Here is a 56009-nt window from a genome sequence, read left to right on the forward strand (position 1 = left end):
CCGGCTGGTGTTCGGTCCGCGCGAATTTCTGGGGACGGATTATCAGGCGCTGCTGGCGGGTGAAGACCTGCCGGACTTGCAGGATTTCATCCGTATCGATTGCGATTTCGACGCGTTTCTGGCGCGGGGCACAGGCGCGGACGATCCGGCGGTGGACGATGCGCTGACCCGGTTGTCAGGCGATGATGTGAGCGACATCATCTTTACATCGGGGACCACCGGACGGCCCAAGGGGGTCATCGCCACGCATCGGCAGGTCGTCCAGACATTTGGCGACTGGGCCGAGCGCGTGGACCTGCGCGAAGGCGACAACCACCTGATCGTCAATCCGTTCTTTCACGCTTTTGGCTACAAGGCCGGGTGGCTGGCCTGCCTGATCCGTGGCGCGACCATCATCCCCATGGCCGTGTTCGACGGCAATGAGATGTTCCGCCAGATCGAAGTCAACCGCATCAACTTCCTGCCCGGCCCGCCCACCATCTACGTCATGCTGCTGCATGAACTGGCAGGCGACCAACGGCGCGATTTTTCGTCGTTGCGCGCGGCGGTCACCGGCGCGGCCCCCGTCGCCCCGGCGCTGGTCGAGCGGATGCGGAACGAACTGGGCATAACCAACGTCGTGAACGGTTATGGCATGACCGAATGCGGCGTCATCGCCATGACATGCAAAGGCGACGACGCCGAGACGATTGCCCATACATGCGGCTATCCCATGCCGGGGATGGAAGTGCGCTGCGTCGATGATCAGGGGCGTGACGTGCCGCGCGGTCAGGCCGGCGAATTCTGGGTGCGCGGCCATTCGGTCATGCAGGGATATCTGGACGAGCCGGACGCGACGGCAGAGGCAATCGACGCCAATGGGTGGCTGCATACGGGCGATGTCGGCACCATCGATGCGCGCGGCTATCTGGCGATTACCGACCGCAAAAAGAACATGTATATTTCCGGCGGCTTCAACTGCTACCCCGCCGAGATCGAAAAGCTGCTGACGGCCCACCCGGCGATAGAGACGGCGGCGGTGATCGGCGTTCCCGACGATCGACTGGGCGAAGTCGGCAAGGCGTTCGTCGTGCTGAGGCCGGGGAACGACGCGGACGAGGCGGGCATTATCCGCTGGGCGCGCGAGAATATGGCGAATTACAAAGTGCCGCGCAAAGTGGTGCTGGTGGACGCGCTGCCCCGCAATGCGGGCGGCAAGGTGCTGCGCGATGCGCTGCAGGAACTGGAAACAAGAACATAGGAGAATAGAGGATGCCCATCGACCCACAGATCGAAGCAATGTTCGCCGGTCAGCCCGAATGGCCGCCGATCCGCGGCCAGTCGATCGACGAATTGCGGCAGGCAGTGCGCGATTCGTCCACCATGCTGCCCCCGCCGCCCGTCACCCTGGCGTCGGTAGCGGATCGCAGCATAGCCGGTCCTGCCGGGGATGTGCCGGTGCGCATCTACACACCCCAAGGCAGCGGCCCCTTCCCGGTCACCTGCTATTTCCATGGCGGCGGTTTCGTCCTGGGTGACCTGGACACGCAGGACATGATCGCGCGCGGCCTGGCTGCGGGCGCGGAAACAATCGTGATTTCGGTCCACTATCGCCTTGCGCCGGAACATAAATTTCCCGCCGCGCCGGAAGATTGCTGGGCCGCCGTGCAATGGGCGGCCGCCAATGCCGCATCGATCAATGGCGACGCGTCACGGCTGGCCGTCGCGGGCGACAGCGCGGGCGGCGTATTGGCGAACGGCATGGCGATCCAGGCGCTGGAAGAAGGCGGTCCCCGGCTGGCGGCTGTGATCAACTGGTATGGGCCGGCTATCCACCCCCTGCCCGAAGGCGGGTCCATGGCGGAGTTCGAACATGGGCCGGTGCTGCGCGCCGACGATGTCCGCTATTTCCATGAACTTTATATCGAGAGCCCGGAACAGGACGAGGATTATCGCGCCAGTTCGATCAAGGCGAAGAGCCACAAGGGCCTGCCGCCCCACTTCATCGCCACCGCCGAAATCGACCCGGCGCGCGACGCAGCGGAAAGCTATGAGCCGGTCCTGAAGGATGCGGGGGTCGAGGTCGAGATGAAGCGTTATCCCGGCATGATCCACGGCTTTGTATCATGGATCGGATTTCTGCCGGGCGCGCAGGAGGCGATGGCTGATGCGTGCACTTTCCTGAAGCGCCAGTTCGCGGTGGTGAACCAGCCCGCCTGATCCGGCGTGCAAAGTTGAAAAAGGGGGACGCGGCTGCGGCCCCCCTTTTTTGTTTCCCGGCGAAGGAATGGTAGGTTAGTCCACGGTGCTGAGGTCCGCGCCCTTTGTCTCACGCGCGGCGACGACGGCGATCAGCGTGATGAGCAGGCTGCCGATCACATAGGCCGCCACCGCGCCGGTCCCGCCGGTCAGTTTATAAAGCGACAGCGCGATGATCGGGGCGAGCGATCCAGCGAAGATCGACGTTGCCTGATAGGCGATGCTGGCCCCCGAATAGCGCAGGCGCGTCGGAAAAAGCTCCGTAATCATGGCTCCTTGCGGCGCATACATGGCGCCATGCGCGACCATGGCGACCGTGACCGCCAGGCCGACGCTCCATGCGCTGCCGACGTCCAGCAGGCCAAAGAAGATCGGGAACCATGCCGCGACGCACACGGCGCCGGCGCCATAGACCCACCGCCGCCCGACACGATCCGACAAAGCGGCGAAGAAGGGCATGGACAGGCATTCGAGCGCGGAGCCGATCAGCACGGCGTTCAGCACCAGGGACCGGTCGCCGCCGCGAATTTCGGTCAGGTAGGTGATGGAGAAGGTCGCGACCACATAATAGCAGATATTCTCGCCAAAGCGCAGGCCGCCGCCGGTCAGGAGCGCGCGCCATTTGCGCCGGATGACTTCGACAGCGGGAAAGCGCACCAGCCCTTCCTTCGCCGCTTCCTGCACGAACACCGCGCTTTCGGCCACCGCCCGCCGCAACCACCAGCCGACGCCGACCAGGATGATCGACATGAGGAAGGGAATGCGCCAGCCCCAGGCCTGAAAATCATCCTCCGGCAGCAGGGCGGACGATGCGGCGAACACGCCCGCCGCCAGCAGGTTGCCCGCAGGCGCGCCGACCTGTGGCCAGCTGGTCCAGAAACCCCGCGTCCGCGCTGGCGCGACTTCCGCGACGATCAGCACCGCCCCGCCCCATTCGCCGCCGACGGCGAAACCCTGCAACAGGCGCAGGGCGATCAGTAATACAGGCGCCCAGACGCCGATCTGGTCATAGGTGGGCAGCAGGCCGATGGCCGTCGTCGACAGGCCCATGACCAGCAGGCTGATCATCAACAGCGTCTTGCGCCCGATCCGGTCGCCGAAATGGCCGAAGATGACCCCACCCAGCGGCCGGGCGAGAAAGCCGAGCGCATAGGTGGAAAAGGCCAGCAACGTGCCGGTCAGCGGTTCAAAGGATGGGAAGAACAGCCGGTTGAACACCAGCGCCGACGCCACGCCGTAGATGAAGAAATCGAACCATTCGATGGTCGTGCCGATCAGGCTGGCCCCCACCACGGTGCGCAATTCGCGCGCGTTCACCACCGTTTTTGCCTCTGCGTGCATCCTGCCCCCGCTTCTTTGCTGGAACCGGCATAGTCAGCTATCGGCTGGGTGAACAGGGGGAGCGAGGCCAAGGGGTTAGCGGGGTGCCATATTTCGGGTTCAGGCGGGAGGGGAAGGCCAGTCGTCGCCTGCCAGACCGCCGATGACCGCGCGCGCCTGCGCATCGCCATTCAGCAATCGGTTGACGCGATGGGCCACGCGCCATCCTTCCTGCGTGCGGACCAGCGTCCAGGCATTGGCCGATACGCGATGCGCTTCCCATCCGCCGTCGCGATGACGGAAGACGACGGAATAGGTGCGCGCCGATGCGCGGTCGCCGTCCAGGTCGATGACGGGCGGGCTGAGCAGATGAGCCGCGCCTCCCGCGATCAATGCCTGATGCGTTTCCCCTTCCAGGATCGCGGCGATTTCCTGCCTTCCGTGGCACAGGCCAAAACCGCCGACATCATAGCTGCCGTCGGGCGTCCACAGGGCCGCCGCCCCGGCGCAGTCGCCTGAATCGACCAGCGGGCCATAGCGGGCGATCAGGTCGCGGATCGCTTCCCGATCCTCCAGCGCGCGGATGCGGGTGGGGAGGTCGTCCTGCCCTTCCCCACCGCCTGCCATGGTCAGAGCTTTATGACGCGGCATTGCGGGACGGGATGGTCGTCCGCCTCTATCCAGCGCCACAGGGCCGTGCCGGACCGATGGCCGGACAGGTCGATCCAGTTGCCAAAGCCCGGATCCTGATCGGCGCACACGACGATGACGCTGCCGTCATCTTCATATTTCGCCTGCGCGCCGTTCACCCAGACCTGGCGGTTGACGTGATCCATCGATTCCATCCACCAATTGTCGAGCTGGAAATTCCAGAAACGGCATTTGGGTGGCTTGGCCTCCAGCACCAGCGCTTCGCCGGGCGCGAGGTCGTAATAGAGGTGGCCGTACCAGATTTTAGGGTCGCCGCCCGCGCGATACCAGGTCAACTGGTCCCTGCCGTCATAGATGCGGTTGGGTTGTTCCATGAACCATTCGGACCAGTCCGCAAAGGTGTTGGAGGTCCCCCGCACCCACGCCGCCGCGCCGTTCAGTTGCGCCTGGATCACATCAGGCGTCAGCACGGCGGGCAGTTTCGGCCCGTCGCTGATCCGTTCGATCCGGACCTCTGCGGCCTGTTCCTTATCCTTGTCATTGAAGGTTTGGCGGATGATGAGCAGGGTCGTGTCGTCGGCCATGGGCAGCCAGTTGCCCGGTTGTTTCGTCTTGCTGGCGATGATTTCAAAGCTGCCGTCGGGGCCGAGTTCAACGTCCGAAAACTCGATCTCTCCGGTCGAAGCCATGGTGCCGTCGATGGCATAGCGATTGGCCTTGGACCCGATCGACAGATAGGGGACGCTGTTGCGCGAGCCCGTGATCCGATAGTCGCGGTCGCCCCGGACGACGACCTGTTGATAGAGGTTGTCGGGATTGTCCGCGCCAATCTTGATCGCATCGTCGGTCAGCAGGAAGATGCGGGGAAAATCCGGGTCGGCGGAATCCACCAGCATGTTGAGCGCGGTGCGCGTGAGGCGGGACAGATAACGCACCCCTTCCGCCTGATCGATGGGCGTGGCGGGTGCGCTGGGGCGGTCCAATATGTCGCCCGCCTTCGCCAGCTGATCGCAAAAGTCGCGCCAGACGGTGGACAGCCGCACGCCGTCCGCCTGTTTATCCTTCTCCATGGCCGTTCCTTCTTTGCGTAACGAATGACGGGAATATCATATATGTTCGCAGCTGATGGAAAGATTTTCAAACAAAATGCGCAGATATCAGTCCGTCAGGTTCACTAACGCTCTGGTCACCTCACCCGCCTTCAACGCGGCGATGGCGTCATTGATCCGGTCGAGCGGCCAGATGCCGCTGACCTGATCGGCGACGTTCAGGCGGCCATCGCGCACCTGATCGATCAGCACGGGATAATCGCGGTCGGGGATCGCGCCGCCATTCATCGTCGCGATCACTTCACCGCCCGTCACGAACCGGTCGAGCGGCAATGCGGCCTGCGACCCTGGCCGCGACATGCCGATCAGCACAACCCGCCCGCCCCGCTTTATCGATCGAAGGGCAGTTTCAATCGCGCCGATCGCGCCGCTGCATTCCACCACGACATCGATAGGACCATGATCGCGCGCCAGCAGCGCCCCGGCGGCGGCGGCATCCAGCGAGGGGTCGGCCAGAACGAAGTCGGACGCGCCGAACTGGCGCGCGGCGGCTTCCTTTGCGGGATTGGCGTCGATCGCGATGACATGCGCGCCCAGCCGCGCCGCGCCCTGAATGGCGTTGACGCCGATGCCGCCGACGCCAAAGACGAGGACCCGGTCGTCGGGGCGGACGCGCCCCAGCACGCGCGACGCGCAGACGCCGGTGGACACCGCGCAGCCGATGAGCGCGCCCTGCTCCATCGGCAAATCATCGATGGCAAACAGCTGCGACGCCTTCACCACGATTTCCTGCGCGAAGGACGACACGTTGGCGAAGGACGCCACGGGCCGATCGTCCAGCAGGAAGGGGAAACCCGGCGCAAATCCCCAGTTGATGTCGCAATTATGCGGCTCCCCCCGCAGGCATTCCCGGCATTCGCCACAGGGCGTCTGCGTGCCCACGGTCACACGGTCACCGACGGCCCAGCCTTCGACGCCGGGGCCGATTTCCGCGACTTCGCCTGCGGCTTCATGCCCCAGCACGACCGGCAATATCGGCAGATGCGGGGTCATCATCGCAATGTCGCTGTGGCAGATGCCCGAACGCAGCACGCGGACCCGCACCTCGCCCGGACCCACGGGGCGCAGCGTCAGCCGGTCGCTGACGAACAGGGATGCGCCGTCCCAGACCGCCGCCTTCATGCGGCCAGCCCCGCGAGCATCGGGTAGGAAAAGGACGGATCGCTGCGATCCGCGCGGCCCACGGGTGCATCCTTGCTCATGCGGTCCAGGCTTTCCTGATCGACCGGAATGATCGAGCCATTGTCGAACACCAGACTGCGGTGGAGGAATTTCCAGACGCCATCGCGCCGTTCATAGCGGTCGAGATAGCGGCCAAGAACGAGGAAAATGCGCGCGTCAGGGGCGGGCGTGCGATGCCATGCCTCAACATAATGTTCGCCCTCTGCCCGGTCGCCGTCGATGACGAACAGGCTGTTGCTGATGCTATGGCGCGTCAATTCCCAATGGGCGGTGGCCTGAGGCAACCAGGCGACGAATTCGTCCGGGCCGCCTTTGAACATCGCGCCATGATCGTCGATCGCATCGTCATGGTAGAGCGAGCGCACGAGCGCGAAATCGCGGCGGTCGCAACCCCGGCAATAGCGCATCACCAGATCCTGAAGTTCCACCCGGTCGAGCAAAGCCTGTGACATCATGCCTCCTACAAGCAGGGCATGTGCCTGCCCTTCGTCAGCCCCTTGTGCAGGAAGAATGGGCGGCAGGTCGACCGAAAAACGGTCAGCCGCCCATGTCTGCGGGCAGGTCAGAAGGCCTTGGTCTGGCCGCCGTCCACCATCAATGTCTGGCCGGTTATATAGGCCGCCGCGTCGCTCGCCAAAAATGTGACGGCAGCGCCAATGTCCTTTTCGCAATCGCCGATGCGGCGCAGCGATACCTTGGCAATCTGGGCGTCATAGTCGGCGGGTGCATATTCACGCCAGGCCTGGACGCCGGGCGAATTGGCGAAGGGGCAGACGATGTTCACGCGGACGCCCTGCGGTCCCCATTCATTGGCTGCAACCTTCGATATCGCGCGGATCGCTTCCTTTGCAGCGGCGTAGGACGCCTGGGTGGGAAGCCCGTCGAAGGCGGCGCCGCTGCCGAAGTTGATGACGCAGCCCCGGCTTTCGACCAGATGCGGATGCGCCGCGCGCATCAGGATGAAGGTCGGCCAGAAGCCCGTGTCGAAGGACAGGTTCATCGCTTCGTCAGTCGTGTCGACCAGTGGAAGCTGGTGCGATGCCTGGGCGGCGTTGACCAATATGTCGAGCTTGCCGAAGCGATACACCGCCGTCGTCACGATGGAAGGCAGCGCTTCGCGATTGGCCAGATCGACGGCCAGGAACGCGACGTCCCCGCCCAGCCCCTGCAATTCCGCCTCTGTCGCGCGGCCCAGATCCTCTTCGCGGTCGACGATCAGCACCGATGCGCCCGCCTTGACGAAGGCCGTCGCTATGCCCTTTGCCACGCCGCGCGCGCCGCCGGTCACGATTGCGACCTTGCCATCCAATTGTCCCATATTCGATCCTTTCAATCCGCGTCAGGAAAACCACGATCCGCCATTCACCGTGACGACGCTGCCCGTTGCGAAGCTGCCGTCGTCACCCGCCAGAAAAGCGACCGCTCCGGCGATCTCATCGGGGTGGGCGAGCCGCTTCATCAGGCTGTCGGCGGCGATGGAATCCTTCAATTCAGTAGGCAGGCTGGCGTAGATCGGCGTTTCGGTCGCGCCGGGATTGACCGCATTCACCCGGATGCCCCGCGCCGCCAGTTCGCGCGCCATCGCCCGCGTCATGCCCAGCACCGCCGCCTTGGCCGCGCAATAGGGCACCGGGCCGTCGCCCTTTACCGCCGATGTAGAGGCGATGTTGACGATGGACCCGCCGGTCCCCTGATCCGCCATCAGCCGCACCGCCGCACGGGAACATTTGAACACGCCGTCCAGCGTTACCGCCATGACGCCCGCCCAGCCTTCGTCCGAACAGTGGATCGTCTGGTCGGCGAAGACCTGCTCGCCCGCCGCCTGCGCAGCCTGCGCCGCGTAAAATTGATCCATGCCGTCGCCCGGCGCGCTACCCCGCCCGGCATTGTTGACGAGCAGGTCCACCCCGCCCAGCCGCGCCTTCACCTGCGCAAAGGCGGCATCTACCGATGCGGTGTCGGTGACATCGCAGGCAATGCCGATATGCGGGGACGGCAGCACCGCGCCAGCCGACCCTGCATCAAGGTCCAGCACCGCGACCACCGCGCCTTCCGCCGCCAGCCGCGTCGCGATGGCCGCGCCGATCCCCTGGGCGCCGCCGGTCACGACCGCGCGCCTGCCCTTCAGCCTGTCCACGCCATCAATCCTCGACATGGGGACGCCACGCAACGCCGTTCACCTGCGACCCGCCGCTCGCGAAAATGGTGTTGCCGTTGACATAGGCGCTGCCCTCGCTCGCCAGGAAGACGGCGGCTGGGCCGATGTCCCGTTCCGCCTCGCCAAAGCGGCCAGCGGGGATTTGTTGCAATATGGCCTCTGACATTTCCGGGTTGGCGGCGAAATAGTCGTCCGCCTGCGGGCTGTTGGCGGCAGGGCAGATGATATTGCAGGTGATGCCATGCGGACCCCATTCGACCGCTGCGGTGCGGGTCAGCGCCCGCATCGCTTCCTTGCTGGCATTATAGGCAACGGTGAACATATGCGCGTTCACGCCGTTCAGCGACCCCATGTTGATGATGCGACCGTAACGCTGCGCCTTCATGATCGGGAAAGCCGCCCTCATCGCCCAGAATACCGCATAATAGTTGAGCGCGAAGGAGCCGATCATATCGTCATCGCTGTGATTTTCGATACGCTTGGGAAAACTGGCCCCGGCATTGTTCACCAGGATGTCGAGGCTGCCGAAGCGCGAATGGGTGGCCTGAACCATCGATTCCACCTGTGCCGCCTGCGTCACGTCGGTCTGGATGAAAAAGGCGTCGACCCCGTGCGTGTCGCGCAGATAACGCGCCGCTTCCTCACCCTGGTCCGCGTTGCGCTGGGCGATGGCGACCCGTGCGCCAGCCTGAGCCAGCGCGCGGGCGACGCCCTGCCCGACGCCCTGTCCGCCGCCCGTGACGAGCGCAGTGCGCCCTTCCAATGACTTGGGCATGTTCTCTCTCCTAAAAACGCGTCTTTATTGTCAGGCGTCGAGCGCCGGATAATCCGTATAGCCCCGGTGATCTTCGCCGCCGCCGGTGTAGAACTGATCGCGATTCGCCTTCGCCAGCGGCGCGCCCTTGCTGAAACGTTCGGCAAGGTCGGGATTGGCGATATAGAGATAGCCAAAGGACACGGCCTGCGCCTTGCCTTCGTCCAGCACAGCCTTTGCCTTTTCCAGCGTCAGGCCGGCATTTTCTATGACCGGCCCGTTCCAGTTGGCGTTGACCAGATCAAGCGCATCCTGACCCTTTAGAGGTATGTGGATGAGGTGGCAGTAAGCAAGCCCCATATTGTCCACGGCCCTGAGCAGCGCGGCGTAGGTTTCGTGCGGATCGGCATCGTCCATGCCGTTGAAGCGGACGCCGGGGCAAATACGGAAACCGACCCTGCCCGGCCCAATCGCATCGGCCAGCGCCTGTAGCGTTTCGACGACGAAGCGGATGCGGTTTTCGACCGGGCCGCCATAGCGGTCCGTCCGCTGGTTGGTGTTGGTCGACAGGAATTGCATGGGCAGGTAGCCGCTGGCGCAATGCAGTTCCACGCCGTCCATGCCAGCCGCAATCGCGTTGCGGGCGGCGGTGACATATTCGCCGATGACCGCCGGAATTTCATCGGTCGCCAGCTCGCGCGGCATCGCGGTTTCGACGGGAACGCCATCGGGTCCGGGAATCTTGTCAGGGCAGCGGATGGCGGAAGGCGCGACCGTTTCGGCGTCCGCGTCCTTGTTCGCCTGAACCGCCGCGCGACCGACATGCATCAGCTGGACGACGATTTTGCCGCCAGCGTCATGCACTGCGTCCGCGACCTTGCGCCATCCCGCCACCTGATCGACGCTGTGGATGCCGGGCGTGCGGAAATAGCCTTTGCCCGCACGCGACGGCTGGGTGCCTTCGGTGACGATCAGGCCCGCGCTGGCCCGCTGGCGGTAATATTCCACCATGATATCGGTCGGGACATCGCCCGGACCCGCCCGGTCGCGCGTCATCGGAGCCATGACGATGCGATTTTTCAGCGTAATGTCCCCCAATGTCGTGGGAGAGAATATATCGGTCATTGGCAAATCAGCTCCGTACGCGAGGTTTGGGCAAGGGCGCGCCGCGCCGCATGGTTTCGATGAATTTTTCCAGTGGCGCAGGCGGTTCGACCGGGCCGTCATGCGGACGGCCTTCACGCGCCCAATAGGTTTTCCAGCTGGGGAACAGATCGTGGAAACTGCCATGATAGGGCGGATGGCCGGGCCAGCGCATCTTGCGGTCGCCGATGGGCGGCTTGTTCAAATCGGTCGCATACCAATAAAGCGGCAGGCGGCGGCGGAAATACCAGCGGCCATCGATCCGTTCATACTGGTCGAAATACATCATCTGCATGATGACCCATTCGGCCCCGGTTTCATGTTCATTTTTCGAATAGACGACGCCCTGCGCATGGTCGGGATCGTCAAAGTCGATGATGTGACCGCCGATATGATGCGATGTGCCGTCGAACTGCATCGAATGGGTTTCGTCGAACCAGTCACGCAGCGCCTTGCGCCCGGTCTTGCCCCCGCCCACGCGCACGTCTTCGGGAAAAAGGCTGACCCAGGCGTCGGAATCGCGCATGTCGAGCGCCAGCGAATATTTGGCCGGAAGCTGGCGAATGGCGTCCAGTGATTCCAGGCGGTCGATCCGCGCCAGCAACTGTTCGTCGGCCGTCATTCGCATTCCGCTCCTTCAATTATGCTTGCAACGCTGTTTCCCCGATTGCGCCGGGCGAGGATATGGCCGAAAAGCTCAAAGGACATGACGAAATCGCTCACCCCCAACAAGCAACTGTCGCAGCCGGTGCCGGGGCGCGTGCCGGCGGGCGTCGGGCGCGACCTGATGGCGATGATCGCCGAATATGGCGGCGACGCTGACATTTTCCTGCGAGATGCCGGGCTTTTAAGCTTGAGGGCGGTGTTGCTCGATCGGTCGGACGAACGCGACAGCATCGCGCACCGGGACTTTACCCGCCTTTATGCGCGGGCCACGGCATTGCTGGACGAAGTGGCCGGGCGACAGGAAGGCCGCAGTTCCATCACCAAGGGCGGGATCGACATGATGTGCTATGCCATCATCACCTGCCGGACGCTGCACGACGTGATCGCGCGGATGGACAGTTTCTTTGCCCTGATGGCCCCCCGCACCGGCAGGCTGACCCTGACGGTCGCGCGCGGCGAAGCCCGGCTGGACATGGCTACCATCAGAAAGGTGCGAAACAGTTGCGCCTATCTGTCCGACCTGACGGGACTTGCCACTCACCACCGGCTGTTCGGATGGCTGATCGGGGAGGATATTCCGCTGTCGGGCGCGGCGATGCGTTATCCGCCGCTGCTGGACGCGCGGACGGTCGCCTATCTGCTGCCCTATCCCGTCGAGCATCATGCGCCGGAAAACAGCCTGCGCTTTCCCGCCCGTTATCTGGACCGTCCGGTAGTGCGCGACCACCATGAGCTGGACCTGCTGCTGGAGCGTTTTCCGTTCGACATAGAGGAGCCGCAGTCAAAGCAGACGCCGTTGTCGGACCGAATTTCGCATCTCTATGCGTCTATGCTGGCCAGCGGAGACGCGCCGGTGACGGGTAACGAGCTGGCACGCCAGTTCAGCATCAGCGTCGCCACGCTGAAACGCCGGCTGACGGCGGAGGGCACGTCGCTGTCGCAGATCAAGGCCAATTCCCGGCGCGAACTGGCCGCGCATCTGTTGCGCGACCCGCGCCTGTCCATCGCCGAAGTCGCGCGCCGGGCCCATTTCAGCGATACCGGGTCATTTTGCCGCGCGTTTCGCCAATGGACCGGCAAGTCACCATCGCGATGGCGCGGCGCAATGGAGGGCTGAGCGGTCCCGTAACGCCTGATCCAAGCGGTTCCGAGCGCCATTGCCGCGACATTATTTGATCGAATGGAGTCATTATCGATCATATTCGTCCGATTACGCTCTGGCGGACGGGTGCAACTTGTCCACCCCCTCTGTTTGTGTCACGAACGCCCGATGCAGGCAGCTTCAATGTTTAAACCCAAACGCGGCAGACCCACGTTAGAACAGGTGCAAGCCATCGAGCAGGCCATCCTGACGACAGCGCGGCGCATGTTTCTGGAAATTGGTTTCGACAATGTCGCCATGGAGGCGGTCGCAACCGCCGCCGGTGTGTCAAAGGGTACGCTTTACGTCCGCCATCCGTCGAAGGAAGCGCTGCTGACGGCGGTCATCCGCAACAGTGTCGCGGAATGGTCGGACCGGGCGGCGCAGCACGACCATCTGCTGACCGAGGATATGGGCGAGCGGCTGCGCCATCATGCCCGCATCATCGCGAACACATTTTCATCGCCTGAAGTCCAGGCATTGTGCCGGTTGATGTTCGTCACGCAGGACCGGTTTCCCGACGTGTCGGCTGTCCTGCACGATGTCGGCTATCTTTACGCGGTCGGGTTCATATCCCGCGATATCACGCAATTGTCGATCAAGGACGGCATGTCCGTTCGCGATCCCGACAGCGTCGCCCACATGCTGGTGTCATCCATTTCCGGGTGGCAGTTGCAGGAAGGGGCGGCGCGCAATGTCCCGCCGGAGGAACTCACCAGGATGGCCGATCGTTTCGCCGAACTTCTGCTAGCCGCACGTTCTTCCTGGTAGGGCTTGAAATTAGAACGACTACGTGCGATATATAACGAGTCTAAATTGGAGGATCCTGAACTATGCGTGTTTTCCTGATGGCTACCGCTGCCGCTCTCATGACCGTTGGTGCGCCTGCAATGGCTGATACCACTGCGGCTGCTGCGGCCAAGGCCAAGTACAACACCAGCGACACCGAACTTGGCACCATGCTGGACGATCCCGCCGCCAAGGCGATCATCGAAAAGCACATCCCCGGCATGACGACCAACGAACAAGTCGACATGGCGCGCGGCATGACGCTGAAGGCTGTGCAGCAATATTCGCCGGACGACGTGACCGATGCGCGCCTTGCCGCCATCGATGCCGAACTGGCTACGTTGAAGTAAGAACAGGACCTGCGGGGAATAGACAACCCGCAAGGCCATGTGATGATAAGGGGCGCCCCGTGTTGAAGGGCGCCCTTTTTTTGCCTCGATATTGGTCCGTGGCGCGACCATGGTTGGGACCTTGCCGTGCTTCCTGTTATGACGAGGGGTCAAACGAGGATGCGAAGATGGCTTATGTGAAAATGTCGCCCGAAGCGGTGCTGGCGCAAGTGACGGGCTGGACCCCCTGCGCCAACCGGGAAGCCATTGAAAAACGGTTCACCTTTTCGGATTTCAGTGCGGCCTTTGCTTTCATGACGCGCTGCGCCATGCGGGCCGAACAGTTGGACCACCACCCAGAGTGGAGCAATGTCTACAATAAGGTGGATGTGGTGCTGACGACCCATGATGTCGGCGGCATGAGCGATCGCGATCTGGCCATGGCGCAATTCATGGATGAAGTTGCGGCGGTTTGAGCCGAACGGCGTGCATCAGGCGGCAACGCGCATCGTCCGGCGATAGCTGCTGGGCGACATGCCCGTCCATTCGCGAAACGCCTGCCGAAAGGCATCCGAATCGCAATAGTCCAGCCTGACCGCGATCGCTTCGATCGACAGGACGGTGCGGCTCAACAGGTCTAGCGCGACTTCCCGGCGGCAGCTTTCGCGGATCTGGCGATAGCTGGTGCCTTCCCGCGCTAGACGGCGGCGCAGGGTCGGGCCGCTGCCCCCCATGGTCGCGATGATGTCGCCAAATGTCGGCACCCGTTGCCTGTCACGCAAGGACCGCAGCGCGATCCGGCGGACCTGTTCCGCTGTGTCGGCAACCGGGCCTTCGTCCATCGGCCCGATGCCGAACAGCAGGTTTCCCGGCGGTCGCGCCGCCAGTTCATCCGCACTGCGGACGACGGGATAATCCAGCATAGCCGCATCGAAGGCAAAACCGGTCCAGCCCCCGGCAAGCCGCACTTCAAACATCAATTCCGGCAGTTCCAGCGCGCGAAAGACAGATTCTTCATGATCCAGCGCGACGTGACGGATCATGATGGGCCGCCCGATCAGCCAGCTGAGCAGCGCATGGATATGGGTCACCCCGAACAGGTCGATCAGGCAGCCCGACATGGTATGTCCAGGCGGACGCATCGAATCGAGCGCGAGTTCGCCCACGTCCGCGCGCGTGGTCAGCGTCATGCGACCATAGCGCCAGTCAATCGCTTCGAAACATTCCGCGCACCGGTTGATCGCTTCGCGCAATGTGCGCGCGCCCGACAGGCTGTAGAGGATGATGCGCCAGTCGTAACGACGCATGCCAGCGCGGCCCAGCATCAGGCTGTCGCGCGCCGCCAACTGAGAAATGGCCCGACTGGTCAGGCGCGCGAGATGGGAGACGTCGAGCTGTTCGACATAGGCGGTAAGCGCAGCCTCCCCCGGCGTCGGCAGGTCGTCCGCGTCCACCAGCGAATCCAACGATCCGAAACTTTCCCGATAAATGGTCAGCACGCGCAGGGTAAGGCGTTCGCCCGTGCGCCATTCCATCCCTTCCCGTGTCGGCACCTGGTCCATGGCTGTCGATCATCCCTAATTTTCGATCAGCCTATCACCGACTGAAACTCACGCAATAGCGGCAAATTGAGACGACACGCCGACCTGCTGCGCAGAATCGCCGCCGTGGGTGATCGATTTCGGGGTGGCGTGAAACGGTCAGGAGCGCATGATGTGATGGATAATAAGGCCCAGACTTGGCCCATGGAGGATATTGGATGACTGCGCGTGCGTCGCTAGCTTTAAGAAAATCCGGTCGGCAGTTGAGTTTGGCGCTGATCGCTGGCGGCGCGGTGATGCTGACTGCGGCGGATGCTCCCACTGGCGGAGAGCCGGGCGTCCATGCCTTTGTCCTGGCCAACATCTACCTGGTCAACGGCGGTGAAGCGGACGTCTGCAAGGTGCCTGATGAAGGCGATCTCAACCGATTCTACGCCACCCTTTCACCCGAGCTTCAAGCGAAATTCGCGGGTGCCGAAAAGCGTCAGGCGCTGGAATTGTACATGAACGAGAAGATGGGCTTCAAGCGCATCCATATGTGGGGAAATCGCAGCGCGAATGTGAAATATCCGCCCGGATACGACCCGAAGACAACGGCCACACCCGAACAGGCGATTGCCATAGGGGCGCTGAACGGTTTGCCCAAAGGAAAGGGTCGGCTGGCCTTTTCCAATCGCGAAGTGGTCTATAGTTCCTGTTCGGATCCGCAGGATTTCACCAAGCTGGCCAAGAATTTCCGCACCTATGATGGTCCTGTAGCCGCGGGCATGAATCTGGACGGAAAGGTGAGCAAAGAGGATTTCACCGGCCCGGACGGGACCAAGGGCGTCGACAACCAGCTGTGGCGCGCGGTGGGATGCGTCGAGCCGTTCCGCACCGGCAGCCAGCGCGAAATTTCCGGCAAGGAAATGATATCCATGCGCGCGCCCACGCTGATCGAACTGCGCGGCGTGGACGACATGGAAAATGATTCCGACGTGACGGTGACGGTCTATGCCGCCGCTGACTCCCTGGCCACAGATGGAAAGGGGGAGGCTTTGAGAAGCGCCACCTTCTCCGTCGATCCCGATCCGCGCCTGCGTTCGACCACGCGCGGTCGCATAGAGAAGGGCGTCCTGACCACCGAACCGTTCGATCTGGTGATGAACTACAAGGAACAGATCGTCGACGCGCCCCGCGATATCAGGGGTGCGCGGCTGCGTGCGACGATGAAGCCCGACGGCAGCATCGAAGGCAATCTGTACGGCTATTACACGCTCGATAGCTATTACAGCTCCATCGAACAAATGACGCAGAACGGCGCGATTCTGTCGCAGGTCAGTTGTCCGGGCGTCCGTCAGGCGATCGACCGGCTGGCGGATGGCTATCGCGATCCCAAGACCAAGCGTTACACCGCCATATCCTCGGCCTACGGATTCCGGGGCGTGCGCGCGTTCGTAGCGCCCCAGCAAACCGCGCAGGCGGACCAGACCCGATGAAGGACCCCGTGATCATCACCCCATCGCAGACCAAGCGCCGCCGCATCGCTCCATTCGTGCTGGGCGCGGCGTGCCTGACGCTTGCAGGCAGCATCGCCTTTACCTTCAGCGGCGCGCGCGCGGATGAAAGCATGGCGGACACACCGCCCAGCCAGCTGCGCCGTCTGACGGAACTGCAATATCGCACCGCGATTGCAGATGCGTTCGGCCCTGACATCAAGGTCGTTGGCCGTTTTTCGCCGGACCTGCGCATCGATGGATTGCAGGCGGTCGGCGCGAGCGCCGTGTCGGTGACACCGGCTGGCCTTGAACAATATGAAGACATTGCGCGGGCGATATCGACGCAGGTGACCGACAAGGATCATCGCGATCGGCTGGTCGGCTGCGCGCCTTCCGCCACGGATGCGAAGGGTGCGGCCTGCGCCCGCGATTTCATCCAGAAGGTGGGCCTGAAGCTGTACAGGCGGCCTGTTTCCGCGCCCGAACTGCAACAGCGCGTGGCCGCGACGATGGAAAGCGCGGCGCGGCTGAACGATTTCCACGCGGGCCTTGCCGCCACGCTGACGGGCATGCTGACCAGCCCGGATTTCCTGTTCCGCATCGATTGGCCCGATCGCAGCGGGCGGGGCATCGATGCCTGGTCGGCGGCGAGCCGCCTGTCCTACCTGCTGTGGAATGCAGCGCCTGATGCGGCGCTGCTGGCTGCGGCGGCGGACGGGTCGCTCAACACCCCTGCGGGTCGCGCCCGCGAGGTCGAACGGATGATGGCGTCGCCCCGATTTGTCGATGGGGTCCGCGCCTTCTTCACCGATTATCTGCGGCTGGACGGGATGGACGACCTGGCGAAGGATTCGCTGATCTATCCCGCGTTCAACACGTCCGTCGCGTCTGCGATGCGGGAACAGACGCTGCGCACCATCACCTGGCTGCTGGTCGATAAAAAGGGCGACTATCGCGACCTGTTCACCAGCAACGCCATCGCGATGAACCGGACACTGGGACCGATCTACGACATTCCGGTGTCCAAGACGGACTGGTACATCCACCAATATCCGCAAGGCGATCCGCGCACCGGGTTGCTGACCCATGCCAGCATGCTGGCGCAGCATTCGCATCCGGGGCGCACGTCGCCGACGCTGCGGGGCGTTGCGCTGACCGAAATATTCCTGTGCGAAAAGATCCCGGCACCGCCCGCCAACGTGAACTTCGCGGTGGTTCAGGATGTCGACAACCCGACGTTGAAGACGACGCGCCTGCGGCTGCAAGCGCATCTGGACGATGAAGAATGTGCAAGCTGCCACAAGCGGTCCGATCCGATGGGCCTGGGGCTGGAGCAGTTTGACGGTGCGGGCCAGTTCCGTAAACTGGAACATGACGTGACGATCGACGTGACCGGCGAGTTCGAGGCCAAGCCGTTCGACGGCGCAGCGGCCCTGGGCAAGCTGTTCCACGACAGCGAACAGGTCAGCGCCTGCCTGGTGCAGAGCGCCTGGCGATATGCCCATGGACGCAACCCGGCTGCGACAGATGCGACCAACATCGCCCGCCTGACCAAAGGCTTCCTGGGCAACGGCCACAGCTTTTCCGCGCTGATGCGCAACATTGCCCTCGACCCTGGGCTGCTCGCCCTGCCCCGCACAGTGACGGCGAAGGCCCCACGCGCGAAGAAACAAGGAGTAAGCGGATGACCGCCGCGAAAATGATCGACGACAAGCTGGTTCAAGGCACCACGCGGCGCGGTTTCCTGCTGCGCGGCGCTGTCGGTGGGGCGGCGGTGACGCTGGGCCTGCCGATCCTGGACGCTTTCCTGGACAATAATGGCACCGCCTTCGCGGCGACGCTGGGCGGCGGTAACCTGCCGGTGCGTTTCGGCACATGGTTCTGGGGTTGCGGCATGATCCCCGACCGATGGGTGCCAAAGGCCGCGGGCGCCAATTACGACCTGCCCCCGCAGTTGGCGCCGATCAAGGATGTGCGCCAGCATATCAGCGTCCTTTCGGGATTCAACGTGTCGCTGGGCAGCCGGGGCAACCTGCCCCATCTGTCTGGCAATACCGGCGTGCGCACAGGCGGCGCGGCGGACGACTGGCTGGCAATCCGCGCGCCCACGCTGGACGTGCTGATCGCCGACGCAATCGGCGGCGGGTCCTTTTTCCGCTCGCTCGACCTGAGCGCCGACGGCAATACGCGCACCAGCTATTCCTTCCGCGACAGCCGGACCATGAATCCGACGGTGCCCAGCGCGACCGAATTTTACCGCAAGATATTCGGCGGTGATTTCCAGGACCCGAACAAGGCGGATTTCAAGCCCGATCCCCGTGTCATGGTCCGCCGCAGCGTGCTGTCGGGCGTTACCGACCGGCGTCACGCACTGTTGAACAGCGTCGGCGCGTCCGACCGCGCCCGTCTGGATCAATATTTCACGTCCGTGCGGGAAATGGAGGACAAGCTGGCCCTGCAGTTGCAGAAGCCGCCGCCAGCGGAGGCCTGCGCGATCCCGGCGGAACCCGCCGCACTGAAGGCAGGCGCCGATATCACCGATGTCGAGCAGCGCAAGCAGAACCACAAGTTGATGTCGCAGATGCTTGCCATGGCGCTGGCCTGCAACCAGACCCGTGTGTTCAACATGAGTTTTTCGACTGCCGCGTCGGACCTGCGCCAGGCCGGCAACACCACCGGATATCACCAGATCACCCATGAGGAGATGGTCGACCGTTCCATCGGTTATCAGCCGACCGTCGATTTCTATACGTTGCGCAACATGGAAGCCTGGGCCGATTTCGTCGCTGCGATGGCGGCGGTCAAGGAAGGCGATGGTTCCTTGCTCGACAATATGCTTGTCTTCGCCCACTCCGACGTGTCCTATGCCAAGAACCATGACGTTCAGGGGATCCCCGTGATGCTGGCCGGTTCAGCAGGCGGCAAGGTGAAAACAGGCATCCATGTCGCAGGCGCAGGCGAGCCGATCAGCCGGGTGGGCCTGACCGTTCAGCGGGCCATGGGATTGCCGACCGAAAGCTGGGGCCTGGACGACATGAACACGAAACGGTCGGTCAGCGAGATACTGGTTTGACGTTCATCGCAACAACAAGAAGGACAAAAGCAGGGATGACTTTTGGGTTCCGGGCCTTTGCTGCCCTTTCCATGACGCTCTTCGCAGGCAGCTATGCCGCTTATTCAGCCTATGCGGCATCGCCCGCCGCCACCAATGCCGTCAACGCGCGCAAGGCGAATTACAAGGAGATTGGCGGCGCGTTCAAGACGATCAATGACGAAATCAAGACCGGTGCGCCGGACAAGAATACCGTTCGCCCCCTTGCAGACGTCATTGCACGCCGTTCCGCGTTGCAGCTGAAATTTTTTCCGCGTGGCAGCGGGCCGGAATCAGGCCTGAAGACACGAGCGAAGGCTGAAATCTGGAAGGACAATGCGACCTTTACCAAGTTGCAGAATGACATGGTCGGCGCGGCCAACCAGTTGGCAGCCGCCGCTGCCAAGGGCGATGTCGCGGCAATGACGTCCGCGCGCAACGCACTGGGCGGCACCTGCAAGAGCTGTCACGACCGGTTCCGCGTTCCAGGATGATGGACGACACTGCTCAGGCGTCCGCGCATGCGGAGCCGATGGCCGTGAAGCGCGTTCGCATCTGGGACGCGCCGGTTCGGCTGTTTCACTGGGCGCTGGTCGTGCTGATCGGCGTCGGTTGGTGGACGGGTGAAAACCGCATGCTCGACTGGCATCGGCTGGCGGGCTATTCCATATTGGCGCTGCTGTTGTTCCGGTTGATCTGGGGCGTGATCGGCAGCGGCACGGCGCGCTTTTCCAGCTTTGTGCGCGGGCCTGTAACCGTTGCTTCCTATGTGAAGGGCGCAATGTTCCAGCGCGGCGTCCATGGCGTGCCGGGCCATAACCCGCTGGGCGGGTGGAGCGTGGTGGCGATGCTGCTGCTGCTCGCCACGCAAGTGGGGCTGGGCCTGTTTGCCGTCGATATCGATGGCATGGAATCGGGGCCATTTTCCTATCTGGTCGATTTCGATACCGGACGATGGGCGGCGGAATGGCATGAGGTCATTTTCAACGTCGTGCTGGCGCTGATCGCGATCCATGTGGTTGGGGTGCTGTTCTACCTGCTGTACCGGCGCGACAATCTGATCGGCCCGATGATTACCGGATCGCGCCGCTGGGTGGGCAACCATCCTGCCGTTCGCTTTGCGCCTGCCTGGCTGGGCCTGGGCGTGATGGCGGCATGTGCGGGGCTGGTTTGGCTGGTCATCAGCCTGTGGGGGCGGGCTTGATTTGATCCGCTGACCGGCTGATCAGTCGGGCCGTCTGGACTGGGGTCCTGCCTGCGCAGGAACATGGATACATAAAAGCCGCGGCGGTGATGGTTCACTGCCGCGGCTTTTATGTTGGGGGCCGCCTTATTCAGGCTGCCTTGTCGATGGCCTTTACCAGCGAAAGCACCATTTCGGCATGTTCCTGGCGGCAGATGAGGAGGTCAGGCAGATAGACGTCGCGCTGGTTGTAGACCAGCGGCGACCCGTCGATGCGCGAACAGTGCAGGCCGTGCGCCAGTGCGACGGCGACCGGGGCCATGCTGTCCCATTCATATTGGCCGCCCGAATGGAGATAGATGTCCGCCTGTCCCAGGATCACGGCCATGGCCTTTGCCCCAGCCGATCCCATGGGGACCAGTTCGGCGCCCAGTCCTTCGGCAACCGCGACCGCTTCACTGGCGGGGCGGGTGCGGGACACGACCATGCGCAGTTTTTGAGGAGCGGCTGGAAGCGCCTGGATCCGGTCGGTGCGCAACACGGTGCCCGCGCCACTGTTGGACAAATCCAGCCCCGGCAGCGCCACCGCGCCGGTCACGGCCTGCCCGTCGATGGCCAGGCCGACATGCACCGCCCAATCGGCGCGCGCCTCCCCATATTCGCGCGTGCCGTCGACCGGATCGACGATCCAGACGCGGCTTTTGTCCAGCCGTGCGGCATTGTCCTTTTCTTCCTCCGAAAGCAGGCCATCGTCTGGCCGGGCTTCCCGCAAGGCATGGACAAGGAACTGGTTGGCGGTCTGGTCGCCTGCCTTGCCCAGCGCCTTGGCGCTGAACACGCCGCTGTTGCGCACCTCCAGCAGGATGCGGCCCGCGACCTGGGCAAGGTGAGCGGCGAGTTCCGCGTCGCTCAATGCCTTGACGTCCACCAGCGCGGTCATGGGATCAACCTCGCCACGATTGCATCTGCTGCTGCTTCGGGCGTCATGGCGATGGTGTCGATGCGGATTTCGGGATCCTCCGGCGCTTCATAGGGGCTGTCGATGCCCGTGAAGTTTTTAAGGTCACCGCTCCGCGCCTTTTTATAGAGGCCCTTCACGTCGCGCGATTCTGCTTCGGCCAGCGGGGTATCGATGTGCACTTCGATAAACTCGCCGGGCTGCATCATCTGCCGCACCATGTCGCGTTCGGCCCGGAAGGGCGAGATGAAGGCGGTGATGACGATCAGGCCAGCGTCGGTCATGAGCTTTGCGACCTCACCCACGCGGCGGATATTTTCCACGCGGTCGGCGTCGGTAAAGCCCAGATCCTTGTTCAGGCCATGGCGGACATTGTCGCCATCCAGCAGGAAGGTGTGACGGTTCATCCGCGCCAGTTTCATTTCCACCAGATTGGCAATGGTGGATTTGCCCGCGCCCGACAGACCGGTGAACCACAGCACGGCGGGCTTCTGGTTTTTCAGCCCCGCATGGAATTCGCGTGTGACGTCGGTCGCCTGCCAATGGACATTCTGTGCCCGGCGCAGGCTGAAGTTCAGCATGCCCGCAGCGACGGTGGCGTTGCTGATCTTGTCGATCAGGATGAAGCCGCCGAGCGTCCGGTTCTGCTCATAAGGTTCGAAGACGATCTGCTTGTCGGTCGACAGGTTGGCAAGGCCGATGGCGTTCAAGTCCAAAGTCTTGGCCGCCAGATGTTCCATCGTGTTGACGTTGACCTGATATTTCGGCTGCTGGATCGTCGCCGTGACGGTCTGCGCGCCGATTTTCAGCCAATAGGGACGACCCGGCAGCATTTCTTCGTCCGACATCCACACAATTGTGGCTTCGAACTGGTCGGCAGCCTGTGGTGGATTGTCGGCAAGCGCGATCACGTCGCCGCGCGAACAGTCGATTTCGTCAGCGAAGCAGAGCGTGACCGACTGGCCCGCGACCGCCTGATCCAGGTCGCCGTCCAGAGTAACGATACGCGTGATCGTGCTGGTTTTGCCCGAAGGCAGCACCCGCACGGCATCACCCGGCTTTACAGAGCCGGTCGCGATCAGGCCGGAAAAGCCGCGGAAATCGAGGTTCGGGCGGTTCACCCACTGCACCGGCATGCGGAACGGCTTTTCCGCGTCGGTAGCGCTGTTGACCTCTACCGTTTCCAGATGTTCGATCAGCGCAGGCCCCTTGTACCAGGGCGTATTGTCGCTGGGTCCGGTGATGTTGTCGCCCTTGAAACCCGAAATCGGTAGGGCCGTGAATTCCCTGATGCCGATCGAATTGGCGAATTCGGTATAATCCTTGACGATGCCGTCGAAGACCGCCTGATCATAATCGACCAGATCCATCTTGTTCACCGCCAGCACGATGTTCTGGATGCCGATCAAGTGCGCCAGATAGCTGTGGCGCCGCGTCTGCGTCAGCACGCCCTTGCGCGCGTCGATCAGGATGACGGCCAGGTCGGCGGTCGACGCGCCGGTCACCATGTTACGGGTATATTGTTCATGGCCGGGCGTGTCGGCGACGATGAACTTGCGCTTTTCAGTGGCGAAGAAGCGATAGGCGACGTCGATGGTGATGCCCTGCTCCCGCTCGGCAGCAAGACCGTCGACCAGCAGCGCGAAGTCGATTTCCTGGCCCTGGGTGCCGACCTTCTTGGAATCGGCGTGCAGGGCTTCCAGCTGATCTTCGAAGATCATCTTGCTGTCGTACAGGAGGCGGCCGATCAGGGTCGACTTGCCGTCGTCCACCGACCCGCAGGTGATGAAGCGCAGCATCGTCTTGTGCTCATGCACCTTGAGATACTGGTCGATGTCCTCCGCGATCAGCGCGTCGGTCTTGTAGATGGGTTCTGCAATGACTTCGGTCATGTTTTCTGTCCCGTCATCCCAGCGCGGGCTGGGATCGTTGTGATCTGGGTCGAAGGCGGGGTCTGCGAAAGGGCCTGCCTGGAGGCCGTAGACCCCCGCCGACGCTGGGGTTGACGCTTCGGAACGCTGCGCATTCCGTGACGCGTCAGAAATACCCCTCCTGCTTTTTCTTTTCCATGCCGGCGCCGCCAGCATCCTTGTCGATGGCGCGGCCCTGCCGTTCCGATGTGGTGGTAAGCAGCGTTTCCTGAATCACCTCCGGCAGGGTTGTCGCCTTGCTTTCGACCGCGCCGGTCAGCGGATAGCAGCCCAGCGTGCGGAAGCGGATGGAGCGCATCACCGGTTCTTCGCCATCCTTCAGCGGGAAACGGTCGTCATCGACCATCAACAGCATGCCGTCACGTTCCACCGTCGGGCGTTCCGCCGCGAAATAGAGGGGGACGATGGGCACGTTATTGAGGTGGATATATTGCCAGATATCCAGTTCCGTCCAGTTGCTGATCGGAAAGATGCGGATGCTTTCGCCCTTGTTCTTGCGGGCGTTATAGAGGTTCCACAGTTCCGGGCGCTGGTTTTTCGGGTCCCAGCCGTGCGAAGCGGTGCGGAAGGAAAAGATGCGTTCCTTTGCCCGGCTCTTTTCCTCATCGCGGCGCGCGCCACCGAATGCCGCATCAAAACCATAGAGGTCGAGCGCCTGCTTCAGCCCCTCCGTCTTCCACATGTCGGTGTGGAGCGCGCCATGGTCGAACGGGTTGATGCCCCGCTCCTGCGCTTCGGGATTGTGATAGACGAGCAGTTCCATGCCGCTTTCGGTCGCCATCCGATCGCGCAATTTGTACATTTCCTGGAATTTCCAGGTCGTGTCCACGTGCAGCAACGGAAAGGGCGGCGGCGAGGGATAGAAAGCCTTGCGCGCGAGGTGCAGCATCACGGCGCTGTCCTTGCCAACGGAATAAAGCATCACCGGCTTTTCCGCTTCCGCCACGACTTCGCGCAGAATGTGGATGCTTTCAGCCTCCAGCCGTTGCAGGTGGGTCAGGGTCGATTTACTCAGTTGGTCAGGCATCACTCTCTCTACCCTCTGGGGTTGCGCGCTTTAGATCGCTGCTGGCGCTTGACCGCGAAGCCCCCATATGGGAGCAAAATCCCATGTCCTCCGTTTTTGCCTCTCAGCGCGAGCTGTTGCTACCCCTTGTGGAGGGTATCCATGAAAGCCCGCCATGGGGCGGATTCCTGCGCCAGCTGGTCGCGCGAACCTATGCGCGCCGGGCGTTCCTGATCATCACCCTGGCCAATGCAGCGCCCGATCAGGAACCGGCGGTCGTGCATGTCGCAGCACCACGCGCCGCCACCGAACCGCCGCTGGATTTTCGCCGGATCGAACAACTGGGCCTTCATCCCTATGGCGCGCTGCGACCGGGGCGCGTCTATTCGCTGGAAGAAATGCTGGATTATGACCGACCCGCGCAGCGCGATCGCCAGCGGGCCGGACTGGACGAAATGAACATCCGCTATGGCCGGTTCCTGAGGATATCGGCTGGCGGAGCGGCGGATGCTTGGCTGCTGCTGGTGCGGGAGCGGGAGGATTTCACGGCGTCCGCCGTCGCCGCGCTGTCGGGCATAGGTCCGCATCTTTCCGCCGCGCTCAAGACGCTGGCCGCCCTGATCGAACAACGGTTGCAGGTTGCGCTCGCACAATCGGCGCTCCAGCGGTTGGGCGTCGGGCAACTGGCATTTGATGCAACAGGCCGGGTGATGGCGGCGGACAGGCAGGCGGAAGCGTTGCTGGCTTTCGTCCCCGATCCCGACCCGACCGCCGGACGGCGGCTCCAGTTGGTGCCAGCGGTGTCCCAAGCGCTGGAGGCGGCGTGCGCTGAATTGGCTGCGGCGGCTCCGGGGGCCAGCCTGCCCCTGCCGCTGGGCACGCAGGCGGGGCTGTGGATGCTGCTGCGCAAGGCGGACCTGCCATTGGCGGAACCATGCGCCTTTCCGGCGGCCACGGGTGTGTTGCGTATCCACCAACGGGAAGATGCCCTGCGCGCGCGCCGTGCCCTGTCGTCTATATATGGGTTGTCCATGAATGAGGCTGCGATGGCGCATCAATTGTCGATGGGGGAAACGATTGTCGCGGCTGGCCAGAACCTGCGACTGACCCCGGAAACGTCGCGCAGCTATTCCAAGCGTATCTATGCCAAGACGGGCACGTCCAGTCAGGCGGATCTGGTGCGGTTGGTGCTGACCGGTCTGGCGCCATTCGCCTGAGCCTATTTGGAGCGCGCGTTGCCCCCTTTCGCCGTCGCGCCAGATGATGTAAGTGTTTACTCATAAATGTGATGGAGAGCATCCCCGTGGCCACAAATCTCGCTGATAATCGAAACAGTTTCGCAATTTTGCCCGATTCGCCCGCGCTTGCCAAAGCGCTCGACGAGGCCAATGTCCCGACGTTGCTGGCCGCCTATGCACATTTGACGCATGACGAGGCGTTTCTTGATCGCTTCGCCGCCCATATCCGCCCGGCCTTTTCCCAGCCGCCGACCGACATTCCCGAAGAATTGGCCGAAGATCTGCGCGCCCGGATGCGGCATTTGCTGACTACGGGTGAAGGGTATCAGGACGGTCCGGCGTCCGACGCCCTGCTACAGCGGATCATGACCGTGACCGTTGGCGAAACCGTAGATGACGAATTTCTGGAACTGGTGCAGGACCAGTGCGGATTTCGCCCCTATATCGACCGCAGCAAGGTGGAAGCGCGCAAGGCTCCCAAGGCGGATTTCAAGGTGCTGGTCATCGGCGCGGGCCTGACCGGCATGGCCGCCGCGACCAAGCTGCGCGAGGCCGGCTATGATTTCGTCGTCATCGAAAAGAACGCCGATGTGGGCGGCACCTGGTATGAAAACCGCTATCCGGGCGTGGGCGTCGATACGCCCAGCCATTTCTATAGCTTCAGCTGGGAAATCTGGCCCGATTGGAAACATTATCATCCGCATGGCGCGGACATGCAGAAATATATGCTGGCCACCGCCGACAAATATGACCTGCGCCGCGACATCCGCTTTAACACCAAGGTGGAAAAACTGGTCTGGAGCGACACGGACAAAAATTGGACGGTGACCGTTCAACAGGCCGACGGCAGCCGCGAGGACATTGTGGTGAACGCCGTCATCAATGGCCACGGACCTGTCAACCGCTACAAATTCCCTGACATTCCGGGCCTGGACGATTTTGCCGGGACGTTGGTGCACACGGCCAACTATCCCGCCGACCTGGACCTGAAGGGTAAGCGCGTCGCCGTGATCGGCACCGGCGCCAGTTCCGCACAGCTGGTCGGCGCGATCGCCCCCGATGTCGATCAATTGACCATCTACCAGCGGTCCAAGCATTGGGTATTGTTCAACCCGGAACTCACCCATGAAGTGAGCGAAGGCATGCGCTGGGCGCTGGCGAACATCCCGCACTATAAGGAATGGTTCCGTTTCCGCGTTTATTGGGCGGCAGCGGATGGCCTGTATTCCAACGTGGTGAAAGACCCCGAGTGGGAAGGCAATATGACGGCTGTGTCGCAAGGCAACGCCATGACGCGCGAATATGCCCTGGGCTACATGCAGCAACGCTTCGCCGACAGGCCTGACCTGATCAAAAAGCTGACGCCCGATTTCCCGATCTTTTCCAAGCGCATCATCTTGGACAATGGCTGGTTCGACGCGCTGGCGCGGCCCAACGTCCATCTGGAGGATCAGGGCATCGCCCGCATCCTGCCGAACGGCATCGAAGCCAAGGACGGGTCGGTGTTCGAATGCGACATCATCATCTGCGCGACCGGTTTCAACGTCGCAAAGATGATCGGCAACCTGACGATCAAGGGCGCTGGCGGCCGTGACCTGGGTGAAGAATGGGGCGAGGACGATCCGCGCAGCTATATGGGCATGTGCGTGCCGGGCTATCCCAACTATTTCCACACGGTCGGCCCGAACAGCGCGCCCAACCACGCAGCGGGCCAGAATATGATTTCCGAATGTCAGGTCAACTGGATCATCGAGGCGCTGGACCGGATCAACGAAGCGGATGCGAGCGCATTTGAAGTCACGCAGGATGCATTCGACGCCTGGAACCGGAAGGTGGAGGAACGCATGCCCCAGATGATCTGGACGCATCCGGGCGCCAATTCCTACTATAACAACTCCAAGGGCAGGGTTTTCCTGTCCTGGCCGTGGCGACTGGTGGACTTCTTCAATGCGACACGCGCGCCTGAAGACGGTAGCTATCGCCTGCTGAACTGAATTCGGCTGGAAAGCTGACGGAAATCGGCTCGCCCCTGGGAAGGGGGCGGGCCGATTGCGTTGGGGTGGCGGCGGAGCTGCGGGGCCCTGCGGAGGCGAGAGGCCAGTTCGAACGGCAGAGCTGGGTTCCTGCCTGCGCAGGAACACGAGAAAAGATTGGCGGGCGCGGGCTTTCCGGTCGAGACTATATTTGCGGGATTGCCGCTTCGCCCTGCACCGCGCGTGCCGCGCCTCTGATCGCGCCTTCAATATAGCCGACGCCAGTGCCGTCCCCGACTTCCTGAACATTGAAGCCATCGGCGCGCAGTGCGTCGGCAAGGCTGCTGTCGCCATGCGCGCCCTTGGCGACGATAACGGTGTCGGCGGGGACCAGATGCGTTTCTCCATCCGGCGTAGCGAACGAAACGCCTTCGCCGGCGATGCGGATATCCTTTGCATCCGCAAACATGGCGACGCCATGTTCCCGCAGTTCCGGGATCAGGCGCAGACGACGGACGACGGTCAGCCCCCGGCCAAATTTCGGTCCATCCTCTATAACCGTGACCTTGCGGCCCCGCTCTATCAGGAATTCGGCCAGTTCCACGCCCACCAGTTCGCCGCCGATAATGACGACGCGGTCGCCCAGGGGCATCCACTGGCGCGTGGCCTTGCGCACGAAATCGAGGTTGGCGGTCATGCCGGTGGCCGCTCCGATCCGCGTGGCGAGGCGGGTGGCAAGGCCCGTCTTGCGCTTCAAGGCGTCGGAACTTTCACCCAGCATCATCTTGCGCATGTCGTCGCCGCTGAAGACATGGTCCAGATCGCTGCCGGGGATGGATGGCATGTCGCGCACAGCGCCGGTGGCGACGATCACCCCGTCAGGTTCAAGCCCCCGCAGCAGTTCCGGCGTCGCTACGGTTTTTAGCCGCACATCGACATTGGACGCCTCTATTTCCCGCTTGAGCCATTCAAGTATCCGCTCATTGGGTTCGTAGGCGAGCGAGGCGAAGCGCAACGTGCCGCCCAGCCTGTCGCTTTGTTCGATCAATGTGACCTTGTTGCCCAAGGCGTCCAGACGACGTGCCGCCTCCATGCCACCCGGTCCGCCGCCGATGACGACATAGCGCTTGGCCATCGCGGGCGTGGAGCGGTCCTGCAGATATTCATAGCCGGTTTCGGATCGCACGGCGCAACGGACTTGCTGACGAATGTAGGCAGTGCTGACGCAGGTGTAGCAATAGATGCAAGGGCGAACGTCCTGCGGGCGTCCATTCGCCAGCTTGTTGGGAAGCTGTGGGTCCGCCAATATCTTGCGCCCCATGGCCAGGAAGTCGAACGCGCCTTCCTGAAAGCGTTTTTCGCCCCGGTCGGGTTCAACCCGCCCCGATGCGATGATGGGAATGTTCACTTCCGCCTTTATCGCGGCTGCGGCGGGGATGTTCATTTCGGGTTCGTGCGGGATGTTCGATCCCGAATGCAGCTTTGCCTGGCCAACATCATGATAGGCGGTGACGGCAATCGCGTCCGCCCCGCCCGCTTCCAACATACGCGCCACGGCCCTGGCATCGTCGAGCGTCGTGCCCACCGCCTTTCCGAATTCGCGGGAATCCAGCTTCATCCAGACGGGGAAATCTGGTCCAACCGCTTCCCGCACCGCCGCCAGCACCTCCAGCATCAGCCGGGCACGATTTTCCAGCGGGCCGCCATATTGGTCCGTCCGCTTGTTGGACGAAGGCGAAAGGAAGGAGGAGATGAGATAGCCGTGACCGCCGTGGATTTCACAGGCATCGAAACCGGCTTCCTTCGCGCGGCGGGCGCCGTCCGCATATTGACGCACCGCAACCGCGATATCGTCGACCGTCAGCACCTTGATCGTCGGCACGGCGCTGCCGCCAAAGGCCTCCAATTCTTCGGGAAGGAAATAATCGGGGAAGTCGCCGACGAACGGGCCGGGCATGGAGGGCGCCCACAAGGGGTGCCCGTCCTGCGCCGAATGGGCCGCCACCAATCCGCCCTGATGGATCTGGGCCGCGATCTTCGCACCATGGGCATGAACCCGGTCGGCCAGACGGCGCAAGCCGGGCAGGAAACGGTCGTCCGACACGCCAAGCTGATTGGGCTGAACCGCGCCGACCGGCCATGCGACGCCCATGACCCCAGTGACGATCAGGGCAGCGCCGCCCTTCGCCTGTTCCTCATGATAGGCGATCAACCGTTCGCCCGCCGTGCCGTCATCTTCAGCCAGGCTGACACCCATGGCCGTCACGAACATGCGGTTGCGCAAGTCCATTTGGCCGATCCGGCCCGACGAAAGCAGGCCTGAAAAGTCCTTGGCCGCCGATTGTCTACCCTCGCCCATTATATCCCTCCATCCGTCCGCTGCACGTTTTTATGGCGCGACAGTTCGACTATACAAGCTGTCTTGTCAACCAGGCTTTGGGACGTTAACAGGCGCTTCGTCCAACCGGTTTGTCCCAAGGGAGCAGGCATCTTTGCCCAATGGTTTGTCCCGCCGTAATTTTCTGCAGCAGGAACAGCGCACACGCACGCGCGCCCTGATCGTCGATGCAGCGCAAAAGACATTTGCAGACCGGGGTTATGTCGGCAGCTCGATCGAACATATATTGGTGACGGCCGGCGTGAGCCGCGCCGCATTTTACAGCCATTTCGACGGCAAGCTGGCGGTCGTGCGGGCGATCGCAAAGGATTTCGAACCGGCCTGGCATCCGGTTTTCGCCTATCTGGCGGAGCTGCGGAATCCCGGCCTGCCGGAACTGACCGAATGGGCGACCCGGCATCTGGAAATGCACCGCGCCAACCAGGACATCTGCACGTTGCTGACCCAGGTCGCGGTGCTGGAGGAGGCATTATATTGGGAAGTGTCCGCGCAACGGGACATCATCATCACCATGCTGGCGGAGCGGCATAAGGCGTTCGAGCTGGCGTCCCATGACGATGACGTTCTGTTGGAAGCGCACATCCTGCTATGGGGCCTGGACCAGGCCTGTTTTCATGTGGTCCGCCAGCATCTGCATGACCCCAGCAAGCGGGCAGCGGAAATCATCGCCGGACAGATGAAGGCTTTTCTGGACAAGCATGGCGGCTGATCGACCGTCGAGCGTTGGCATCGCACGCTCAAACCCAGCTGTTTAGAGCGCGCTGCGTTTAATCGGACGCAGGTCGCGCGCTCCAGCTTTTGTTATCGCACCCTTTCAAGCGCAAAACCGGTTCCCACTTTGCGCACGATGCCCTAACCGCCTGCGGGCTGTTTATCGAAACCCATGACGAGCTGGCGCAGAATTTGTTTCTGACAGTCCATGAGCTTTGGATCGACGGCAGGCTGCCCCGTCAGCGTTTCGATAAGCGGCGATGACCAGAAGAAGCCGAACAAGGTGTTGAAGACCGCGACGATTTGCAGCGCCACCAGATTGGCGTCGTCATTCCGCACAACCAGCGTAGCGTTCAGCCTGCGCCCATAATCGACCAGCTGCGACAGCCAGCCCAGCGCGATTTCGTCCGGGTCGAAATCACGGGAGATCACGGCGCGGATCAGCAATCGGGATATGTTGGGATGGATCGCCAGAAGGTCGGTCAGCCGGTCGGTCAGTTCGTAAAAAACGGGCATGTCGGCTGGACCGGCGATGATCTGGTCCATCAGTTCGGTCAGAGGCCGCAGCGCCCGTTCGTAGACCTGCCGATACAGGTCCTCCTTACTGGAAAAATGCTTGTAGAGGCCGGGCTGCTGGATTTGAGCCATCGCCGCGATATCGCGCAGGGACGCGGCGCCAAACCCCCTTTGCGCGAACTGGGCTTCTGCGGCGTCAAGTATGCGGTGCGCGGTGCGCTGACCCTTGTTCATCGATATTCGGTCCCCCCTGGTCCGGTCCAGCATGGACGATGTGTCGGCGACTTGCAAAAGCGGCTTGATCAGAAAAGTTATCGTGCTATAACTTTTACAGCTGTACGGACAGGACCTTGGGGGTCTGGGCCGCAATTTCTAGGAGAAGATGATGCTTGATGAAGCGCGGAGGCAGTATCTGTCGGACATTTTGCGCCCGGTCGCTCCGCCGCGCGAAATCGACAAGCCGTTCACCGAAGAACAGAAGCGGCGCATGTTGGACGTCGTCCACGACAAGGGCGCATGGAAGCTGATCCTGGCTCAACATTTTGCAAGTCCCGAAGAGCTGCTCGCCACCTTTGCAGGCGGTTTTCCCGAAGGCTTCACGCCCACGCTAGACATGTTCATGACGCCGACCTTCCGCGGCTTCTTCGCGAACTATTCGGCGGTGCTGTATCCCGAACTTCACGACGTTTTTTATAATGAGGCGTTCCTCAATCACGCGAAGTCCTATTGGAACGCGGAATATGCCAAGCCGCAGATGATGCTGTTCAACGTCAACGGTCCGTGCGGCAACACCGATCCGGGACATCTCGACACCCCCAGCTTCCGTGGCGTGCGATATGAAAACTCGCCCACCTGGCTATGTTCGGTCATGGGTCGTTCCGGCCTGTTCCAGGATTATCTGATCAAGATGGCGCAGGTGATCACCTGGTTCAGCCATGATCCAGCGAGCGGCTTCACCTATTGGCCCGACGGTCCGCTGGCCAAGCCAGCCCGTGTAAAGTCACCGATTTATAATCGCGGCGTGGTCGTTCAGAATGAAATGCTGGTGCATCGCGGCGAAGCCAACGGCCCGGTCGATCGCCGCAGCCCCGCCGGTCTTGCCTTCGACACGATCTTTACCGGCGACAAGGATGATCGTGACGGCTGGGTCCTGAAGAATGGCGACCAGGTAATCGAACGTTACCACACCGATGACCTGCGTTTCCTGGTCCATTGGAACGCGGAAGTCTTCACCGATTTTGCCGAGCTGAAAAAGAATATGGAAGGGACCGACGACCTGACCCATGATCAGGCGATCGACATGCTGATCAAGGACGTCCGTTCGCGCGGCATTCAGATCGAAACGCCAACCGATCCGCTGCATGACCCGGTCTTCATCCGCGCGATCAATGCCGCCTACAATTTTGGCGGACCCGCCGAATATCCGCCGGAAACGCAGGTGGACCGCCCGATGGCGGCGTAAGGCAAGGACGACCCAGGGTCGAAAACTGCTTCAAAGGAAAATGGAAAGCCGCGCTGTCAGGAGCGCGGCTTTTCCGCCGCGGGCGGCTGAATGTATTTTGCATAATCGATGTCGAATCACTATGCACCGGCCCGACAGCCTGTTCGGGCTGACCAGCCTTGCGGAGAAGTTCAGATGAAGGGTCAAAACTATATCGACGGCCGTTGGATCGATGGCGAAGTGCCGTTCGAAACGGTCAACCCATCCGACCTTGACGAAGTGGTCGGCACCTATTCCAAGGTTGGCGAAGCGCAGATACGCGAAGCAATGGCCGCAGCGCGCCGGGCACAGCCGGGCTGGGCCGCTTTCAACATGCAGGCCCGTTCTGACATTTTGCGCAAGGTTGGCGACCTGCTGATCGAACGCAGCCGCGAAATCGGCACGCTGCTGGCGCGGGAAGAAGGCAAGACCCTGGCCGACGCCATTGGTGAAACGGTCCGTTCCGCCCAATGCTTCCACTATTCGGCTGGCGACGTGCTGCGCGCCCAGGGCGAATGGTACAACAGCATGCGCGACGGTTTCAACGTGATGGTCACGCGCGAGCCGGTGGGCGTCGTGGCGGCAATCACGCCGTGGAACTTCCCCATCGCCCTGCCATCCGCCAAGATTGCTGCCGCCCTGTCCTATGGCAACACGGTGGTGCTAAAGCCAAGTTCCTATGTTCCGGGGTCAGCAGTGATGCTGGCGCGGTTGCTGGAAGAGGCCGGTCTGCCTGCAGGTGTTTTCAACCTGGTGATGGGCGATGGCCGGGCCGCGGGCAACATCATGATCGATGAGGCCGACGCGCTGACCTTCACCGGCGGCACCGCGACCGGCCGGGTCGTGCTCGCCCGCGCAGCCGAGACCATGACCAAGTGCCAGCTTGAACTGGGCGGCAAGAACGCCTTGGTCGTTCTGGACGATGCCGATCTGGATCAGGCGGTCGAAATCGCCAGCAATGGCGCGTGGATTCAGACGGGCCAGCGCTGCACCGGCACGGAACGCATCATCGTGACAAAGGGCATTCACGACGCCTTTGTGGAGCGCATGATAAAGAAGGCAGGCAGCTACAAGGTCGGCCATGCCCTGGACGCCGATACGCAGATCGGCCCAGTCTCCAACGTCCAGCAGTTCAACGAGAATCTGCAGTTCGTTAAGGACGCGCAGGGTGAAGGCGCTGAATTGGCAGCGGGCGGCGTCGCAGTGGAAGGCCGCACACGCGGCCTGTTCATGGCCCCTGCGCTGCTGGTCAACACAAAGACCGAATGGCGCTGTAACCAGCATGAATCCTTCGGGCCGATTGCGGCGGTCGTGAGGGTCGAGGATCTGGACGAAGCCATCCACTCTGCCAATCATTGCGAATATAAGCTGTCGTCCGGCATCGCGACCACCAACCTGAAAAGTGCCGAGCGTTTCCGCAAGGCGTCGCAGGCGGGCATGGTCATGGTGAACGCGCCGACGGCGGGCCTTGAATATCATGTGCCGCTGGGTGGACGTTCGCCTTCAGGCTATGGCCCGCGTGAATCGGGTTCGGCGGCAGCGGAATTCTTCACCGAAAGCAAGACCAGCTACATCAACCACGGCGCACTTTGACATAGCAGCGCTGGCATAGCCCTGTGAAAGCAGGGCTATGCTGGCGTGGCGGACAGCGGCGTGCGGGCCGGATCGGGCCGTTCTATCAGACCAAGCGTCGCCCACTCTTCTTCGGGCGGCGCGCAAAAACAAAAAAAGGGGGAGGACCCGGCGGTGAATGTGCCGCCGTGTCCTCCCCTTTTTACCTTGATGAATATGTCAGTCGGCCGCGATCTGGCGAGCGAGGTCAGGCATGATCGGCGGCACTTGGTCCTGCAGGAAGCGGATGCGACCGCCAATGATCTGCTCGCTCATTTCAGGCTGGCTGTGGACCCAGAATTTATTGTCGGCCATCTGCTCAATGAACAGGCGGCAGCCTTCGTCCAGGTCCATGCCATAATCGCGCATCATTTCGAACATTGCACGGCGGTGTGACTGGGCGTTGGCAGGCTCGCCCTCACCCGCTTCGGCGTTGAAGATGTTGGTCCGCAGCATGCCCGGCACGATGGTCGACACATGGATTGGCAGGTTCTTCAGCTCCATTTCCAGATAGAGGCATTCGCTGAAAGCCTGAACGGCGTGCTTGGTGACGGTATAGGCCGTCTGGGCAGGCATCGCGCCGAACGCGCCTACGGACGACAGATTGCCGATCCATGCTTCCTTGCCGCTGGCGATCATCCGCGGGACGAACGCGCGCACACCGTGAATGACGCCATGAACGTTGATGTTGAGCGTCGCTTCCCAACGTGCCGTCGGCACTTCCCAGGTATAGCCGACGGTTTCGATTCCGGCATTGTTGATCAGCAGGCGCACTTCCCCATGGCGGGCGAACACTTCCTCAGCAAAGCGGTCGAGTTCTTCGGGGCGGGATACGTCGAGCTTCCACGCTTCGGCGGTTCCGCCAGCACTGGTGATTTCGTCGACAGTTCCGGCCGCCGCCTGTTCGTTGATGTCCGCCACGATCACGGTCATGCCAAGCTGCCCGGCCCGACGGGCAAGGCCAGCACCGATGCCTGAACCAGCGCCGGTGATCACGGCAACGCCGCCCCCAAAAATTTCAGCATCCCGCGCCATTATAAATCTCCTACCATTTCGAAAAGCGGCCTGATCACGTGGCCCGGCCGAAAAACATGATTGCCAATTGCGTAAAGGTCAGGGCGACCAAGGCCGCGATAACCGCTGCCGTTGGGCCGCCCTCATCGTCTTTTCCCCAGGGAACGCACCAATCTACGCTCCGTGTCAGTATTTACACAGCAGCGTTATGGCGGGGCATGAAGGCTGTCAACCCGCGTGGGGAGCCGCCAGCATCTGCACATTTTCGCACAACGCGCCTTCAGGATCGGTGGAAAATACCACGCGGACGCCATGGTCGCGTTCCTCGCGGATCGGGCCGCACAGCTTGCCGCCGTTCGCCACGATTTTTTCCACCGTTGCATCCAGGTCGGCGACCGTGAAGCCCAGTATCACCTGCTGATCGCGGGGTGCATCGCGGTCGACATAGTTGAACGTGACCAGCGTGCCTTTGGTCCAGTCTCCGCCCGGCGCCATGATGACTTCGCGAAAAGCCTCACCATCACTGGTGCCCTCAACCCGCTGGACAAGGCCATAGCCGTACACATTCCCATAATAACGAGCCATGGCTTCTTCGTCGCGGCAGATCAGTTTGGTGAAAGCTGGAAGGTCGGTCATCGCATCTCTCCTACTATGCTTAGCGGCAAGGGGCGGGAACCGGTCGCCGGTCCCGCCCCTTGCCAGGATGATCACATGCTCATGGCAGTCCGAAATGCCGTCAGAAGCTGATACGGGCGTCGATGCCGTAAGAGATCGGACGGTTGAACGTCGCTCCGGCAAAACCCAGCCCGCCAAAGTCGATGCCATAGATCAGGCGCTGCTGATTAAGCAAATTGTCACCCCAAAGCCCGACGTTCAGCTTGCCACTGCCAAGATTGATATCCTCGACGGACAGGCGCGCCTTTACATTGTCCTGCGGTGGCGAAACAAGATCTTCGTTGAACGGCGCGGTGTTATCCAGCGCGTTGAAGTAAATCTTGGTCCGGCGTGAATAGTCGCCGCGCAGCCGCACCGTCATGTCGCCAATGGAATAGGCATATTCAGCGCCAAGGTGGATGGTCCATTTGGGCGTGTACACCGGTTTCGCTTCATCCGACACGTCAAGCAGGACGTTGGTGGCCGGATCACGGAACAGGAAGCTCTTATAGTTGGACTTCACATAACCGACCGAAGCGTCAATCTGGAAACCCCTGAAAGGCATCGCCGTCAGTTCCGCTTCAAAGCCCGACAGTTGCACCTTGCCCGCATTCACGATCAATGAGGTCGCGCCACCGCTGCCTGCGGCGAACTGCTGCACCTGAAGGTCGCTATAGTCGGTGATGTAACCGGCCAGGTTGAGCCGCACCCTGTTGTTCAGGAACTGCGACTTGATGCCTGCTTCATAGGCAGTCGCCTTTTCAGGATCGAAGCTGTTGATGACGCCAGCGCGCGGGTTCAGGCCACCCGAACGATAGCCGGTCGAAACTCGGGCATAGACCATCAGATCATCGGCAATCTTGTAGGACCCCGATGCCAGCCACGAGAAATTGTCGAAGCTCTTGCGGCCGCGCTGCACCGGGCTGACATCGCCGGCCAGATAGATCGTCTTGTCGTCGCCGGTATAACGGCCGCCCAAGGTGATCTCCAGCTTTTCATCCAGGGCTGACGGCTTCCAGCTGGCCTGACCAAAGACTGCCATCGATTGAGACGTGCCGCCAAAGGCCTGGATCGGATTGGCCCTGATCCCCACCGTGCCAAGGCCGGGATTGAGGGCCGATATGGTGTCGATGGTTGGCTGATCGAAGCCATATGCCGCAAGCCCCGGAATGCTGGACAGCAGGGTGATCTGTTGGCGATTATATTCCGACGACTTTTCGTAGAAATAATACATGCCCAACAAATAGCTGATGTCGCCGACCTTACCCAGGGCCTGCAATTCCTGGCTGAACTGCCACTGTTTTTGTGGCGCGTTATTGGCGTTGTAAAGCGGGGTCGGCTGGACCGAGACGAGCGTGGGAGAGGTAAAGTCGATCACCGGTCCGCGCAGGACGCCGTTGCCGCCCAGATCCACGATCGAATCCTGGAAGAATTTACGATAGCCGGTAATCGATTTGATCGTCAGTTCCGGGATGGGTTCATAGCTGACGGTCAGGCCATGGCCCTGAACCCGCGTCTTCCCGCTGTAGCGGACATCGCCATTGGGTTCGGTAAAGCCCGCCTGCTGGACCGTACCCTGCCGTTCGCGATCCACCATGAAAGGCGGGCCGCCAAAGTTGGGTGATTGCGAATAATAATCCAGCGCCTGCGGCGTGGCCGCTACCAGCTGGAAGAAGCCGGCCAGGCCGCGCCGTTCATCCCAATCGAAATTATAGTTGACGGTCACGTCGCCAAAGTCGCCCTGAAGGCCCAGCGCAAAGGAATTGGACTTCATCGCGCCCGGATCGCGCGACGACGGCGTCAATATATTGTCGACCCAACCATCATTTTCGCGATGCTGTCCCGCTATCGACGCCTTGATCTGGTCGCCGATGATATAGCCAGTGTCGACGCGTGCGCGGACATACCAATCGTTGAAACGGCCATAGCCCGCCTTCGCGGTGACCTCCATATTGTCGCTGGGTTTGCGGGAAACGAGTTGCAGCGCGCCGCCGATGGTGTTGCGGCCAAACAACGTACCCTGCGGCCCGCGCAGCACCTCGATCCGTTCCAGATCGATGAGGTTGAACACCGCGCCCGCCGCGCGCGCCAGATAAACGCCGTCAAGATAGACGCCCACGCCCTGTTCGGACACGGCGGACGGTTCGTTATTGCCGATACCGCGAATGAAAACGGTAGCCGCCGAAAGACTGGCGGGCTGCTGTTCAATCGTCAGGTTGGGCGCGAATTGCGGAATATCCGTAGGATCGGCGATGTTCTGGCGTTCTATGAAGTCGGCGCCGATTGCGGTCACGGCGACCGGCACATCCTGCAATGTTTCTGCGGAACGGCGCGCAGTAACGACGATATCGCCCAACATGCCCTGATCCTGCGCCTGATCGGCGACGGGAGCTTCCTGAGCGTGGGCTCCAGTAGCGAGCGGCAGCGCCAACATGGTGGCGACACCCGCCAACAACATGGATTTCATCAGATATCCTCCCTTTGGGTTCTGCCTTATGACTGGCAATCGATCTCGTCTTTAGCCAGACGACAATGCGTTTCATCTAAAATCGCGTTTCACGCCGTCATCTGTAAAATTTGCAGCCGATAATGCTCTTTTAGTCGCAATATGCTCCATATGTAGCAATGGATTGCATTATCTGCGTATGAAAATGACGAATCACGTACGAATATGCGGGCAAAGAGTTGGTCTGCGCATATTGGCAGAGATGCGACGGCGGGGAAGCGCGACGGCTCTGTGGCCACGCCCTTTTAGAGCCTTTGCGAATGGATGTTCCCGCCGTCGACCAATATGTCGGCCCCGGTGATATAGCTTGCCTCATCCGACAGCAGAAAACGAATGACGCGCCCCAGTTCTTCCGGCGCGCCATAGCGACCGAGCATGATGTGCCGTTCGAAATGACCCGGCAAAGCCGCCTTGGTTCCGGCCATGATCGGCGTGTCGATCATGCCGGGACTGACACTGTTGATGCGGACAGCGTCATTGGCGAGTTCGTCCGCCATCGACCGCACGAGAGAGATGATCGCGCCCTTGGCCGCGCTGTAAATTGGGATCAGAGCATTGCCCAACGTCGCGTTGATGGACGCGATGGCGACAATGGCGCTGCCGGGGTTGGCGCGCAGATCGTCGCGAAAAAACTGGGTGATGAGGACCAGGGCGCGAGCGTGAAGAGCGAGGCCATCATTCCAATTGTCCGGCGTCACGCCATCGATGCCCGTAATTTCGCTGGTTCCGGCGCCATGAACGATGCCGCCGATGCTGCCCAATGCGTCACGCGACGCGATGGCGGCGGGCGCAACCGCCTGCGAATTGCGCAGGTCGACGCAAAGCCCGGTCGCGGCGACGCCGAAACGATCGGCTATTCCCCGCGCCGCAGCCGCCGCCCCGGCCGCGTTGATATCCCACAGCGCTACCGGCCTTCCAACCGCCGCCAGCGCGTGAGCAGTGGCGAGGCCGATGCCCGACGCACCGCCAGTGATGACGACGCCGGTGCCGGGCGATCCCAACCGGGGAGCCATGTCCGTCGTCGTCATCCTGTTACCTTTCCTTATCTTTCAACCTATCCAGCCGCCTTCAGATCGCGATAGGCCGCAGCGATCATGTCGGGCCGCATCGCCCCGTTCAACCAGGACGGCGAAAACTGCGTAAGATAGAGGAGGAAGAAATTGCGGTTGGGGTCCATCCAGCAGGCCGTCCCCGCCATTCCTGGCCAGCCGAATACGCCAGCGGGCACCTCACCGGGCCAATCGAACATGCCCTGCGTGCTCCGGCTGTCCGCCAACGACACCGACATGCCTGCGCCCATACCGACTTCCGACAGTGGATGTCCCACAGGAACACCGACTTCTGTCACCGCCGCAGGCAGCAGGTTGGACCGCGCGAGCCGCACCGTTTCGGGCTTTAGCACGCGCACGCCGTCCAGTTCCCCTTCGTTCAGCAGCATCGCGGCAAAACGGGCATAGTCATGCGCCGTCGACAGCAGTCCGCCACCGCCCGACGGATAAACGGGCGCGGCATACATGCTGTTGGCGGGATCATCGACCAACACCCATTTTCCATCCTGTTCTTCTGGAAAGTCGGCGAAACGATCCACCTTGTCGGGCGAGATCGAAAAGCCAGTATCCACCATGCCCAGCGGGTCGAATAGACGCCGTTGCAGGAATGTATCGAAAGGCATGCCGGATGCGACCTGGATCACAAGCCCCAGAACGTCGAGCGCGACGCTATAATCGAACCGGGTGCCGGGGTCGGTCGCCAGCGGCAGCGCGGCAAGCCGTTCACCCATTTCGGCAAGCGACTTTGGGCCATTTTCGGTCGGCCCATCGCCCGGCAAGATTCCATGTTCCGCATAGAGCTCTGCCAGTGTCATTCCACCCATGCCGAACCCTGCGGTGTGGGTCAGCAAATGGCGAACCGTGATGGGTCGGGCGGCGGGCCGGGTCTCAGACGGGTCTTCACCCACCATCACGCGCATATCGGCGAAAGCGGGCAGTATCTCGCTGATAGGCTGATCGATCTGGATCACGCCTTCTTCCACCAGCATCATCGCCGCGATGGCGGTGATCGGCTTGGTCTGCGAATAAATGCGGAAGATCGATCGTTCGTCCACGGGGGTGGAACTGTCGAAACCCAGCGCCCCTGCCGCCCGGTAGCGGATCGGGCCGTCGCCGTCGCGCCAGGCGATGATGGCCCCAGGGACGACCCCCTGATCCACAAAGCCGCGCATCGTCTTTTCGGTTTCGACAAGGCGATCCATTGTCATCGCGCCAGTCTCCTGCATCAAAAGTCGACCTGAACATTCTGGTCGAACCGCACGAAGCGATGCGCGATCTTCCAGCCTTCGCCGGTCTTGACCACGGTGTCGCGCATCCGGCCCGTCACCACGATCTTCGACGCCATAGGCACATGGCCCGCATTGACGTTCATGAAGGCATATTCGGCGACGACCTTACCGCCTTCTTCATTGATCATCAGGTTGAAATTGAAATGGCGGTTCTTGCCTTCCGCCTGTGTGTCGGACGCCTTGGCATGTTCGACCTGCTGTTCGATGCCTTCGTAGCGCATCGGCAGGCCGTCCAGTTCCGTCACCACGTCGGGCGTGTAGAGCGTGGCCAATTTTTCCCAGTCGCCATAGTCGGAACAATGGGCGAAGCGGGCAACCAATTCGGTAATGGCGATCTTGTCTTCAAGCGTGATCATGTCGATCCTTTCCCAAATGATTATGCCTTGTTCCACCAAGGGAAGAATGGCGGCATTTCCGATGCCTTGCCCGTGAACTGCGCCGTTCGCTTTTCATTGAAAGCGCGCACGCCTTCCCGCCCGTCCGCCTGGCTGGTGTAGAACATGGCGAGGGATTCGGTCAGATGCGCGTCGAGCGGCGTTGCGGCAGCACTGTTGCGGTTCAGCATCTGGCGGAGGAGGGCGATGGACACGGGCGAGCGGTCCTTGACCAGCGAACGGGCGAAAGCCTTTGCTTCGTCCAGCAGCGTTTCCGGCGAGCAGACCGCGCGGACCAGCCCCTTTTCATGCGCTTCGGCAGCGTCGAATATGTCGGCGCGATAGGCCCATTCCAGCGCCTGTTCCAGCCCGACGATGCGCGGCAGGAAGAAGGAGGAGCAAGCCTCCATCGTAATGCCCAGCCGCCCGAAGACGAAGCCAAAGCGCGCCTTTTCCGACGCGAAACGGAAATCCATGGGCAGCAGCATGGTGGACCCGATGCCGACCGCAGCGCCGTTGACCGCGCCGACAATGGGCTTCAAACAATCATACATCGCCATAGCCACGCGACCACCCGTGTCGCGCACGCCCTTCAGGATGGCGGGATCGTCACCATGGTCGCGCACATCCTCCATCGTCGGGGTCATGCTTTCGTCCAGGCCAAAGACGTTGCCGCCGACCGACAGGTCCATGCCCGCGCAAAAGGCCCTGCCCTCCCCGGTCACGACGATGACGCGCACGGCGTCGTCGCGGCTGGCGCGGCCATAGGCGTCGACCAGTTCGTCGCACATTTCGACGGTGAAGGCGTTGAGTTTATCAGGCCGCGCCAGCGTGAGCAGCAGCAGCCCGTCATCCTCCACCTCATAGCGGATGCTGTTATAGTTCATGTCACTGGCCCTCTGCGGTCAGCGCGGAAGCGCGAGCAAGCGACGCCCGGCATTCGGTAACGATACGCTCGACCAGTTCGGCGCAGGTCGGGATGTCGTCCATCAGGCCAATGCCCATGCCGGCCCAGACCAGGCCCCCATTCGCATCGCCATTTTCCAGCGCTGCGCGTCCGCGCGCGCCAGCCACCAGCGCCTTGATATCTTCAAAGGTCGCGCCGGGCTCCTTTTCCCGCACATTGACTTCTTCCGACACGTTGTTGCGGAATACGCGCGCAGTGTTGCGCAGCGCGCGGAAGATGAGCGTGGTGTCACGTTCCGTCCCCTGGACGACCGCCTGCTTGATGGCGTCATGGATCGGGGCTTCCTGCGTCAGCATGAAGCGCGTGCCCATGGTGATGCCCTCTGCCCCCAGAGCGAGCGCCGCCGCCATGGACTGGCCGGTCGCCATGCCGCCTGCCGCCAGGATCGGGATGTCCAGCGCGCGTGCGGCGGCGGGGATCAGCACCATGCCCGGAATATCGTCTTCGCCAGGATGTCCCGCAGCTTCGAACCCGTCAATCGATACGGCATCGACGCCCGCGCGCTGTGCGGACAGGGCGTGACGGACCGCGGTGCACTTATGGATGATCTTGATCCCCGCCTGCTTGAAACGGGCGATGAATTCAGCCGGGCTGCGCCCTGCGGTTTCCACCACCTTCACGCCCGACGCGGCGATGGCCTCGACATAGGCGTCATAAGGCACGGGCTGCGCCGTGGGTAGGATGGTCAGGTTCACCGCGAAGGGCTTGTCCGTCATCGTGCGGCAACGCTCAATCTCTGCCGTCAGCGCTTCGGGTGTCGGTTGGGTGAGCGCGGTCAGGATGCCCAGAGCGCCTGCATTAGACACTGCCGAAGCGAGTTCGGCGCGGCCGACCCACTGCATGCCCCCCTGGATGATGGGGTAACGGGTGCCGGTAATGTCTGTGATCCGGGTCTTCATTGATGCTCCTGTCCGTCAGATGGGGTCATGCCTGTCAGTCTATGCGTGGCCAAGTTTTCGGCAAATAACGAAATTGCCGACCATATCCGCCACTCGACGGGTAGCGCAGGCTGTCCCCCGCGAGCCGAGAGAGCCATGATGGATGCGCCGATCACGCTTTTCGTAGGGAAAAGCCGCCCCCCTTACGAATCGCCTTAGCGGTCGCGCCAGGATTCCACAGCTATCGTCATGGTATCGTGCCATCGACTTCGGCCTCCGACCACGGCGCTTGCCAAGGCCCAACCGACAATGCAAGCTGAATCAGGGAGGACGCAGGACAGGAGCTCGGCATATGTCCGGCCCCGCCAACAGGCACTACCCGCCCGACGCAGGCCGCAGGAGCGCCGCGTGTCAGACCGCGCCGCCCCTGCCCCGATCAGCCCGTCACCAGCGCAACTTCAGCGACGTAAAGCCCATGACCGACCCGCCGAAAATGGCGCCTTCATCCTGGTCGTCCGCCAATTCGAAATCAGGAATCTGCCGCAGCCATTCCTGCAGCGAGACCATGATCTCACGCTTGGCGAGGTGCGACCCCATGCAGCGGTGCGGCCCCACACCGAACGTCAGATGATTGTTCACCCGACGATCAAGATCGATAGATTGCGGATTTTCGAAGACCGAAGCGTCGCGATTGGCCAATGTGTTCGACAGGATGACGCGGTCGTTCCGCCGGAACTGGATGCCTTTATATTCGCAGTCATGGGTGACGCGCCGATAGATATTGGACACGGCGTTGATCCGCATCAGTTCCTCGATCGCGAGTTGGAAGGCCGCCGGATCGTCGAGCCGTTCGCGAAACTGCGCCCGCGCCTTTGGCGTGCTGGCCAGATAGCGCCACACATAGGCCATGGTGTTCGTTACCGTGTCCAGACCCGCGACGAACAACAGGAACCCGCAATTGAGAATATCCTGCCAAGGGTGCTGATTGCCATTTTCGTCCCGCGCGGTGACGATGGTCGATGCGATGTCGCTGCCGGGGTTGCGTTCCTTTTCGCGGAACAGGTCCTCCAGCACTGCATAGATGTCGGTCAGGTTCTGCGCGCGCACCGTCGGATCGGTGCTGCGGAAGAATATTTCCGACAGAGCCAGGAATTCGGGCAACCTTTCTTCCGGCAGGCCGAACAGGTCCAGGAAGGCGCCCGTGGGGAAGCGCGACGCATAATCGGTGATGAAGTCGCACTCGCCCCTGTCAGCAAAGGACGCGATCATCGTTTCGGCCCGGTGCTGTAATCCTTCGGTCATCCGGCGCACCGCCAGCGGCGTGAACATGGGGGCCAGCAGTTTGCGAAAGACATTATGGTCGGGCGGATCGACCCCTTGAGGTTGCATGACCGGGAAGGGTTCGATCGGCGGTATGGGCGTCTGGTAGGTCGAAAAAATCTCGTGGTTGCGATAGCCTTCGACGATGTCGCTATATTTCAGGAAAACCCAATGCCCGCCATTGCGCGGGGTGTAAAAGATCGGCGGCACACCGCGCCGAACCAGATCATGCCAGATCTGGACCGGGTCCGTCAGTCCTTCGGGCGTATGAAAAAAGTCGAAATCGACAATCAGGTCGGCAGGAACATGATCAGGTGGCGATGGTGTCCACTGCAAGGTCATGACTTCAATCCTTTTGCAATGCGCAACGCGCCCTCCGGGCAATTGCGCACGGCAAGCCGGACTTTGTCTTCAAGTTCCGGTGCGAATTCAGGCTGTTCTATAACTACCTTTCCTTCCACCGCATCTGTCGAAAAGACTTCTGGGCACAAGTCCTCACATCGTGCATGGCCTTGGCAGACCTGCAGATTGGCGACGATTCTCATCGGACATCCTCTATTAATCTGTTCTGGGACCCGCTTTATCAGTCCGGCCTACAGCTTCCCACCAAAGCGAATGAACCTGCCTGGACAGAATTAGCAGTATCGGCCATTATCCGACGGACCTATGGATTTCACCCCGACCATCACCCATTCCGTTTCCCTGCACGACGGGCGGTTCGAACTGGTCGAATGGCGGTGGCCCGACATGATCGATTTCATGATCGGCGAACCTGCGTTGATGCTGGAAATGTCGCTGCCGCCGCTGGCTACCGATGCTTCGGCGGAGTTTCCAGATATAGACCGCGGCAATCGCTGCTTCATGGGCACAATGTTCATCCGCTACCCCGGCGTCATGGTGCATGGACGCGGCGAAGGCGGGCATATTCGCGTGCTGCGGGCGATCTTTTCAGACCAGCTTGCAACCGCAATCCTGGGCGAGGACGATGTGCCGCCGGTACAGGTGCTGCAAGGATTGCTGGACATCAGGAATGACGCCCTGCGGTTCATGATGCGGCTTGCCATGCGGGAACTGACGACGCCAGACACTCGATCCACCGACGCATTGGAGGCCTTGCACAGGCTGGTCGCGGTGGAGGTTCGGCGGCTGTTCGAACGGCAAGTCCACGCGCCGAGCGGCGGACGGCTGGCGTCGTGGCAATATCGGCGCATCCGCGATAGATTGTTGGAAAGCGATATCGCGCCTTCCATTTCCGAACTGGCGGCGCTGTGCGGAATTAGCGTTCGCCATCTCCATCGTCAATTTCACGCGCTGACCGGCAGCACGGTTATCGCCTATGTGGACAATTTCCGCATGTCGCGGGCACAGGCGCTGCTGTCCGACCGCGACATGCCGATCAAGATCATTGCGTCAAGGCTGGGCTTTGCCCACCCCAACAGCTTTGCCCGCGCATTCAGGCGCGCAACCGGGATGACGCCACTCCACTATCGGCAAAGCATATCGGGCAGCGGGCAGGATGACGACGACGCGCCCTGACCGCCGCCGTCATTGCTCAGCGCAGATCGCCGCGATGCATCGCTTCGGCCCGCGCCTTCAGCGCCCGCGCTGAATCGTTGAAAGCGCGCGCGATCCACGGGCCGGCAAAGCGCATTACATGGATGCCGTTGGGCCCAGTAAAGGCATCGGTCGATTGGTAGCGGCACTTTTCCGGTCCCAGTTCGTCGATCATCTGGTCCCGCCGCGCCGGATAGGGCCAGGCTTCGTTATCCAGCATTTCCCACGACAGCAGCCGCCCCGGCTCAAACGCACAGATATATTCGCAATTGGGGGCCAGGCTGCCGGGATTGGCATAGTTTACCAGCCGCATATGGACCGGCGCGCCCATTTCCAGGGTCGATTGCGCCCACACGCAAAAGGGATTCCATTCCCCATATCGCGGCATGTCGGTCAGGATGTTCCACACCAGCATCGCGGGCGCGTCGATCTCTATCGGATCGGACGCCACCAGGATGTCGTGGTCATATATGGCAAAGGGATCGTACCGTTGTTCGGCAACGCTATCGGCGAGCATCGACATCTCCTGCTATTTTATATCCTGCATGGCCAAGCGCAATATGCTTCACCATGACGCGCGGTCACGACCTGCCGCCAGGACCACATTTTACGGTGCACGAGACGGTAGCATGGAATGTCGTAGGGTCAACAAGTAGACGCCCAGAACGCGTTCAAACTTCGCCTTGGAAGCATCAACCGGGATTTGAAGACTTGACCTGCGTAGCCTTCTGCACGAATCAGTCCGCAAAAGATCGGCGGCTACTCACCCGGATGGAGTCCATTTAGGTTCCGCCCACAAGTGCGGACGTGCCGTTGTTGGAGAGATCATGGCTGACCAATATGACTTCATCATCGTGGGCGCAGGGTCGGCGGGATGCGTGCTGGCCGGTCGCCTGTCAGCGGACCCCCGCAACCGCGTCCTGTTAATCGAGGCGGGCGGGCGCGATCGCAGCATTTTCATCCATGCACCCGGCGGGCTGCTGCCGATCATGTATCGCGGCATGTTCCAATGGATGCATGTCAGTGTGCCGCAGACCCACGCCCAAGGCCGCCAGATGTACACCCCGCGCGGCAAGGTGCTGGGCGGATCATCATCCATCAACGGCATGGTCTATGATCGCGGCGCCGCGGCCGACTATGACGGCTGGCGTCAACTGGGCAATGAAGGGTGGAGCTATGACGACGTGCTCCCCTATTTCAAGAAGCTGGAGACGTTCCAGCCCGGCGGCGAGGAAGGATATCACGGCGAAGACGGCCCGGTGATGGTGACCCGCCCCGGCATCGACAACCCACTGGCAAAGGCGTTTCGCAATGCCGCCGTCGCCGCTGGCGTGCCCTATAATGAGGACCCCAGCGGGTCAGTGCGCGAAGGCGTATTTCCCGCCGACGTCACCGCGTCAGCCGGTCGCCGTTTCAGCGCAGCCCGCGCCTATCTGAAGCCCGCGCTCAAACGGGCCAACCTGCGCATCATCACCGACGCGCATGTCGAACGGATCATCGTGAAGGACGGTCGCGCCACAGGCGTCGCCTGGCGGCGTGGCGAACAGGCCGAACGGGCCAGCGCCACGCGAGAGGTCATAATATCCGCCGGGGCAATCCATTCACCCTGGATCCTGATGCTTTCCGGCATCGGCGATGGCGATCATCTGCGCCAGGTCGGCGTGCCAATCGTCCATCACCTGCCCGGCGTCGGCCAGAATTATCGTGATCATGTGGCGGTGACGGTGAAGCAATATTGCACGCAGCCGGTATCGTTGTTCAACGTATTCCACCCGCTGGTCGCGGCAAGGGCCATGGCCAATTTCGTCCTGTTCCGTCGGGGACCGCTGGCCACGCCGCCCGCCGAGGTCGGCGCTTATCTCAAGACCATGCCGGGCGCGGATACCCCCGATGTGAAGGTGCATTTCGCCATGGCGCTGTATGAAGCCATGGGCCGCAAGCTGATCATGGAACATGGCTATTTCGCCCATATCGACCTGTTGCGGCCCGAAAGCGTGGGCGAAGTAAAGTTAACCGGCGCGGACACGACAGCGCCGCTATCCATCGACCCCAATATCCTGTCGACCGCCAACGACATGGCGATGGGCCGCGCAGCCATCCGCGCGGTGCGCGACATATTCGCGCAAAGCCCCTTCGATCCGTTCAGGGGCGAAGAACTGGCCCCCGGCGCGCATATCCAGTCGGACGACGAATTGGATGCCTATCTGCGGGCGACCGCCATTTCCGACATCCATGCGGTAGGAACATGCCGCATGGGGCATGACCCAATGGCCGTGGTCGACCCCCAATTGCGCGTCCATGGCATTTCCGGGCTTCGGGTGGTCGATGCGTCCGTCATGCCACGCGTGCCCGGCGGCAATACCAATGTGCCCACAATGATGGTGGCGGAAAAAGCTGCCGACATCGTTCTTAATGGATAATCCTGTCCAAAGGAATCAGACGGCCTAGATGGCCGCGCGCCAGATAATGGAGAATGGGAATGCCGCAAACCCGTGAGAGGGGAAGCCGACCGGCCTATTGCCTGTACATATTGTTGCTGGTGTTCCTGCTCAATTCGCTCAGCTATGCCGACCGAAACCTGTTTTCCATCCTGATTCCGGCGATCAAGGCGGAGTTCGGCATCAGCGATTCGCTGCTGGGGCTGATCGGCGGGCCGGGCTTCATCATCAGCTATGTGCTGTTTTCAATGCCTCTCGCCCGCTTGGCCGACCGCTGGTCGCGCCGGGGCGTGCTGGCGCTGGCGGCGACCCTGTGGAGCGCGGCGACCGCCATGTGCGGGGCAGCGGGCAATGCGGCTCAACTGGCGATGGCCCGGTTCGTCGTGGGTATCGGCGAAGCTGGCGGACTGCCTCCATCACAATCGATCCTGGCCAGCACCTTCAGCGAAAAGCGCCGATCGGCAGCCATGGGCGTGCTGGCGTCGAGCACCTATTTCGGACTGATATTGGGCCTGCTGGGCGGCGCGGCGGTGGCGGCTGAATGGGGCTGGCGCGCCGCATTCTTCGCGCTGGCGCTGCCGGGCTTTCCGCTCGCGCTGCTCATCTGGTTCACGGGACTCAAGCGGGAGAAACAGGATATCGCGCCGGGCGCCGGACAAAGCGGTCCAGGTTTCCTGGCGTCGGTCCGCATGTTCTGGGGCATCAAGTCATTGCGCTTGATCGCAATCGGCGTCGGCACATTCAACATCTTTGGCTATGCAGGCGCGGTGTGGATGCCCGCATATTTCATGCGGTCCCACGGCATGAGCGTCATCGAAGCGGGCGCGTGGCTGGGCATAGGCGCGGCGATCGGCGGCATCACTGGCAGCGTGGCCGCCGGTGCGATCGTCGATCGACTGCGCGTGCGGGGCGAACATTGGCAGTTGCGCCTGCCCGCCATCGCGTTCCTGCTGGCCTTCCCCCAGAATGTCGCCATGTACATGCTGCCGGGGGGTGCCGGGATCAACGTGGCCGGGAATCATGTTCCGGGCGTAGCCCTGATCGCGATTGTTGGCGGCTTCCTGGCCGCTTCCTGGGCCGGGCCTTCGTTCAGCGCCGCGGCGAAACTGGTCGCGCCGTCGCAGCGGGCGCAGGCGACGGCGATGCTGATCGTCGTCATCAACGTCATCGGCAGCATGGTCGGTCCATCGCTCAGCGGACTCGTCAGCGACTTGCTGGTGGGACGGATGGGCGAGGAATCGCTGCGTTACAGCCTGTTGATCATGAGTTTGCTGACGTTGGCAGGCGGGATGCTGTTCTGGCGCGCATCAACCCACTATCCGCGCGATCTGGCGGCGCGAGAAGCTGCCTGAAAGATGGGCCGGACGTAGCATGCCTGCGCCGTCCGGCCTCTTTTAGCTGACCCACCCATTTCGGGTCATTTGCTGGACAGGATCAGCGCTTCGCGCTTTCTTCCTTCACGATTTCCAGAAACAACGGACGCTCTCCGCCGCCATGCACTTCGAGCTTTGCGCCGCTGATATAGGCTGCGGCGGGTGAGGCAAGGAAATTGACGGCTTCGGCGATGTCGCTACCGCGCCCCATCCGACCCAGCGGCAGGGATGCTGCGATACGGTCCTGTGCGGCGGCGCTGCCATATGTCATTTCCGCCGTTTCCGTTTCGATGAGGCCGACGATGATGGCGTTCACCCTAACGTCAGGTCCCCATTCCTGCGCAAGGCTGGTGGTCAGGCTGATCAGGCCCGCTTTCGCCGCGCCGTAGATGGCGGTATCGGGCGAGGGACGTATGGCCGACACGCTAGCGATGTTGACGATGGAGCCGCTCGCAGCCTTCAAATGCGGATAGGCCGCCTGCGAAACATGCAGCGGGGCCAGCAGGTTGAGTTGCAGGATGCGTTCGGAAAAACGCGGGCTGGCGGTGGCGGCATCGGCCTGCGGCGATCCGCCAGCATTGTTGACGACCAGGTCGATACGCCCGTGCCGAGCGACCAGCGCTTCGATCCAGGTGGCGACGGCAGCGGGATCGCGAATGTCGCAGGCGTCGAATTCCGCCTCTTTGTCTTCAAAAGCGATCGGCTGTTCCGGCGGCGTCCGACCGCAGGTGGCGACGGCATAGCCTTCCGCCAGCAACCGCCGCACGATCGCCGCGCCAATTCCTCGCGTGCCGCCCGTGACTATGGCGACCTTGCCCTGACCTGTTTCGCTCACCTGCCCTGTCCTTTCTTCATCGACATGCGCGCGCATGTCGCCCTTTCCGCCGCGCGGCGCAAGGCGGTCTTTACGAAGCGGGCGCTTATGCGACGATGGCGGGATGAGGAATGCGGGGATCGCCCAACATGGCGCGATAGGATGGCGGAATGCGGCCTTCCGCCTCCGTAATACCATAGCGCTGCGCAATTTCGGCTGTGATCAGCGTCTGGCCGTTCAGTTCGTCCCTCGCTGGATCATCGTGGATCGCGGCGATGACGCGGCCGTTAAACTCCGGCGTTTCCGCTTCCGCCATGAACTTTTCATATTGTTCGGGATGCTCCGCCAGCGTCTGGGCGCTGCGTTCGGTCATGAGAGGCCCCATCCATAGCGAGATGGCGGCGACGCCCGTGCCCCGGAAATCCACGCCCATGTCAGCGGCGAACTTGTCCACGCCCGCCTTTTGCGCGCCATAGGCCGCGCCGTGCATGTAGCACACCGATCCAAAAGAAGATGTGAAAGCGATCAGCCCGTCGCCCGCGGGCACCATCATGCGCGCGGCATGCCAGCTGGCGAGATAATGGGACCGCAGGCCGACGTCCAATATGTCCACCAGCCCAATCGATTTTTCCCAGAACGGGCCGGGCTTGACCAGATCATCGTTCAGCGCGGCGACATTGTTGACCAATATGTCGACCCGACCGCTTTCGTCGGCAACCTGTTCGAACAGAGCGGCAATGGCGGCACTGTCGGCATGATCGACCTGAACGGCCCGGCCTTCGCCACCTGCCGCGTCGATCTGGGCAGCGGTCGCGCCGATCGTGCCGGGCAGCGCCGCGTCCCCTTCGCGAATGGTGCGACCGGTCACATAGACGCGATAACCCTTTTCACCCAGCGCAACCGCGATTCCACGGCCCGCACCCCGGCTGGCGCCGGTGACTATCGCCACCGGACGTTCGATCCTGTCCATATTCTTATCCTTGTCCCGTCAGGCGGCGGCGCTGGAAGTGCGCTTGTCGAGCGTCACGTGCAGACCGTTGGTCCGCTTGTGGATGTCCGGCAGCTTTTCACGCGGGTTGTAGAACTGCTTGTACCAGGTCCGAACCTTGCCATAGGGCCCGTCGTTCGGGATCACCATCGGATTGAAGCAAGCCCGCTTGTTCTGCCAGATTTCCACGTCCTGGGCGAAAGCAAGACGGCTGCCTTCCTGATATTCGGCGGCGGCGGCGCGCAGTTCGTCCGTGATCGGCGACGACCCGTCATTCACCTGCACCATCAGACCGTGCCACACGCGAATCTTGCCATCTTCGATGGGCGTGTGCGTGATCATGATGAAGCTGTCGAATGTGCCTTCCATTTCCGACTGCAGGATCGACGGGCCAGTATACCAGGTATCGAGCGTCAGGACGTCATCCGGGTTCAGCGTCAGCGTCCGATGGCCAGCGGCATAATATTGATGGACGATGTGTTCCTTGAACTCGTTCGCGAAATAGACGAAATCCTTCGCGCCGTGAATTGGCACGAAATGCCCGAAGTCAGCCATGTTATCGACCACTTCGATGGGATGGATATCCAGGTCGCCCATGAAATCGAGCCGCCACCGTACCCAGCCCGGCGCGTCCCAATGACCGCCGAAATCGGGCAGGTCGAAATTGGGTTCCAGCCCTTCAGGATCGTACCACATCCAGATGGTGCCCGCCCGTTCAATGGCCGGAAAGGTCTTGAGCTTTGCGGCCTTGGGCACGAAATCCGAATAGGGAATATTCTTGCAGGCACCGTCCGGCCCATATTGCCAGCCATGGAAGGGGCAACGGATCGATTCGCCCTCCACCTGCTCACCATCGCGGACGATGTATGAGGTAGTGTTCTTGGCAAGGTGCGCGCCCATGTGCGGGCAATAGGCTTCGGTCACGTAAACCTGCCCGCTTTCGCCGCGGTACATGACCAGATCCTGCCCGAAATACCGCATCGCAGCCGGAGTCCGGGTCGCTTCGGCGCTTTCGCCGACCATGAACCAGCCACGGGGGAAATCGAACTCACCCAGACGATAGTCTGATGACTTTGCCATAAAAACACCCTCTCGTATTCAGCGGCAAATTAGCATGAAGAGCGAACCAATGCCACCCCTTCCACCAATCGTACCGGGCAGAAATAATCGCGCCGATCTACGCAAACAAGGGTATATAGACAAGCCCATTGCATAAATGCGGTGAAGCAGGAGAGTTGAACGTGTCACTAAGCGACGACCGACAGTCTGACGGCGGCCCGGCGAAAGCGGACCCCAACCCATCCCAGGCCGCGATGCGCGCGGGGCTGGAAGCCTATGTCAGTCGGATCAACGATGGTGACCGCGATGGCGTGATCGCCCTGTTTGCACCCGGCGCTACGATCGAGGACCCGGTAGGAAGCCCGATCAAGCAAGGGGATGAGATCACCGCCTGGTTCAGCGACACCGTCGCCTACCGCACGCACATAACGCCCGTCGCGCCGATCCGTGGATCGCATTCCAACGCAGCGGCGCTCATGTTCGAAGTCAGCTTTCAGCCCCCGGAAGGCCCGCGCCTGCTGATCCGATCGCTCGACATCTGCACGTTTAATGCCCAAGGGTTGATCACCAGTCTGAAAGCCTATTGGGGACCCGATGACGTCCAGCCCGCCAACGGATAGCGCCCCGGCGCTCTGCTTCTTGTTTCCTCCGGGCGCTGTGCCTAATGTTCGCCGGGCAGGAAGTTCGCCTATTATTTGAACGCACCCTCCTGTCGCTGGCGTTCAGGAGTGCCGAACCGGTCAATGTCCATCACCCGCCTGTCGAGCGCCGACCGTCGCGCTTCCATCATTTCCGCTGCCCGATCCGTATTCGCCCGCTACGGCCTGGACGGCGCGCGGACCCAGCAAATAGCGCAGGCCGCGGGCGTTTCCGAAGCCCTGATATTCCGCCATTTCAGCAGCAAGACGGCCATATACCGGGCTGTACTGCGGGAAGTGATCGCCGATCAGAATGCGTCTTTTCGCAATTTCACCCTTCCCGAACCCAGCACGCGAGGCCTGCTGCAAAGCATAGGCTATTTGATGGAGCATGCCCTGAAGGGTAAATACGCGCCCAACGCCGATGGCATGCGCATGGTCGTAGGCAGCCTGGCCGGCGACGGCGGCTATGCCAGGCTGGTCTATCGACGTGCCCTGCGCCTGTCCCAGGCTGGAATGGAACGGGCGATAGCAGCCGCCCGCGCGGAAGGTGCGATGACCGGCACAGCATTATCGACCGTGAACGCCGCCGCCTTTCTGGAACATGTCGGTACAATGGTGATGATGGGCCGATGCCACGACCGCGATGCCATCATCTATGATGACGATGGTGGGCGGCTGCTGCGCGACGCCATCATGTTCTGCGGTCGTGGCCTGGGCATCGCGGAAGAACACATCACGGAATTTTTGGACTCCATGCCTCCGCAAAATACATGAGTTTGCGGCAATCGCTTATCATATTGCGTAGGCTTCTGCCTTAACCTATCAACGTTGCATCAGGGATTCCCGGCGGGGCCCGTGGATAGAACAGAAATCTTGCCGCCTGTCGCAAACGCCATTGCGGCCTGAAAAAATGGAGAGGAAGAACTATGTTACTTCGGGATAAGGTCGTGATCGTCAGCGGCGTAGGCCCCGGCATGGGCCAGGCGCTGGCTCGCCTAGCCGCGGCCGAAGGTGCGTCGGTCGCACTCGCCGCGCGCAACCAAAATTTTCTGAAACAAGTGCGCGACGACATCGTGGCCAAGGGCGGCAAGGCAATCGCCATCCCCTGCGACGTTTCGGACGAAGCTCAGTGCGCACAGCTGGCCGAACAGGCGAGCGCCGAATTTGGCGGTCGCGTTCACGGGCTGATCAACAGCGCCTATTATCACGGCGACTGGAGCGTCATCGAAAATAGCGACACCGCCGACATCGCCAAGGCGGTCGACGTGAACTGCCTGGGCGCATTGCGCCTGACCCGTGCCTGCATCCCCTACCTGCGCGATGGTGGCGCGGTGGTGAACGTGTCCACCATGGCGACGGTTCGCCCCTATGGCGGCGAGCATGGCATGGAAATGGGCTATGCCATTGCCAAGGGCGCACTCAACACCTTGGGCAAATATATGGCCGCTGACCTTGGACGTTATGGCATTCGCGTCAATACATGCCGCATGGGCTGGATCCACGGCGAGCCGGTCGAAGGGCATATCCAGAGCATGGTCGATGCGGGTCACAAGCGTGAGGATGTGGTCGCGGACATTGTCCAGCATATACCGATCGGCATCATCCCGCCTGAAGACGATTGCGCCCGTGCAGTATTGATGATGGTTTCGGATTATAGCCGGGTCGTGACGGGCGCTGCGCTCGACGTCAACGGCGGGCAATGGATGGCGCCCTGACCCTTTCCCCGTCCGCGGGGATCGGTTGAAGGAAGCGGGCGCAGCGGGTACGTGCACGAAGGAGACATCCATGTTCAAATGCATCGCCCTGCTGCGTCGGCGATCCGACATCAGCCATGACGCCTTTGTCGATTATTACGAACGGCAGCATGCGCAGCTGATCCTGCGCCTGCTGCCGGGCATCGCCGATTACCGCCGCAATTATGTGCAGCGAGAAGGCGCATTCCTATCTTTGGAAGCGCCGGTCGATTTCGATTCCGTCACTGAAATCCATTTTGCGGATTGTGCCGCCTATGACCGGTTTCTGGCCATGGCAGCCGACCCCGACATCGCCCGGCAAATCGCAGAAGACGAGGCCAATTTCCTGGACCGCGCCGCAACGCGCATGTTCGTGGTCGACGAGCGGGCGAGCAAGCCGACCCACATTGCTTAGAGCCTGTTCATTCCGCCGCTTGGTGAAACGGCAGGCATACGCTGTCGAAGCCCAGCACATGGGCGACGCGCCCTAGCCCTACCCAAGCCGCGACGCTGTGCGCCAGGTCGACAATCTCTGCATCGGAAAACAGCGCATGGGCGCGTTCCCAGAAATCTTCGTCGGCGGCGATGGCCTTTGGTTCTTCGGCGAAACGTTCGGCAAACTCTATCGCAGTTCGCTCTCTGGGGCTGAACAGGGGCGATGTGCGCCATTCTTCCACCGCAGCGTAAAATGATTCGTCGGGGGCCGGGCCATTGTCAGTAATCAGATGATCCGGGCGCACCCCTGTCGCGGCAAACATCGACG

At 61.9% G+C, this 56009-nt stretch carries 54 protein-coding genes (2 of these 54 running past the window's edge); 23 read left to right on the forward strand and 31 right to left on the reverse strand.

What is annotated here, in order from left to right:
- Positions 1-1240, forward strand: the 3' portion of a protein-coding gene (locus tag ACI3KQ_RS08590) for a FadD3 family acyl-CoA ligase (protein ID WP_404956662.1). The gene continues 323 nt to the left of window position 1, outside the view; only the last 1240 of its 1563 coding nucleotides appear in the window; the start codon falls outside the window, past its left edge; its stop codon occupies positions 1238-1240.
- Positions 1241-1251: 11 nt separating this feature from the next.
- Entirely contained in the window at positions 1252-2199 is a 948-nt protein-coding gene (locus ACI3KQ_RS08595) for an alpha/beta hydrolase (protein ID WP_404956664.1), read from the forward strand.
- A gap of 75 nt (positions 2200-2274) precedes the next feature.
- On the opposite strand, the gene ACI3KQ_RS08600 is transcribed toward ACI3KQ_RS08595, so the two are convergent.
- From ACI3KQ_RS08600 to ACI3KQ_RS08645, 10 genes are all read right to left on the reverse strand, one after another.
- Complete coding sequence (locus tag ACI3KQ_RS08600) at positions 2275-3579, reverse strand: MFS transporter (protein ID WP_404956666.1); 1305 nt, start codon at positions 3577-3579, stop codon at positions 2275-2277.
- A 99-nt stretch (positions 3580-3678) separates the two neighbouring features.
- Positions 3679-4185: a nuclear transport factor 2 family protein gene (locus ACI3KQ_RS08605; RefSeq protein WP_404956668.1), complete on the reverse strand. Its 507-nt coding sequence runs from the start codon at positions 4183-4185 to the stop codon at positions 3679-3681.
- 2 nt (positions 4186-4187) lie between these two features.
- The gene (locus tag ACI3KQ_RS08610; protein ID WP_404956670.1) at positions 4188-5279 is read right to left on the reverse strand and encodes a DUF1214 domain-containing protein; all 1092 of its coding nucleotides are present in this window, start codon (positions 5277-5279) and stop codon (positions 4188-4190) included.
- A gap of 87 nt (positions 5280-5366) precedes the next feature.
- A complete protein-coding gene (locus ACI3KQ_RS08615) occupies positions 5367-6440 on the reverse strand; it encodes an alcohol dehydrogenase catalytic domain-containing protein (RefSeq protein ID WP_404956672.1) in 1074 nt (357 codons plus the stop codon).
- Positions 6437-6955 (reverse strand): nuclear transport factor 2 family protein, encoded by a 519-nt coding sequence (locus ACI3KQ_RS08620; protein ID WP_404956673.1) that lies wholly within the window; start codon positions 6953-6955, stop codon positions 6437-6439. The genes ACI3KQ_RS08615 and ACI3KQ_RS08620 overlap by 4 nt, the downstream gene beginning before the upstream one ends.
- 107 nt (positions 6956-7062) lie before the next feature.
- Positions 7063-7818, reverse strand: a complete 756-nt coding sequence (locus tag ACI3KQ_RS08625; protein WP_404956675.1) for an SDR family NAD(P)-dependent oxidoreductase — start codon at positions 7816-7818, stop codon at positions 7063-7065.
- A gap of 21 nt (positions 7819-7839) precedes the next feature.
- Positions 7840-8655, reverse strand: a complete 816-nt coding sequence (locus tag ACI3KQ_RS08630; protein WP_404956677.1) for an SDR family NAD(P)-dependent oxidoreductase — start codon at positions 8653-8655, stop codon at positions 7840-7842.
- On the reverse strand, positions 8642-9433 hold the full coding sequence (locus tag ACI3KQ_RS08635; protein WP_404956679.1) for an SDR family NAD(P)-dependent oxidoreductase: 792 nt from the start codon (positions 9431-9433) through the stop codon (positions 8642-8644). The genes ACI3KQ_RS08630 and ACI3KQ_RS08635 overlap by 14 nt, the downstream gene beginning before the upstream one ends.
- A gap of 30 nt (positions 9434-9463) precedes the next feature.
- Complete coding sequence (locus ACI3KQ_RS08640) at positions 9464-10537, reverse strand: alkene reductase (protein ID WP_404956681.1); 1074 nt, start codon at positions 10535-10537, stop codon at positions 9464-9466.
- Between the two features lie 7 nt (positions 10538-10544).
- On the reverse strand, positions 10545-11177 hold the full coding sequence (locus ACI3KQ_RS08645) for a nuclear transport factor 2 family protein (protein WP_404956682.1): 633 nt from the start codon (positions 11175-11177) through the stop codon (positions 10545-10547).
- Between the two features lie 84 nt (positions 11178-11261).
- Between ACI3KQ_RS08645 and ACI3KQ_RS08650 the strand changes: the two genes are divergently transcribed.
- The 4 genes from ACI3KQ_RS08650 to ACI3KQ_RS08665 all read left to right on the forward strand — a co-directional run bounded on the left by ACI3KQ_RS08650 (position 11262) and on the right by ACI3KQ_RS08665 (position 13956).
- Positions 11262-12338 (forward strand): AraC family transcriptional regulator ligand-binding domain-containing protein, encoded by a 1077-nt coding sequence (locus tag ACI3KQ_RS08650; RefSeq protein WP_404956684.1) that lies wholly within the window; start codon positions 11262-11264, stop codon positions 12336-12338.
- Between the two features lie 168 nt (positions 12339-12506).
- Positions 12507-13133 carry a TetR/AcrR family transcriptional regulator gene (locus tag ACI3KQ_RS08655; protein ID WP_404956685.1) on the forward strand — a complete coding sequence of 209 codons (627 nt, stop codon included), beginning with the start codon at positions 12507-12509 and terminating at the stop codon, positions 13131-13133.
- 62 nt (positions 13134-13195) lie between these two features.
- On the forward strand, positions 13196-13501 hold the full coding sequence (locus ACI3KQ_RS08660) for a hypothetical protein (RefSeq protein ID WP_404956687.1): 306 nt from the start codon (positions 13196-13198) through the stop codon (positions 13499-13501).
- A gap of 167 nt (positions 13502-13668) precedes the next feature.
- Positions 13669-13956 (forward strand): 4a-hydroxytetrahydrobiopterin dehydratase, encoded by a 288-nt coding sequence (locus tag ACI3KQ_RS08665; RefSeq protein WP_404956689.1) that lies wholly within the window; start codon positions 13669-13671, stop codon positions 13954-13956.
- 15 nt (positions 13957-13971) lie between these two features.
- Here the strand turns inward: ACI3KQ_RS08665 and ACI3KQ_RS08670 are convergent, their stop codons facing one another.
- The gene (locus ACI3KQ_RS08670; protein ID WP_404956691.1) at positions 13972-15042 is read right to left on the reverse strand and encodes a helix-turn-helix transcriptional regulator; all 1071 of its coding nucleotides are present in this window, start codon (positions 15040-15042) and stop codon (positions 13972-13974) included.
- Between the two features lie 197 nt (positions 15043-15239).
- Between ACI3KQ_RS08670 and ACI3KQ_RS08675 the strand changes: the two genes are divergently transcribed.
- The 5 genes from ACI3KQ_RS08675 to ACI3KQ_RS08695 are packed head-to-tail and all read left to right on the forward strand — an operon-like array spanning position 15240 to position 20794.
- Positions 15240-16499, forward strand: coding sequence for a hypothetical protein (locus ACI3KQ_RS08675; RefSeq protein ID WP_404956692.1), 1260 nt, complete (start codon positions 15240-15242; stop codon positions 16497-16499).
- On the forward strand, positions 16496-18187 hold the full coding sequence (locus ACI3KQ_RS08680; protein WP_404956694.1) for a DUF1592 domain-containing protein: 1692 nt from the start codon (positions 16496-16498) through the stop codon (positions 18185-18187). Before ACI3KQ_RS08675 ends, ACI3KQ_RS08680 begins: the two co-directional genes overlap by 4 nt.
- A complete protein-coding gene (locus tag ACI3KQ_RS08685) occupies positions 18184-19572 on the forward strand; it encodes a DUF1552 domain-containing protein (protein WP_404956696.1) in 1389 nt (462 codons plus the stop codon). Before ACI3KQ_RS08680 ends, ACI3KQ_RS08685 begins: the two co-directional genes overlap by 4 nt.
- Positions 19573-19607: 35 nt before the next feature.
- A complete protein-coding gene (locus tag ACI3KQ_RS08690; protein ID WP_404956698.1) occupies positions 19608-20084 on the forward strand; it encodes a c-type cytochrome in 477 nt (158 codons plus the stop codon).
- A complete protein-coding gene (locus ACI3KQ_RS08695; RefSeq protein WP_404956700.1) occupies positions 20081-20794 on the forward strand; it encodes a cytochrome b/b6 domain-containing protein in 714 nt (237 codons plus the stop codon). The genes ACI3KQ_RS08690 and ACI3KQ_RS08695 overlap by 4 nt, the downstream gene beginning before the upstream one ends.
- Before the next feature lie 130 nt (positions 20795-20924).
- Here ACI3KQ_RS08695 and ACI3KQ_RS08700 read toward each other — a convergent pair whose 3' ends face one another.
- From ACI3KQ_RS08700 to cysD, 3 genes are all read right to left on the reverse strand, one after another.
- The gene (locus ACI3KQ_RS08700; RefSeq protein WP_404956701.1) at positions 20925-21713 is read right to left on the reverse strand and encodes a 3'(2'),5'-bisphosphate nucleotidase CysQ; all 789 of its coding nucleotides are present in this window, start codon (positions 21711-21713) and stop codon (positions 20925-20927) included.
- Positions 21710-23623, reverse strand: coding sequence for a sulfate adenylyltransferase subunit CysN (gene cysN, locus ACI3KQ_RS08705; RefSeq protein ID WP_404956703.1), 1914 nt, complete (start codon positions 23621-23623; stop codon positions 21710-21712). The genes ACI3KQ_RS08700 and cysN overlap by 4 nt, the downstream gene beginning before the upstream one ends.
- 145 nt (positions 23624-23768) lie before the next feature.
- Positions 23769-24689, reverse strand: coding sequence for a sulfate adenylyltransferase subunit CysD (cysD, locus tag ACI3KQ_RS08710; protein ID WP_404956705.1), 921 nt, complete (start codon positions 24687-24689; stop codon positions 23769-23771).
- Between the two features lie 83 nt (positions 24690-24772).
- On the opposite strand from cysD, the gene ACI3KQ_RS08715 reads away from it, so the two are divergent.
- Together ACI3KQ_RS08715 and ACI3KQ_RS08720 are read left to right on the forward strand one after the other, a co-directional pair.
- Positions 24773-25885 carry a helix-turn-helix transcriptional regulator gene (locus ACI3KQ_RS08715; protein WP_404956707.1) on the forward strand — a complete coding sequence of 371 codons (1113 nt, stop codon included), beginning with the start codon at positions 24773-24775 and terminating at the stop codon, positions 25883-25885.
- Between the two features lie 86 nt (positions 25886-25971).
- Entirely contained in the window at positions 25972-27900 is a 1929-nt protein-coding gene (locus ACI3KQ_RS08720) for an NAD(P)-binding protein (RefSeq protein ID WP_404956709.1), read from the forward strand.
- Between the two features lie 184 nt (positions 27901-28084).
- Here ACI3KQ_RS08720 and ACI3KQ_RS08725 read toward each other — a convergent pair whose 3' ends face one another.
- A complete protein-coding gene (locus ACI3KQ_RS08725; RefSeq protein ID WP_404956711.1) occupies positions 28085-30238 on the reverse strand; it encodes an FAD-dependent oxidoreductase in 2154 nt (717 codons plus the stop codon).
- Positions 30239-30371: 133 nt separating this feature from the next.
- Between ACI3KQ_RS08725 and ACI3KQ_RS08730 the strand changes: the two genes are divergently transcribed.
- The gene (locus ACI3KQ_RS08730) at positions 30372-30986 is read left to right on the forward strand and encodes a TetR/AcrR family transcriptional regulator (RefSeq protein WP_404956712.1); all 615 of its coding nucleotides are present in this window, start codon (positions 30372-30374) and stop codon (positions 30984-30986) included.
- Between the two features lie 143 nt (positions 30987-31129).
- Here ACI3KQ_RS08730 and ACI3KQ_RS08735 read toward each other — a convergent pair whose 3' ends face one another.
- Positions 31130-31738 (reverse strand): TetR/AcrR family transcriptional regulator, encoded by a 609-nt coding sequence (locus ACI3KQ_RS08735; RefSeq protein WP_404956714.1) that lies wholly within the window; start codon positions 31736-31738, stop codon positions 31130-31132.
- 148 nt (positions 31739-31886) lie between these two features.
- Here ACI3KQ_RS08735 and ACI3KQ_RS08740 point away from each other — a divergent pair, with 148 nt between their 5' ends.
- Both ACI3KQ_RS08740 and ACI3KQ_RS08745 read left to right on the forward strand, forming a co-directional pair.
- On the forward strand, positions 31887-32966 hold the full coding sequence (locus ACI3KQ_RS08740) for a hypothetical protein (RefSeq protein WP_404956716.1): 1080 nt from the start codon (positions 31887-31889) through the stop codon (positions 32964-32966).
- A gap of 174 nt (positions 32967-33140) precedes the next feature.
- On the forward strand, positions 33141-34577 hold the full coding sequence (locus ACI3KQ_RS08745; protein WP_404956718.1) for an aldehyde dehydrogenase family protein: 1437 nt from the start codon (positions 33141-33143) through the stop codon (positions 34575-34577).
- Positions 34578-34775: 198 nt separating this feature from the next.
- On the opposite strand, the gene ACI3KQ_RS08750 is transcribed toward ACI3KQ_RS08745, so the two are convergent.
- From ACI3KQ_RS08750 to ACI3KQ_RS08795, 10 genes are all read right to left on the reverse strand, one after another.
- Positions 34776-35630, reverse strand: coding sequence for an SDR family NAD(P)-dependent oxidoreductase (locus tag ACI3KQ_RS08750; RefSeq protein WP_404956720.1), 855 nt, complete (start codon positions 35628-35630; stop codon positions 34776-34778).
- A gap of 207 nt (positions 35631-35837) precedes the next feature.
- Positions 35838-36245: a VOC family protein gene (locus tag ACI3KQ_RS08755; RefSeq protein ID WP_404956721.1), complete on the reverse strand. Its 408-nt coding sequence runs from the start codon at positions 36243-36245 to the stop codon at positions 35838-35840.
- A 100-nt stretch (positions 36246-36345) separates the two neighbouring features.
- Positions 36346-38730: a TonB-dependent receptor gene (locus tag ACI3KQ_RS08760; protein WP_404956723.1), complete on the reverse strand. Its 2385-nt coding sequence runs from the start codon at positions 38728-38730 to the stop codon at positions 36346-36348.
- Positions 38731-39014: 284 nt separating this feature from the next.
- Positions 39015-39797, reverse strand: coding sequence for an SDR family NAD(P)-dependent oxidoreductase (locus ACI3KQ_RS08765; protein ID WP_404956725.1), 783 nt, complete (start codon positions 39795-39797; stop codon positions 39015-39017).
- Positions 39798-39823: 26 nt separating this feature from the next.
- Positions 39824-41026: a serine hydrolase domain-containing protein gene (locus tag ACI3KQ_RS08770; RefSeq protein WP_404956727.1), complete on the reverse strand. Its 1203-nt coding sequence runs from the start codon at positions 41024-41026 to the stop codon at positions 39824-39826.
- A 17-nt stretch (positions 41027-41043) separates the two neighbouring features.
- Complete coding sequence (locus tag ACI3KQ_RS08775; RefSeq protein ID WP_404956729.1) at positions 41044-41463, reverse strand: nuclear transport factor 2 family protein; 420 nt, start codon at positions 41461-41463, stop codon at positions 41044-41046.
- A 20-nt stretch (positions 41464-41483) separates the two neighbouring features.
- Positions 41484-42368 (reverse strand): crotonase/enoyl-CoA hydratase family protein, encoded by an 885-nt coding sequence (locus ACI3KQ_RS08780; RefSeq protein ID WP_404956731.1) that lies wholly within the window; start codon positions 42366-42368, stop codon positions 41484-41486.
- 1 nt (position 42369) lies between these two features.
- Positions 42370-43347, reverse strand: coding sequence for an NAD(P)H-dependent flavin oxidoreductase (locus ACI3KQ_RS08785; RefSeq protein WP_404956733.1), 978 nt, complete (start codon positions 43345-43347; stop codon positions 42370-42372).
- Between the two features lie 423 nt (positions 43348-43770).
- Positions 43771-44988 (reverse strand): cytochrome P450, encoded by a 1218-nt coding sequence (locus ACI3KQ_RS08790; protein ID WP_404956735.1) that lies wholly within the window; start codon positions 44986-44988, stop codon positions 43771-43773.
- A complete protein-coding gene (locus tag ACI3KQ_RS08795) occupies positions 44985-45191 on the reverse strand; it encodes a ferredoxin (RefSeq protein ID WP_404956737.1) in 207 nt (68 codons plus the stop codon). The genes ACI3KQ_RS08790 and ACI3KQ_RS08795 overlap by 4 nt, the downstream gene beginning before the upstream one ends.
- Positions 45192-45312: 121 nt before the next feature.
- On the opposite strand from ACI3KQ_RS08795, the gene ACI3KQ_RS08800 reads away from it, so the two are divergent.
- Positions 45313-46182, forward strand: a complete 870-nt coding sequence (locus ACI3KQ_RS08800) for a helix-turn-helix transcriptional regulator (RefSeq protein WP_404956739.1) — start codon at positions 45313-45315, stop codon at positions 46180-46182.
- 16 nt (positions 46183-46198) lie between these two features.
- On the opposite strand, the gene ACI3KQ_RS08805 is transcribed toward ACI3KQ_RS08800, so the two are convergent.
- Complete coding sequence (locus ACI3KQ_RS08805; protein ID WP_404956740.1) at positions 46199-46717, reverse strand: SRPBCC domain-containing protein; 519 nt, start codon at positions 46715-46717, stop codon at positions 46199-46201.
- A 310-nt stretch (positions 46718-47027) separates the two neighbouring features.
- Between ACI3KQ_RS08805 and ACI3KQ_RS08810 the strand changes: the two genes are divergently transcribed.
- Positions 47028-48620, forward strand: a complete 1593-nt coding sequence (locus tag ACI3KQ_RS08810; RefSeq protein WP_404956742.1) for a GMC family oxidoreductase — start codon at positions 47028-47030, stop codon at positions 48618-48620.
- 59 nt (positions 48621-48679) lie between these two features.
- Positions 48680-49990 (forward strand): spinster family MFS transporter, encoded by a 1311-nt coding sequence (locus tag ACI3KQ_RS08815; protein WP_404956744.1) that lies wholly within the window; start codon positions 48680-48682, stop codon positions 49988-49990.
- An 82-nt stretch (positions 49991-50072) separates the two neighbouring features.
- On the opposite strand, the gene ACI3KQ_RS08820 is transcribed toward ACI3KQ_RS08815, so the two are convergent.
- The 3 genes from ACI3KQ_RS08820 to ACI3KQ_RS08830 all read right to left on the reverse strand — a co-directional run bounded on the left by ACI3KQ_RS08820 (position 50073) and on the right by ACI3KQ_RS08830 (position 52893).
- A complete protein-coding gene (locus tag ACI3KQ_RS08820; protein WP_404956746.1) occupies positions 50073-50846 on the reverse strand; it encodes an SDR family oxidoreductase in 774 nt (257 codons plus the stop codon).
- Positions 50847-50931: 85 nt separating this feature from the next.
- Positions 50932-51795, reverse strand: a complete 864-nt coding sequence (locus ACI3KQ_RS08825) for an SDR family NAD(P)-dependent oxidoreductase (RefSeq protein WP_404956748.1) — start codon at positions 51793-51795, stop codon at positions 50932-50934.
- A gap of 18 nt (positions 51796-51813) precedes the next feature.
- On the reverse strand, positions 51814-52893 hold the full coding sequence (locus ACI3KQ_RS08830) for a Rieske 2Fe-2S domain-containing protein (RefSeq protein ID WP_404956750.1): 1080 nt from the start codon (positions 52891-52893) through the stop codon (positions 51814-51816).
- Positions 52894-53054: 161 nt separating this feature from the next.
- Here ACI3KQ_RS08830 and ACI3KQ_RS08835 point away from each other — a divergent pair, with 161 nt between their 5' ends.
- From ACI3KQ_RS08835 to ACI3KQ_RS08850, 4 genes are all read left to right on the forward strand, one after another.
- Positions 53055-53492, forward strand: coding sequence for a nuclear transport factor 2 family protein (locus ACI3KQ_RS08835; RefSeq protein ID WP_404956751.1), 438 nt, complete (start codon positions 53055-53057; stop codon positions 53490-53492).
- Positions 53493-53615: 123 nt separating this feature from the next.
- The gene (locus ACI3KQ_RS08840; RefSeq protein WP_404956753.1) at positions 53616-54287 is read left to right on the forward strand and encodes a TetR/AcrR family transcriptional regulator; all 672 of its coding nucleotides are present in this window, start codon (positions 53616-53618) and stop codon (positions 54285-54287) included.
- A gap of 152 nt (positions 54288-54439) precedes the next feature.
- Positions 54440-55228: an SDR family oxidoreductase gene (locus tag ACI3KQ_RS08845; protein WP_404956755.1), complete on the forward strand. Its 789-nt coding sequence runs from the start codon at positions 54440-54442 to the stop codon at positions 55226-55228.
- 70 nt (positions 55229-55298) lie between these two features.
- Positions 55299-55661 carry an EthD domain-containing protein gene (locus ACI3KQ_RS08850; RefSeq protein WP_404956757.1) on the forward strand — a complete coding sequence of 121 codons (363 nt, stop codon included), beginning with the start codon at positions 55299-55301 and terminating at the stop codon, positions 55659-55661.
- 7 nt (positions 55662-55668) lie between these two features.
- Here ACI3KQ_RS08850 and ACI3KQ_RS08855 read toward each other — a convergent pair whose 3' ends face one another.
- Positions 55669-56009: the 3' portion of a carboxymuconolactone decarboxylase family protein gene (locus tag ACI3KQ_RS08855; protein WP_404956759.1), read on the reverse strand. The gene runs 220 nt beyond the window's last position; 341 of the gene's 561 nt are visible here — the last part of the coding sequence; its start codon lies off the right edge, out of view; the stop codon is at positions 55669-55671.

The sequence above is a fragment of the Sphingobium sp. ZW T5_29 genome (assembly GCF_044987515.1).
GTDB lineage: Bacteria > Pseudomonadota > Alphaproteobacteria > Sphingomonadales > Sphingomonadaceae > Sphingobium.

Excerpts from the sequence above, each read along its gene's own strand:
- ACI3KQ_RS08630 (WP_404956677.1), bottom strand. The coding sequence starts at position 8,655 with ATGTCGAGGATTGATGGCGTGGACAGGCTGAAGGGCAGGCGCGCGGTC.
- cysN (WP_404956703.1), bottom strand. The coding sequence starts at position 23,623 with ATGACCGAAGTCATTGCAGAACCCATCTACAAGACCGACGCGCTGATC.
- ACI3KQ_RS08840 (WP_404956753.1), top strand. The coding sequence starts at position 53,616 with ATGTCCATCACCCGCCTGTCGAGCGCCGACCGTCGCGCTTCCATCATT.
- ACI3KQ_RS08640 (WP_404956681.1), bottom strand. The coding sequence starts at position 10,537 with ATGACCGATATATTCTCTCCCACGACATTGGGGGACATTACGCTGAAA.
- ACI3KQ_RS08830 (WP_404956750.1), bottom strand. The coding sequence starts at position 52,893 with ATGGCAAAGTCATCAGACTATCGTCTGGGTGAGTTCGATTTCCCCCGT.
- ACI3KQ_RS08650 (WP_404956684.1), top strand. The coding sequence starts at position 11,262 with ATGACGAAATCGCTCACCCCCAACAAGCAACTGTCGCAGCCGGTGCCG.
- ACI3KQ_RS08685 (WP_404956696.1), top strand. The coding sequence starts at position 18,184 with ATGACCGCCGCGAAAATGATCGACGACAAGCTGGTTCAAGGCACCACG.
- ACI3KQ_RS08770 (WP_404956727.1), bottom strand. The coding sequence starts at position 41,026 with ATGACAATGGATCGCCTTGTCGAAACCGAAAAGACGATGCGCGGCTTT.
- ACI3KQ_RS08670 (WP_404956691.1), bottom strand. The coding sequence starts at position 15,042 with ATGGACCAGGTGCCGACACGGGAAGGGATGGAATGGCGCACGGGCGAA.
- ACI3KQ_RS08690 (WP_404956698.1), top strand. The coding sequence starts at position 19,608 with ATGACTTTTGGGTTCCGGGCCTTTGCTGCCCTTTCCATGACGCTCTTC.
- ACI3KQ_RS08655 (WP_404956685.1), top strand. The coding sequence starts at position 12,507 with ATGTTTAAACCCAAACGCGGCAGACCCACGTTAGAACAGGTGCAAGCC.
- ACI3KQ_RS08735 (WP_404956714.1), bottom strand. The coding sequence starts at position 31,738 with ATGAACAAGGGTCAGCGCACCGCGCACCGCATACTTGACGCCGCAGAA.
- ACI3KQ_RS08850 (WP_404956757.1), top strand. The coding sequence starts at position 55,299 with ATGTTCAAATGCATCGCCCTGCTGCGTCGGCGATCCGACATCAGCCAT.
- ACI3KQ_RS08615 (WP_404956672.1), bottom strand. The coding sequence starts at position 6,440 with ATGAAGGCGGCGGTCTGGGACGGCGCATCCCTGTTCGTCAGCGACCGG.
- ACI3KQ_RS08815 (WP_404956744.1), top strand. The coding sequence starts at position 48,680 with ATGCCGCAAACCCGTGAGAGGGGAAGCCGACCGGCCTATTGCCTGTAC.
- cysD (WP_404956705.1), bottom strand. The coding sequence starts at position 24,689 with ATGCCTGACCAACTGAGTAAATCGACCCTGACCCACCTGCAACGGCTG.
- ACI3KQ_RS08790 (WP_404956735.1), bottom strand. The coding sequence starts at position 44,988 with ATGACCTTGCAGTGGACACCATCGCCACCTGATCATGTTCCTGCCGAC.
- ACI3KQ_RS08760 (WP_404956723.1), bottom strand. The coding sequence starts at position 38,730 with ATGAAATCCATGTTGTTGGCGGGTGTCGCCACCATGTTGGCGCTGCCG.
- ACI3KQ_RS08740 (WP_404956716.1), top strand. The coding sequence starts at position 31,887 with ATGATGCTTGATGAAGCGCGGAGGCAGTATCTGTCGGACATTTTGCGC.
- ACI3KQ_RS08825 (WP_404956748.1), bottom strand. The coding sequence starts at position 51,795 with ATGGACAGGATCGAACGTCCGGTGGCGATAGTCACCGGCGCCAGCCGG.
- ACI3KQ_RS08645 (WP_404956682.1), bottom strand. The coding sequence starts at position 11,177 with ATGACGGCCGACGAACAGTTGCTGGCGCGGATCGACCGCCTGGAATCA.
- ACI3KQ_RS08800 (WP_404956739.1), top strand. The coding sequence starts at position 45,313 with ATGGATTTCACCCCGACCATCACCCATTCCGTTTCCCTGCACGACGGG.
- ACI3KQ_RS08780 (WP_404956731.1), bottom strand. The coding sequence starts at position 42,368 with ATGAACTATAACAGCATCCGCTATGAGGTGGAGGATGACGGGCTGCTG.
- ACI3KQ_RS08625 (WP_404956675.1), bottom strand. The coding sequence starts at position 7,818 with ATGGGACAATTGGATGGCAAGGTCGCAATCGTGACCGGCGGCGCGCGC.
- ACI3KQ_RS08750 (WP_404956720.1), bottom strand. The coding sequence starts at position 35,630 with ATGGCGCGGGATGCTGAAATTTTTGGGGGCGGCGTTGCCGTGATCACC.
- ACI3KQ_RS08700 (WP_404956701.1), bottom strand. The coding sequence starts at position 21,713 with ATGACCGCGCTGGTGGACGTCAAGGCATTGAGCGACGCGGAACTCGCC.
- ACI3KQ_RS08665 (WP_404956689.1), top strand. The coding sequence starts at position 13,669 with ATGGCTTATGTGAAAATGTCGCCCGAAGCGGTGCTGGCGCAAGTGACG.
- ACI3KQ_RS08745 (WP_404956718.1), top strand. The coding sequence starts at position 33,141 with ATGAAGGGTCAAAACTATATCGACGGCCGTTGGATCGATGGCGAAGTG.
- ACI3KQ_RS08765 (WP_404956725.1), bottom strand. The coding sequence starts at position 39,797 with ATGACGACGACGGACATGGCTCCCCGGTTGGGATCGCCCGGCACCGGC.
- ACI3KQ_RS08755 (WP_404956721.1), bottom strand. The coding sequence starts at position 36,245 with ATGACCGACCTTCCAGCTTTCACCAAACTGATCTGCCGCGACGAAGAA.
- ACI3KQ_RS08725 (WP_404956711.1), bottom strand. The coding sequence starts at position 30,238 with ATGGGCGAGGGTAGACAATCGGCGGCCAAGGACTTTTCAGGCCTGCTT.
- ACI3KQ_RS08660 (WP_404956687.1), top strand. The coding sequence starts at position 13,196 with ATGCGTGTTTTCCTGATGGCTACCGCTGCCGCTCTCATGACCGTTGGT.
- ACI3KQ_RS08775 (WP_404956729.1), bottom strand. The coding sequence starts at position 41,463 with ATGATCACGCTTGAAGACAAGATCGCCATTACCGAATTGGTTGCCCGC.
- ACI3KQ_RS08810 (WP_404956742.1), top strand. The coding sequence starts at position 47,028 with ATGGCTGACCAATATGACTTCATCATCGTGGGCGCAGGGTCGGCGGGA.
- ACI3KQ_RS08805 (WP_404956740.1), bottom strand. The coding sequence starts at position 46,717 with ATGCTCGCCGATAGCGTTGCCGAACAACGGTACGATCCCTTTGCCATA.
- ACI3KQ_RS08675 (WP_404956692.1), top strand. The coding sequence starts at position 15,240 with ATGACTGCGCGTGCGTCGCTAGCTTTAAGAAAATCCGGTCGGCAGTTG.
- ACI3KQ_RS08715 (WP_404956707.1), top strand. The coding sequence starts at position 24,773 with ATGTCCTCCGTTTTTGCCTCTCAGCGCGAGCTGTTGCTACCCCTTGTG.
- ACI3KQ_RS08695 (WP_404956700.1), top strand. The coding sequence starts at position 20,081 with ATGATGGACGACACTGCTCAGGCGTCCGCGCATGCGGAGCCGATGGCC.
- ACI3KQ_RS08795 (WP_404956737.1), bottom strand. The coding sequence starts at position 45,191 with ATGAGAATCGTCGCCAATCTGCAGGTCTGCCAAGGCCATGCACGATGT.
- ACI3KQ_RS08600 (WP_404956666.1), bottom strand. The coding sequence starts at position 3,579 with ATGCACGCAGAGGCAAAAACGGTGGTGAACGCGCGCGAATTGCGCACC.
- ACI3KQ_RS08635 (WP_404956679.1), bottom strand. The coding sequence starts at position 9,433 with ATGCCCAAGTCATTGGAAGGGCGCACTGCGCTCGTCACGGGCGGCGGA.
- ACI3KQ_RS08620 (WP_404956673.1), bottom strand. The coding sequence starts at position 6,955 with ATGATGTCACAGGCTTTGCTCGACCGGGTGGAACTTCAGGATCTGGTG.
- ACI3KQ_RS08595 (WP_404956664.1), top strand. The coding sequence starts at position 1,252 with ATGCCCATCGACCCACAGATCGAAGCAATGTTCGCCGGTCAGCCCGAA.
- ACI3KQ_RS08610 (WP_404956670.1), bottom strand. The coding sequence starts at position 5,279 with ATGGAGAAGGATAAACAGGCGGACGGCGTGCGGCTGTCCACCGTCTGG.
- ACI3KQ_RS08845 (WP_404956755.1), top strand. The coding sequence starts at position 54,440 with ATGTTACTTCGGGATAAGGTCGTGATCGTCAGCGGCGTAGGCCCCGGC.
- ACI3KQ_RS08605 (WP_404956668.1), bottom strand. The coding sequence starts at position 4,185 with ATGGCAGGCGGTGGGGAAGGGCAGGACGACCTCCCCACCCGCATCCGC.
- ACI3KQ_RS08785 (WP_404956733.1), bottom strand. The coding sequence starts at position 43,347 with ATGAAGACCCGGATCACAGACATTACCGGCACCCGTTACCCCATCATC.
- ACI3KQ_RS08680 (WP_404956694.1), top strand. The coding sequence starts at position 16,496 with ATGAAGGACCCCGTGATCATCACCCCATCGCAGACCAAGCGCCGCCGC.